Annotated in this window: 42 protein-coding genes, 8 tRNA genes, 1 rRNA gene and 1 pseudogene; 9 read left to right on the top strand and 43 right to left on the bottom strand. The window is 53.3% G+C overall.

Annotation, left to right across the window (positions count from 1 at the left end; all coding sequences use genetic code 11):
• Positions 1-76 precede the first annotated feature (76 nt).
• The 15 genes from V3851_RS25765 to V3851_RS25695 form a co-directional block, all read right to left on the bottom strand.
• Positions 77-997 (bottom strand): IS3 family transposase, encoded by a 921-nt coding sequence (locus tag V3851_RS25765; RefSeq protein ID WP_331848502.1) that lies wholly within the window; start codon positions 995-997, stop codon positions 77-79.
• Between the two features lie 11 nt (positions 998-1,008).
• Positions 1,009-1,326, bottom strand: coding sequence for a transposase (locus V3851_RS25760; protein WP_331848388.1), 318 nt, complete (start codon positions 1,324-1,326; stop codon positions 1,009-1,011).
• 207 nt (positions 1,327-1,533) lie between these two features.
• Positions 1,534-2,628 carry a PdaC/SigV domain-containing protein gene (locus V3851_RS25755; RefSeq protein WP_331849282.1) on the bottom strand — a complete coding sequence of 365 codons (1,095 nt, stop codon included), beginning with the start codon at positions 2,626-2,628 and terminating at the stop codon, positions 1,534-1,536.
• Between the two features lie 140 nt (positions 2,629-2,768).
• Positions 2,769-3,815, bottom strand: coding sequence for an ABC transporter substrate-binding protein (locus tag V3851_RS25750; protein ID WP_331849281.1), 1,047 nt, complete (start codon positions 3,813-3,815; stop codon positions 2,769-2,771).
• A 364-nt stretch (positions 3,816-4,179) separates the two neighbouring features.
• A complete protein-coding gene (locus V3851_RS25745; protein ID WP_331849280.1) occupies positions 4,180-4,986 on the bottom strand; it encodes an ABC transporter permease in 807 nt (268 codons plus the stop codon).
• A complete protein-coding gene (locus V3851_RS25740) occupies positions 4,986-5,834 on the bottom strand; it encodes an ABC transporter permease (RefSeq protein WP_331849279.1) in 849 nt (282 codons plus the stop codon). The genes V3851_RS25745 and V3851_RS25740 overlap by 1 nt, the downstream gene beginning before the upstream one ends.
• Positions 5,831-6,799 (bottom strand): ABC transporter ATP-binding protein, encoded by a 969-nt coding sequence (locus tag V3851_RS25735; protein ID WP_331849278.1) that lies wholly within the window; start codon positions 6,797-6,799, stop codon positions 5,831-5,833. Before V3851_RS25735 ends, V3851_RS25740 begins: the two co-directional genes overlap by 4 nt.
• A 165-nt stretch (positions 6,800-6,964) precedes the next feature.
• Entirely contained in the window at positions 6,965-7,483 is a 519-nt protein-coding gene (locus tag V3851_RS25730) for a hypothetical protein (protein WP_331849277.1), read from the bottom strand.
• A gap of 72 nt (positions 7,484-7,555) precedes the next feature.
• Entirely contained in the window at positions 7,556-8,317 is a 762-nt protein-coding gene (locus V3851_RS25725; RefSeq protein WP_331849276.1) for an SIMPL domain-containing protein, read from the bottom strand.
• A gap of 278 nt (positions 8,318-8,595) precedes the next feature.
• Positions 8,596-8,865, bottom strand: a complete 270-nt coding sequence (locus tag V3851_RS25720; protein ID WP_114497387.1) for an HPr family phosphocarrier protein — start codon at positions 8,863-8,865, stop codon at positions 8,596-8,598.
• Positions 8,866-8,970: 105 nt separating this feature from the next.
• Positions 8,971-9,900: a DNA-binding protein WhiA gene (whiA, locus tag V3851_RS25715; protein ID WP_331849275.1), complete on the bottom strand. Its 930-nt coding sequence runs from the start codon at positions 9,898-9,900 to the stop codon at positions 8,971-8,973.
• A 5-nt stretch (positions 9,901-9,905) separates the two neighbouring features.
• On the bottom strand, positions 9,906-10,850 hold the full coding sequence (locus V3851_RS25710; protein ID WP_331849286.1) for a gluconeogenesis factor YvcK family protein: 945 nt from the start codon (positions 10,848-10,850) through the stop codon (positions 9,906-9,908).
• A gap of 79 nt (positions 10,851-10,929) precedes the next feature.
• On the bottom strand, positions 10,930-11,823 hold the full coding sequence (rapZ, locus tag V3851_RS25705) for an RNase adapter RapZ (RefSeq protein ID WP_331849274.1): 894 nt from the start codon (positions 11,821-11,823) through the stop codon (positions 10,930-10,932).
• Positions 11,824-11,885: 62 nt separating this feature from the next.
• Positions 11,886-12,836 carry an ROK family glucokinase gene (locus tag V3851_RS25700; protein WP_331849273.1) on the bottom strand — a complete coding sequence of 317 codons (951 nt, stop codon included), beginning with the start codon at positions 12,834-12,836 and terminating at the stop codon, positions 11,886-11,888.
• 228 nt (positions 12,837-13,064) lie between these two features.
• Positions 13,065-14,327, bottom strand: coding sequence for a DUF438 domain-containing protein (locus V3851_RS25695; RefSeq protein ID WP_331849272.1), 1,263 nt, complete (start codon positions 14,325-14,327; stop codon positions 13,065-13,067).
• 293 nt (positions 14,328-14,620) lie between these two features.
• Here V3851_RS25695 and V3851_RS25690 point away from each other — a divergent pair, with 293 nt between their 5' ends.
• The 7 genes and pseudogenes from V3851_RS25690 (at position 14,621) to V3851_RS25660 (ending at position 20,640) form a co-directional block, all read left to right on the top strand.
• Positions 14,621-15,301 (top strand): response regulator transcription factor, encoded by a 681-nt coding sequence (locus V3851_RS25690; protein ID WP_331849285.1) that lies wholly within the window; start codon positions 14,621-14,623, stop codon positions 15,299-15,301.
• Complete coding sequence (locus V3851_RS25685) at positions 15,298-16,722, top strand: HAMP domain-containing sensor histidine kinase (protein WP_331849271.1); 1,425 nt, start codon at positions 15,298-15,300, stop codon at positions 16,720-16,722. Before V3851_RS25690 ends, V3851_RS25685 begins: the two co-directional genes overlap by 4 nt.
• A gap of 141 nt (positions 16,723-16,863) precedes the next feature.
• Positions 16,864-17,513, top strand: a pseudogene (locus V3851_RS25680) (transcriptional regulator); the annotation flags it as partial.
• Between the two features lie 453 nt (positions 17,514-17,966).
• Positions 17,967-18,881, top strand: a complete 915-nt coding sequence (locus tag V3851_RS25675) for an ABC transporter ATP-binding protein (protein ID WP_331849270.1) — start codon at positions 17,967-17,969, stop codon at positions 18,879-18,881.
• Positions 18,878-19,594 carry an ABC transporter permease gene (locus tag V3851_RS25670; protein ID WP_331849269.1) on the top strand — a complete coding sequence of 239 codons (717 nt, stop codon included), beginning with the start codon at positions 18,878-18,880 and terminating at the stop codon, positions 19,592-19,594. Before V3851_RS25675 ends, V3851_RS25670 begins: the two co-directional genes overlap by 4 nt.
• Positions 19,594-20,328, top strand: a complete 735-nt coding sequence (locus tag V3851_RS25665; RefSeq protein WP_331849268.1) for an ABC transporter permease — start codon at positions 19,594-19,596, stop codon at positions 20,326-20,328. Before V3851_RS25670 ends, V3851_RS25665 begins: the two co-directional genes overlap by 1 nt.
• Before the next feature lie 123 nt (positions 20,329-20,451).
• On the top strand, positions 20,452-20,640 hold the full coding sequence (locus tag V3851_RS25660) for a hypothetical protein (RefSeq protein ID WP_331849267.1): 189 nt from the start codon (positions 20,452-20,454) through the stop codon (positions 20,638-20,640).
• Between the two features lie 156 nt (positions 20,641-20,796).
• Here the strand turns inward: V3851_RS25660 and trxB are convergent, their stop codons facing one another.
• From trxB to V3851_RS25595, 13 genes are all read right to left on the bottom strand, one after another.
• The gene (gene trxB, locus V3851_RS25655; protein ID WP_331849266.1) at positions 20,797-21,753 is read right to left on the bottom strand and encodes a thioredoxin-disulfide reductase; all 957 of its coding nucleotides are present in this window, start codon (positions 21,751-21,753) and stop codon (positions 20,797-20,799) included.
• Positions 21,754-21,857: 104 nt separating this feature from the next.
• Positions 21,858-23,558, bottom strand: coding sequence for a tetratricopeptide repeat protein (locus V3851_RS25650; RefSeq protein WP_331849284.1), 1,701 nt, complete (start codon positions 23,556-23,558; stop codon positions 21,858-21,860).
• A 694-nt stretch (positions 23,559-24,252) separates the two neighbouring features.
• The gene (gene hisJ, locus V3851_RS25645; protein WP_331849283.1) at positions 24,253-25,092 is read right to left on the bottom strand and encodes a histidinol-phosphatase HisJ; all 840 of its coding nucleotides are present in this window, start codon (positions 25,090-25,092) and stop codon (positions 24,253-24,255) included.
• A gap of 16 nt (positions 25,093-25,108) precedes the next feature.
• Entirely contained in the window at positions 25,109-25,813 is a 705-nt protein-coding gene (hisIE, locus tag V3851_RS25640) for a bifunctional phosphoribosyl-AMP cyclohydrolase/phosphoribosyl-ATP diphosphatase HisIE (RefSeq protein ID WP_331849265.1), read from the bottom strand.
• Positions 25,810-26,568, bottom strand: coding sequence for an imidazole glycerol phosphate synthase subunit HisF (gene hisF, locus V3851_RS25635; protein WP_331849264.1), 759 nt, complete (start codon positions 26,566-26,568; stop codon positions 25,810-25,812). Before hisF ends, hisIE begins: the two co-directional genes overlap by 4 nt.
• Before the next feature lie 21 nt (positions 26,569-26,589).
• Positions 26,590-27,333 carry a 1-(5-phosphoribosyl)-5-[(5-phosphoribosylamino)methylideneamino]imidazole-4-carboxamide isomerase gene (hisA, locus tag V3851_RS25630; protein WP_331849263.1) on the bottom strand — a complete coding sequence of 248 codons (744 nt, stop codon included), beginning with the start codon at positions 27,331-27,333 and terminating at the stop codon, positions 26,590-26,592.
• A gap of 444 nt (positions 27,334-27,777) precedes the next feature.
• Positions 27,778-28,410 carry an imidazole glycerol phosphate synthase subunit HisH gene (hisH, locus tag V3851_RS25625; protein ID WP_331849262.1) on the bottom strand — a complete coding sequence of 211 codons (633 nt, stop codon included), beginning with the start codon at positions 28,408-28,410 and terminating at the stop codon, positions 27,778-27,780.
• Positions 28,411-29,022, bottom strand: a complete 612-nt coding sequence (gene hisB / locus V3851_RS25620) for an imidazoleglycerol-phosphate dehydratase HisB (RefSeq protein WP_331849261.1) — start codon at positions 29,020-29,022, stop codon at positions 28,411-28,413.
• Entirely contained in the window at positions 29,012-30,319 is a 1,308-nt protein-coding gene (gene hisD / locus V3851_RS25615; RefSeq protein ID WP_331849260.1) for a histidinol dehydrogenase, read from the bottom strand. The genes hisB and hisD overlap by 11 nt, the downstream gene beginning before the upstream one ends.
• A 71-nt stretch (positions 30,320-30,390) precedes the next feature.
• Complete coding sequence (gene hisG / locus V3851_RS25610) at positions 30,391-31,029, bottom strand: ATP phosphoribosyltransferase (protein ID WP_331849259.1); 639 nt, start codon at positions 31,027-31,029, stop codon at positions 30,391-30,393.
• 259 nt (positions 31,030-31,288) lie between these two features.
• Positions 31,289-32,491 carry an ATP phosphoribosyltransferase regulatory subunit gene (locus tag V3851_RS25605; RefSeq protein ID WP_331849258.1) on the bottom strand — a complete coding sequence of 401 codons (1,203 nt, stop codon included), beginning with the start codon at positions 32,489-32,491 and terminating at the stop codon, positions 31,289-31,291.
• A 232-nt stretch (positions 32,492-32,723) separates the two neighbouring features.
• Positions 32,724-33,941, bottom strand: a complete 1,218-nt coding sequence (locus V3851_RS25600) for an acyltransferase (protein WP_331849257.1) — start codon at positions 33,939-33,941, stop codon at positions 32,724-32,726.
• Between the two features lie 155 nt (positions 33,942-34,096).
• Complete coding sequence (locus V3851_RS25595) at positions 34,097-35,299, bottom strand: acyltransferase (protein ID WP_331849256.1); 1,203 nt, start codon at positions 35,297-35,299, stop codon at positions 34,097-34,099.
• A gap of 293 nt (positions 35,300-35,592) precedes the next feature.
• Between V3851_RS25595 and V3851_RS25590 the strand changes: the two genes are divergently transcribed.
• Both V3851_RS25590 and V3851_RS25585 read left to right on the top strand, forming a co-directional pair.
• Complete coding sequence (locus V3851_RS25590) at positions 35,593-36,129, top strand: sigma-70 family RNA polymerase sigma factor (protein ID WP_331849255.1); 537 nt, start codon at positions 35,593-35,595, stop codon at positions 36,127-36,129.
• Positions 36,110-37,501, top strand: coding sequence for a DUF4179 domain-containing protein (locus V3851_RS25585; RefSeq protein ID WP_331849254.1), 1,392 nt, complete (start codon positions 36,110-36,112; stop codon positions 37,499-37,501). Before V3851_RS25590 ends, V3851_RS25585 begins: the two co-directional genes overlap by 20 nt.
• Before the next feature lie 73 nt (positions 37,502-37,574).
• On the opposite strand, the gene V3851_RS25580 is transcribed toward V3851_RS25585, so the two are convergent.
• From V3851_RS25580 to V3851_RS25510, 15 genes are all read right to left on the bottom strand, one after another.
• Entirely contained in the window at positions 37,575-38,108 is a 534-nt protein-coding gene (locus tag V3851_RS25580; RefSeq protein ID WP_331849253.1) for an acyltransferase, read from the bottom strand.
• Complete coding sequence (ppaX, locus tag V3851_RS25575) at positions 38,105-38,761, bottom strand: pyrophosphatase PpaX (protein ID WP_331849252.1); 657 nt, start codon at positions 38,759-38,761, stop codon at positions 38,105-38,107. The genes V3851_RS25580 and ppaX overlap by 4 nt, the downstream gene beginning before the upstream one ends.
• Before the next feature lie 17 nt (positions 38,762-38,778).
• Complete coding sequence (lgt, locus tag V3851_RS25570; RefSeq protein WP_331849251.1) at positions 38,779-39,846, bottom strand: prolipoprotein diacylglyceryl transferase; 1,068 nt, start codon at positions 39,844-39,846, stop codon at positions 38,779-38,781.
• Between the two features lie 11 nt (positions 39,847-39,857).
• Positions 39,858-40,802: an HPr(Ser) kinase/phosphatase gene (gene hprK / locus V3851_RS25565; protein WP_331849250.1), complete on the bottom strand. Its 945-nt coding sequence runs from the start codon at positions 40,800-40,802 to the stop codon at positions 39,858-39,860.
• Positions 40,803-41,017: 215 nt separating this feature from the next.
• Complete coding sequence (locus V3851_RS25560; RefSeq protein ID WP_331849249.1) at positions 41,018-42,139, bottom strand: ABC transporter ATP-binding protein; 1,122 nt, start codon at positions 42,137-42,139, stop codon at positions 41,018-41,020.
• Between the two features lie 122 nt (positions 42,140-42,261).
• On the bottom strand, positions 42,262-43,188 hold the full coding sequence (locus V3851_RS25555; RefSeq protein ID WP_331849248.1) for a PucR family transcriptional regulator: 927 nt from the start codon (positions 43,186-43,188) through the stop codon (positions 42,262-42,264).
• Between the two features lie 316 nt (positions 43,189-43,504).
• Positions 43,505-43,577 (bottom strand) — tRNA-Lys (locus V3851_RS25550).
• A 5-nt stretch (positions 43,578-43,582) separates the two neighbouring features.
• Positions 43,583-43,668: transfer RNA gene (locus V3851_RS25545), tRNA-Tyr, on the bottom strand.
• Between the two features lie 29 nt (positions 43,669-43,697).
• Positions 43,698-43,770 (bottom strand) — tRNA-Phe (locus V3851_RS25540).
• A gap of 83 nt (positions 43,771-43,853) precedes the next feature.
• A tRNA-Asp gene (locus tag V3851_RS25535) sits at positions 43,854-43,930 on the bottom strand.
• A 14-nt stretch (positions 43,931-43,944) separates the two neighbouring features.
• A tRNA-Thr gene (locus V3851_RS25530) sits at positions 43,945-44,020 on the bottom strand.
• 24 nt (positions 44,021-44,044) lie between these two features.
• Positions 44,045-44,120 (bottom strand) — tRNA-Val (locus V3851_RS25525).
• A gap of 9 nt (positions 44,121-44,129) precedes the next feature.
• Positions 44,130-44,206, bottom strand: a tRNA-Met gene (locus V3851_RS25520).
• 17 nt (positions 44,207-44,223) lie between these two features.
• Positions 44,224-44,315, bottom strand: a tRNA-Ser gene (locus V3851_RS25515).
• 72 nt (positions 44,316-44,387) lie between these two features.
• Positions 44,388-45,660, bottom strand: a 23S ribosomal RNA gene (locus V3851_RS25510); the annotation flags it as partial.

The raw sequence follows: 45,660 nt of genomic DNA, 5'->3' as shown, positions 1-45,660 counted from the left end.
CGGCTGGGCCCCTTAAATCCGGAGTCCTGACCTACAAGTTTATTGTAAACGCAGTATTGCTTATTTTCTTACGTGTTTACATCGATTTATGGAACTTAGTGGTATCCTTTAGCGTCTTCACCCATGACGAAAACTTCATTGGTGCCATACGCTTCAAGCTACCATGCATTCTTCGATAATTATAAAAGTCCATATATTGATCAAGCGTTTCAAACGCCTCTTCAAACGTCATGAATTCTCGTCTACTAAACAAGTTACGTTCCAGTATGCTATGAAACGATTCGATGTAGGCATTCATATTTGGAGTCCGTGGGGGAATTCGCTCATGGGCCATCCCTAAGCTCTCACAGGTATCTCCAAACAACTTGCTTACAAATTGAGGCCCGTTGTCCGTCCGGATCACAGGTAATGTTTCACCAGGCTGAATGCGGCACTCTATGGCATATAAAAGCGTTTGAACGGCATGCTTGGCTTCGCAGGTTCGCCCGCGATATTGTCCGACTATCACGCGGTCAAATACATCGATAATGCTAAGAACAAAGAAAAATCGCTTCTGTCCTATAACGTATCCGTATTTGATGTCCATTTGCCACAACTGATTGGAACCGGTTATGAATCGGTTCTTTGGGAGAGTGCGCGGGTGCGATGGAACGTGCTTTCGAGCTTTTTGCAGAATGCCGAGTTCTTTGCAAAGGCGGTACGTTTTCTTCTTATTAATTATGACTTGGTGAACATCACGAATGCACTGGCCCAACAGTTTATAGCCGTAGACATGTTCTTCGCCTTCAAGTAGCTCAAGGAGCCACTCTTTGATCTGCTCATCGCTAATGGGGATCCCCGTTATGCTTAGAGAGTATCCAGGTGTAGGGCGCCCGCGTTTGCCTGCAGGTGACGGCTCAGCCTTTGGGGTAGAAGTCCTCTTTTTCCGATCGTAGTAGGTCGATTCGGCAATTTCCAAAATCCGCAGAACTACAGCTGTTGGTTCACCCCGCTTAATGAATGGTTCTGCTACTTCAAGTTTTTCAGATAAGCGGGGTTTTTCTTTTTTACGAGTTCCCGTAGGATCTCATTTTCGAGTTCTTTCTCGCCGAGCACTTTCATAGCTTTTTCGTATTTCTCTTCAATCTCTTGAAGTCGTTTGAGCTCTTGAAGGTGTTGGTCAGGCAGTGAAGTTTCTATATCCGTTATCTGATCTCGGTATGTTCGGATCCAGGTCCGAATGGTTTCCGGGTGCAGGTCATACGACCGGGCAAGCACCCCCACTTTAATACCAGATAAAGCTTCTCTTACTACCTTTAAACGAAATTCATCTTTGGCTTTTCCCATAACTTAATCCTCTCCCTTATTTCCATTGTAAATCCTTGTAGGGGAGGACTCCAGTTTATTTAGGGGGCCTAGAGGCTTTTGCAGGAATTTCATAGATCATAACAAAAGCCTGCCAATTTCGGCAGGCTTTTGTTATCCGTTCCGGTCGTCCGGCCGGGGTACTACGTGGTATGGATCTGCACACTATTCCGAGGTGTGCTTCGCTCCTTAATTTTTGACCCCCAGCTCCGGGAACGAGAAGTAGAATTCCGGGAACCCGAACACGTAAGGGAGATAATCGTACAGTTGGAAAAAGATGACCACCCCGTTATTTTTGAGATAGAAATACGGGTTGTTGCCGATCGTCTCAAACCCGCCGAAGTAGCCTTCCGTTTGCTGCAATTGCTTCTTGATGGAAGGATCGACGATGCTGCGGAAGTTCGGGTTTCGCCGCAGGACTTCATCCAAGGTCAGCAGCTTCCCGTCGCTTAGACGGAACGTCAGACCCTCTCTGACGCTGATGCCGTGCGCACCCCCGGTGTATGCATATGTCTGCTCCAGAATGCTGAGCAGTCCGCCACGGTTGTAAGTGACGCTGTAATTGCCGAGATACTCGTAGGGGCTGCCGTTCGGCGACGGCTGGTTTTCCTTCGCTTCCTTCAGCGAATTTTGCACGAACCGGTCGGCCCGGGACTTCAGCAGGTCATTGATTTTCCGCTCCGCCTCCTTGCTTCTCAGCCCGCTCACTTGCGGGTATTGCACTTTGATCGAAGCCTCGGGAATGTTTTTCTCAATGGTCCGGGTGCTTATTTGGATATTGTTCAACCGGTGCGGCGTCAAATTCAGCGCATGTTGGTCCACAAACCATTGCGATGTATATCCCAAATTGTCCGTAAGCACTTTGGCCGACACATAGGGCTTGCCGTCAATCACTTTCCATTCATAGGGAAGGACCTGCGTGCTGCCGTCTACGACGGCTGTGGCTCCCGCCTCCTTCGGTTGAAGCTGGACAACGACATTTTGGCGTTGGATCGTGTACGTATCGGTTTTCGCATCATGCTTCACCTGGAGCTTCAGCCCTTTACGGATCAGCTCCAGCGGAAGAAGCACATCTTCTTCCCCTTGCACGCCCTGCTGTTTCAATGTTTTGCCTTTAAGCGTTACCTTGACCGGCTGGCCGGTTTTCTGCTTCTGCTGCTGCACGCCGGACGACTCATCCGCATAGGCTGACGCCCCCGGGAGCATCGACAAAATTTGCATCCCCGAAACCAGCAAACATATCGCAAATAAAGCACACATTATTTTAAAAGCAAGCTTTCTCATAGCTATCGTCACCTCTTCTCGGAGTTACCCCAATTATTTCCCCCGCCGTCCAAAATCATGCTTCCCGCATGAAGCAAAAAAACAGTGAGGCCGCCCCAGCCACTGGAGCGCTCCTCACTGTTTCCTAGTTTCCTATAAGTTTATTCCCGTCCGCTCTTCAATTCGGTCCAGAAGCGGTCGTATACTTGCAGCTTGTCTCCGACATCGCCCAGCCATTCGGTCCGGGACAATTCGTCGGCCGACAGATTGATCATCTTATCGCTGTTGTATTCCGCGCTGTGGAATTCTTTCGCCTTCGTGTTCGGATCGCTGTAGCCGATCGATTCATAGTTTTTGGCGCTGTTTTCCGGGTCCAGCATGAAGTTGATGAATTTCTCCGCCAGCTCCTGATGCTTCGCACCCTTCGGAATCGCGTAGTTGTCGGACCAGATCGTGCCGCCTTCCTTCGGAACTACGAAGGCCACATCCGGGTTATCCTTGGCAATTACCGAAGCGTCGCCGGACCATACCGTGCCGATCCATCCTTCTTCTTGAATCATCTTTTGCTTGATGTTGTCGGTATCGAACGCAAGCACGCTCGGCAGCAGGTTCTTCAGATCTTCTACCGCGGCGGTGATTTCCGCCTCATCGGTCGAACTGTTGGACTTGCCGGCTTTTTTCAACGCCATTCCGATCACTTCGCGGTTGTCGTCCAGCAGGATGACTTTGCCCGCATATTCGGGGTTCCAGAGGTCTTCCCAGCTATCGATTTCGTCTTTCACGTATTTCGTATTGTATGCAATACCCGTGACGCCGGAGGTGTAAACAATCGAATATTTATTATCCGGGTCAAAGGTAGGATTCTTGTACGTATCGGCAACATTCGCGAAATTCGGAATATTGTCCTTATTCAGCGGTGAAAGCAGGTCCTGCTTGATCATCGTCGCCACCATGTAGTCGGAAGGCTGAATCAGATCGTAACCGGAACCGCCTGCCTTGATTTTGGCCAGCAAGTCCTCGTTGTTGGCGAACACGTCGTAATTGATCTTCACATCGTACTGCTCTTCGAAGGCAGCAAGGACGTCTTCGTCAAAATTATCGGCCCAGCTGTAAATGTTCAGCGTCTCTTTGGACGATCCGCATCCGGACAAAACCGCAATCACCATCATAACCGCCAGCACCAGGCCGGCCCACTTCATTTTTTTCAATTCATTATCTCCTCTCTTTCCGGTACTTCAATTATTTATTTATTGATATCCGGCAATCATGCCGAGAACATCCGTTAAAATTCTCGTTTCCGAGCATAATCCTGATCGGGAAGTTGTATTTCATACAACATTTCCTTTATTTATTCTGCTTTTCCGCGAAAGATGTTGTAATAAACACAACTTTTTCGGCCCAAAAGAGGGCGATCCCTCCCAAAGTAGCATTAAATGTTGTACTTTGTGCAGCTTTTCCGCAAAAAAAAGCTCTTGCAGCAGCAAAAATATTGTATAGAGTACAACTTTCTAGGCCGCCGTGAGGCGATCTCAGTGATGAACCGGGATCCTTCCCGTAATCCTAATCGATCAATCAGAACGGCAGCACTGACTGCTTCTTCTGCCCTTTCCCTCTATTTAACATGAACTGGGCCAGGAAAATCAATGTTACGCTGACCAATATCAAAATCGTACACAGCGCGTTAATTTCCGGGGAAATACCCCGTTTGACCTGCCCGTAAATATAGATCGGCAATGTCGTCGAGCTGGGGCCGCTGACAAAGAAACTGACCATAAAGTCGTCCAGCGACATCGTGAACGCGATCAAAGCGCCTGAGATGATGCCCGGCATAATTTGCGGCAGGGTAACGTGACGAAAGGTCTGCCAGGCGTCGGCACCCAAGTCTTGGGCCGCCTCCTCCAGTTGATCCCCCATCCCGGCGAGCCGCGTGTTCACGATCACATACACATAGGAAACACAGAAGGTGATGTGAGCGATAATAATCGTCAATTTGCCGAGCGGCAGGTGAAATTGCGTAAACAGCACCAACAGGGACAAGCCCATAATAATGTCGGGAATAATGATCGGCATATACAGCAAGCCGCCCATCCCCGCTTTCGTCTTGCGTCCGGCTTTGCGAATCGTCAGCGCCGCCAGTGTGCCGAGCAGTGTCGAGAACACGGTCGATACCAGCGCCACCGTCAGCGTGTTGACGAGCGCCTCCATGACATGGCGGTTCGTAAACAGCGAGGCGTACCAGTCGAGCGTAAACCCGCTCCAATCGGCGGCAAGCCTGGAGCTGTTGAACGAATAGGCGATGATAAAGGCGATCGGCACATAAATAAAGATCATGACCACCAGGGAATGAAGCCCGAGCAGCGGGTGATTTTTGCTCTTCATCAGCGCCCCTCCTTTGCCGTCAAATGCCGCGAAGTCATCGCTTTATTAAAAAGAACGATCAATATCAGGGAAGTGATTACAAATATAACCGACAGCGCTCCCCCGAACGGCCAATTTCGCGCGCCGAGAAACTGGCTCTGAATAATATTGCTGATCATCGCCGATTTGGCTCCGCCCAGAATATCGGTGACTACGAACATCCCCGAGGTTGAAACATAGACAAGCACGGAGCCCGTCATAATCCCGGATTTCGTCTGCGGCAGCGTAATATGCCAGAACGATTTCCACCGGGTCGCCCCGAGATCGCTCGCGGCTTCAAGCAATTTCTTATCCATTTGTTCCAATGCTACATAAATCGGCAGCACCATGAACGGGATAAACGTATAGACCATGCCCAGATAAACCGCACCCTTGGTGTAGAGCATCTGGAGCGGCTCCTGAATCAGGCCGATATCAATCAACAAATTATTGACCACGCCTTGCGTTCTTAACAGCAGCACCCAGGCGTACGTCCGGATCAGAAAGTTGATCCAGAACGGAATCGTGATGAGCGCCAATCCCCAGGTTTGCATTTTCGGACCGGCATTCGCGATATAGTAGGCCAGCGGATAGCTGAGTAGCAAGCACAGAATCGTCGTTACGACGGACAAAACAATCGTGTCCCAATAAATACCCAAATACAGCGGATCGAAAAATGTCGCATAAGAGTCCAGGTTGAAATCGAACACCACATTGCCGAACTCGTCCCGGCCCATAAAAGAAATCCCTATCACGATCAGCATCGGAACGACCAGAAACAGGCACAGCCACAACAGGACCGGCAAGAGGCCCAGGCTTGATTTCTTCATGACCCGATAACCACCTCGTCCTCCGACTTCCAGTCCACCCCGATTTTCTCACCGATTTGCCATGGGCGTTCGTCCGTAAAATCAAATACGATGGACACGGTCATCGGCTCGTCTTCCAGTTGGACGACCAGCTTGTGGATGCTGCCGAGGTAAAGCACGTCCAGCACCTCGCCTTTGCGTCTGGCGCCTTCCGGATTCCGTACGGCCCGCAGCTTCTCGGGACGCACGGCAAACAGCCGCCCGTCCTGGGAGAAGATGTTGTTCTCACCCACGAACGTAGCGGAAAACAGTGTGGTCGGCGTGGCGTAAATTTCCCGCGGCGTGCCGATTTGCTCCACCTTGCCGCTATTCATGATTACGATCCGGTCGGAGAGCATCATCGCTTCCTCCTGATCGTGCGTTACATACACAAATGTAATGCCAAGGCTACGCTGCAGATGCTTGAGCTCGGATTGCAAACTTTTGCGGAGCTGCAGATCGAGCGCTCCCAGCGGTTCATCCAGCAGCAATACCTTGGGCTTGTTCGCGATCGCGCGGGCGATGGCCACGCGCTGCTGCTGCCCGCCGGACAACTGGTGCGGATAGCGTTTGGTTAGCTGCGTCAACTGCGTCATCTCCACCGCTTCCGCAATGCGCTGCTTCTGCTCTTTAGCCGGCAGCTTTTTCATTTTCAGCCCGAAGGCGATATTATCCTCTACCGTCATATGCGGGAATAAGGCATAATGTTGAAAAACCAGGTTCAAATCCCGGCGGTTCGGCGGCAGGCTCGTCAAATCTTTACCGTCCAGCAGGATCTGCCCTTTGGTCGGATGTTCGAAGCCGGCGATCATGCGCAGAATCGTCGTCTTGCCGCAGCCGCTCGGGCCCAGCAAGGTAAGGAATTCTCCTTCCTTAACAGTGAGCGAAAGCGGATGCACAACGACTTGTCCCGCAAAGTGTTTCTCCACCCCGGACAGCTCAATCATGTATGCATCAACTCCTTCATAGGTTGTTGTAGTAAAAAGCCGTCTTTAAGAAAAAAAAGCCATATCCATTGGTATGGCTTTCACGGGTTCTTCGATTCATTTTTTGCATATTCACTATACCTTGTTTTGGCCCGGGTTACAATACTTTTTGTTAAGGGATGCTATTTAGGTGAAGAAATACCTGAAGCATGATCCGGATATATAAACTTCAGAATCGCTTTCCGGTTGTTTAAATATATACTGTACCGAGGAAAAGGACGCCATAATCATTAACTGCTCAAAATCAGCCATTAAATCAAAGGTCTTATAGCCGGCTTTGTCATAAGCAATGTCCTTCCCAAAAGCCGATTCCATCTCTTCCGTAAACTTTTGCTCCGCATCTTCATTATCGGTTAAAACAATTTGTACTGGGATCGGTTCTTCCGGTCCTATCCGTTCATTCTCTTCTTGAATGTTGAAAATGATCTTACTTTCCTGTTTGAATTCCGCTTTCGGAGAATTACCATCTAAGCCTCTTGGGTGTATGGGTTCCAATTGAATTATATCGGAATTAACGTCTAGCGAAGTTTTCTGGTGGATGGCTGACGGATCAATTCGCAACTGATCGGATTGTCCGTTGGAGAATGAAGAATGGGGTCCGGATAGCATTGATATAAAAATGAATAAAGGCAAAAGTTTTATCATCCCTGTTCACCTCTCATAAAATAGAGCCGCCTCGTAAACACGGATGTGAGGCAGCTCTACATGACTCATTATTTATTTGAGTTCATAAATAACGCTCAGCGTCGTCTTCACCGTAATCTCGCCCGGTTCCACGGCCGTGCTTGCACCGGCCTCATCGGCAGCGGCTTTCATCATCAAAGCCTCGCTTTGAAGATAAATCTGCGCATCGCCGCCCGACTGCGTAACGCTCAACACGATGCCCAGGTTGCGGCCGGCCGCTTTGGCGATCGCGGATGCTTTCAGCTTGGCGTTGGCCATCGCCTTCTCGATCACTTGCTCTTGATACTGATCCGGATTCTCCGTGCTGAAGCGTACGTTTTCAATCCGGTTGGCGCCCGCCGCGGAAGCCGCATCCAACAGTTGGCCGATTTTCGTCAAATCGCGGTAAGTCACGTTCAGCGTATGCTGTGCCGTGTAGCCTTTTACCTTCTGGCCGTCCTTCTCGGTATAAGTGTAGTTGGGCTGCACATAGAATTGGCCCGTTTGAATATCCTTGGCGTCAATCTTCCAAGTATCCTTCAGTAGCTTGTTAATTTTGGCGATCTTCGCGGAATTGGCGCTTTGCGCTTCCTTCGCGGTGTCGGCCTGCGTTTCCACGCCGATCGTTAAATAAGCGACGTCCGGTTTTACGGAAATTTCCCCGCTACCGACTACACTGACTATATTTCTTTGCAGCTCGGCATCGGCGGCATAAGCCGACTGAGCCGGACCGACCATTGCGCCCAGCGCGGTTCCCCCAACAAGCAGCGTTCCGGCAACCAGCACCGCACCGACAGGCTTTAACCATGTTTTCATTGCTAACCCCTCCATTATTTGGCGAATTTATCTTCTAAACGCAGTACAAGGCTAAAGGTTGCAGGTCAAACGATAAACTTTGATAATTTAACAGGAATACCTGCAGTTATTCATGTGCCTAATGCTAATTTGATAAAAAATAACTGGAGGAAATCGAGCTAGCTAATTCACCCATCACCACAAACAAACGCCGCCACCCAAGCATATATGTAAAAAGGAGCGTCCCCGCTCGAATCTCGAACGGAAACACTCCTTTATTCTGCCAAGGAAAATTAAGATTATTGATTCTCCAATTCCTCTTTGCTGACCAGATTGATTAAAGCGTTTGCAGCCTGCTCGGCATCCGCACCCTCCGCGCTGATGTAAATCTCGGTACCGGTGCTGATGGCGAGGCTCATAATACCCATGATGCTTTTGGCATTCACTTTTTTATCGTCTTTCTCAACGAAAATTTCAGACGAGTATTTATTCGCTTCCTGAACAAAAAGCGCAGCCGGCCGGGCATGAAGACCCGTCTTCAGACGAACAGTTACCGGGTTTTTGATCATCAAACTTTACCCCCTATGACAATTTCGATCACGAATTCATATGTGAACATTTATAATTTATATCATTATATCATACTGAGCCTGCGGCACACTAGCAAAACAACTTTAGCTTCCACGAATTTTTTCCGCCAGCTCGTCGATTTTGCGCAGCCGGTGGTTCACACCGGACTTGCTTACGGTACCTTTCAGCAGCTCTCCGACTTCCTTGAGGTTCATATCGGGGTGCGCAAGCCGAACCTCGGCCACTTCCCGCAGCTTCTCCGGCAAATTTTCCAGGCCTACTTCCTTCGCCAGCAGCTTGATGTTGTCGATTTGCCGCACCGCCGCGCCGATCGTCTTGTTCAGATTGGCCGTCTCGCAGTTGACGATCCGGTTGACGGAGTTGCGCATGTCGCGCATGATCCGCACATCCTCAAATTTGAACAACGCCTGATGCGCGCCGATGATATTCAGCAGCTCGATGATCTTTTCGCCTTCCTTGATGTAGAAAATAAAACCCTTCTTCCGTTCGATGCAGCGCGCGTTCAAATGAAATTCATTGGCGAGATCGACGAGCGCCCGGCAGTGCTCTTCGTACATCGAGGAAATCTCCAGATGGTAGGAGGAGCCTTCCGGGTTGTTGACCGAGCCGCCCGCGAGGAAAGCGCCGCGCAGGTAAGCCCGCTTACAACAGTTTTTCCGGGTAAGGTCCGGATTAATCCCCGGCGTAAAAATAAATCCCTCGGAGACGATCTTCAGCTCCTTCAGAACCTCCTGGACCCGGCCCGGTATCCGTACAATATACACATTGTTTTTCTTGAGGCGCATCTTTTTGCGGACAAGCAGCTCCGTATGAATCTGAAAATGCTTCTTCAGCAAAGAATAAATCCGCCTTGCAATCGCGGCGTTTTCCGTCGAAATATCCAAGATGACCTTCTTGTTCGAAACCTGAACCGAACCGTTCATCCGGATTAAAGCGGACAATTCGGCCTGTTCGCAGCAAGCGTCGGCTTCGATCATGGTCAATTCTTTTTTGGTTTGCGCCGCAAACGACAAGGGACTCACCTCTTTCGTAAAATCCAGTTTTGCACCAGTTGATAAATATGATGGCTCAATTTGTCCGCATCATGCCGCAAATAGCGGCGGAACAGGACGAGTGTATCGGCGATGACTTTATACCCCTGGCCCGTGACTACATCCCAGTCGATCTGTACGGGCTTGGCGCCTTTCTCGGCATAGAAATCTTGAACCTGGGTCGGAATCTCGCCGTCGTTCACGATAACATAATCAAACAGATGATGCCCTACATGCTCATAAACGGCCTTCAAATGGTCGCTGACGGTATAATCATCGGTTTCGCCCGGCTGAGTCATCACATTGCAGACGAAAATTTTGATGGCGCTCTCGTTCTCGAGCACCGCTTCGGCCAGCTTGGGCACCAGCAGATTGGGAATGATGCTGGTATACAAGCTTCCCGGCCCGATCAGGATGGCATCGGCCTCCCGGATCGCCTCCACCGCTTCGGGGAGCGGTTCGACCACTTCCGGCTCAAGGAAAATCCGCTTGATCTTGCCGCCGGCCTCCGGAATCTTCGATTCTCCGGTAATGATCGTGCCGTCCTCCATCTCCGCATGCAGCACCACCGCCTGACCGGCGGCGGGCAGCACGCGTCCGCGGACGGCGAATACGCGGCTGAGCTCGCGGACGGCGGTGACGAAATCGCCGGAGATATCGGTGATCGCCGCCAAAATCAGGTTGCCCAAGCTATGGCCGGCCAGGCCCGAGCCGGAGGCAAACCGGTAATTCAGCATATCCGACAACAGCGGCTCCACATCGGCCAGCGCGGTCAAAACATTGCGGATATCGCCCGGAGGCGGCATTTGCAGTTCGTTGCGGAGAATCCCCGAGCTTCCGCCATCGTCCGCTACGGTAACAATAGCCGTGATATCGAGCGGCTTCTCTTTCAATCCGCGAAGCATGACGGACAGGCCGGTTCCCCCGCCCATCACCACGATTCGCGGCACTCTTCCTTCCTTGGCCCGATTAATCACTTCTTACTCACCTCTTGTTCTTCTACAGCGGCCGCTAAGACCGGTCCCGGCCCTCATCCCGGTGGCTCACGCGGACGGTCTCCGTCTCGCTGGTCCCGAGCATCCGGCCCAAGTATTCGGCGATCGCCACCGAACGGTGCTTGCCGCCGGTGCAGCCGATGCCGATAATGACCTGGCTTTTCCCCTCTTTATGGTACTGAGGCAGCAGGAAGTGCAGCATGTCTAGCAGCTTGGTCAGAAACGTCTGGGTTTCCGGCCACTTCATAACATAATCATATACATCGCTGTCTTGTCCCGTGTGCGGACGAAGCTGCTCGATATAGTGCGGGTTCGGCAGGAACCGGACGTCGAACACCAGATCCGCGTCGATCGGTATGCCGTATTTAAATCCGAAAGATGTAATATTGACGGATAAATTGCTGCTTTCCAAATGAGAGAAGCGGGAAATGATTTTCTCCCGAAGCTGCGACGGCTTCATATTGCTCGTGTCGATCACTTGCGTGGCCGACATTTTCAGCTCCTCCAGCATCTTGCGCTCCAGCCGGATACCGTCGAGCGGCATTCCTTCGGGCGCCAGCGGATGGCGGCGGCGGCTTTCTTTATAGCGCTGCACCAGTACCGCATCGGTGGCGTCGAGGAACAGGATTTCGCTTTTGATCGTAAAATGGTCCTTAATGTACCCGAGCGATTCCGATAAGGCGGTAAAAAACTCGCGGCCGCGGAGATCGATCACAAGCGCGACCTTGGCGATTTTGCCTTTGGACTGTTCAATCAGTTCGGCAAACTTTGGGATCAGCACCGGAGGCAAATTATCGACACAGAAAAATCCCAGGTCCTCCAAGCTCTTTACGGCCACCGATTTTCCGGCTCCCGACATCCCCGTAATAATGAACAGATTGGCAATGGGGGGCGTTTCATTTTCCGGCATCCTTTTCCCTCCTCGCAAATTCTCCTATTCATTATCTATTGTATACTAAAATCGAATCCGGTTCAGGAGCGCAAAAACAGCCCTGCGGCTCCGACCATCCCGGCGTCGTTGCCCAAAGTGGCCGGAACGATCTGCAGTCCCTTTTGGACCGGCTCCGGCGTATGCTTAGCAAACACGCTCCGTATTTCGTTAAACAGAATATCTCCGGCTTTGGACACCCCGCCGCCGATAATGAACAGCTCCGGATTCAGCACGACCGCGACCGCGGCCAGCGATTTCCCGAGGTAGAAAGCGGCGCGGTTCACGATGCGAATCGCGGCTTCGTCGCCGGCTTTCGCCGCGTCGAACACGTCTTTGGCCATAATGTTCTCGACCAGCGCGAGTGAGGTCCGCTCTCCGCGGGCCACCGCGTCTTTGGCCATGCGGATAATGCCGGTTGCCGAGGACACGGTTTCCAGGCAGCCCATTTGGCCGCAGCCGCACTGGATCGCTTCCAGATCCGGTACGACAGCCATATGGCCAAGCTCGCCGGCCATGCCTGAAAAGCCCTGATAGATCTTGCCGTCGATAATAATGCCGCCGCCGACACCGGTTCCGAGCGTATAGCAGACGCAGTTGTCGACGCCTTTGCCCGCGCCGCCCCAGGCTTCGCCCAAGGCCGCCACGTTGGCGTCATTGTCTATTTTGACCGGCTTGCCGAGTCGCTGCTCCAGAATTTCACGGATATGAAAATCCTTCAAACCTACATTTGGCGCCAAAATAATAATGCCCTCGCGCACGTTCGTGAAGCCGGCGACACCGGCACCTACACCGGCAACTTGCTCCCACTCAAAAGGGGACTGCTCCACGATCAAACGAACATAGCGTTCGATGTTGTTGACGATCGTCTCGGCACCCTTCTCGGTTTCGGTGGGCCCTTCATAAGTATGAAGAAGCTGCCCTTCTTCATTGCAGATGCCGACTTTAATCGCCGTTCCGCCCAGGTCAACACCAATGTAGATTTTTTCAGACATTGTACAAGCCACCTTTTTTCTCATAATAATCGGATTATTCCTACGTACCAACTATAAGCGAACCTCCCGCTTCGGTCAAGCGAAGCGGGAGGGCGGAAATCCAGTAGGCACAAGGCCTCCCGGTAAGTGATAAAGATCATAAGTGCTGGTAATTTTCGTGCAAATTGGCGTTATTTAAAAACAATTCGCCCCGGCTCCCGCATCGGGGGAACCGGAGCGATCCTATTTTCAGGAGAGAATCCGCTTCTGGCCTTCGAGGGCCCGGATTGGAGCGATATTTTGCGTAAATTCCAGAGTACCGAGATACCGTCCGTCCTCATCGCGGACCGCAAAGTACCGGATATACACGAATTTGTCCTTGACCGGAATCCAGAAGTCCTCGCTGTCCTTTTTGCCGGATTTGAAGTCGGCCAGCAGCTGCTCTACGACATGGACGCTTTGCGGCGGGTGGCAATTCTGCACCGTGCGGCCGATGACCGCTTTGGTGCGGGCGAAGATCCGCTCCTTGCCGTGGGAGAAATAACGGACCACATCGTTCTCATCGATAAAGGTCAGATCGACGGGCAGATGGTTGAGAACCGTTTCAAGCTGTTCCACCGAGAGAATCCCGGTTTGGAACCGCACGTAGCCTTGCGGCGCCTGACCGCTCTCTTCCGTCCCGGCTTCCGCGCTCTCCGTGTCCGGGAGCGGCTCGCGCTTAGGAATCCACTCCGCCTCGGGAGCCGTCAGGCAGAAGCCGATCTCCTCGCTTTCGCGGGCGATTTTGACCCATTCGTCTTCGGTCAGCTTCTCCAGCGCCATCGGAAGCAAGATATTTTCCTCTTTGAAAATCATCGCGTTGACTTCCTGGATAATCCGCTCGATGTCGGTGCATAGGGTCTCCCGGTCTCCATCGTAGGATGTCAGCTTGGCTTTAACCTCCTTGATCATCGCTCGGATGCCGTCGTCGATGCCCCACATGACCTTGGTCGGCCCATAAATCCCGTACTTCTCCAAATAGGGGAAGAGCAGATTTTCCTTCCGGCTGTAGTGCTTGTCGAGATCCAGCAGCAGGCTCAAATCCTCCAGCAGCTTAAAGATCACGTCCTCGGAATCTTCCTTGCGGAATTTGTCCAGATGCAGCGAAAGCTTGAAATTGACCAGCCGTTCGATTTCGCGGTTCTCAAGCTTGAAGGTGTGCACCGGATGCCCGGGTTGTTCCTCCGCCCGGTCCGAACGGTGAATTTCCCCGATCGAGCCCTTAAAAATCTCCGTATGTACGGAGCAAAGCCGCTGCACCTCTTCGACCGGAATGCCTTCCTCCTCCATCAGCGCGTGCTCCATCGCGGAAATTTCCGCGACCGTGACATCGCCGACCGCTTCTTCAAAGCGCGCCTTCACTTCCTCCACGCTCTTGCCCTGGTGCAGCTCCTTGATGATCTCCTTCAGCAGCGCTTGGCGGCGCGATTGCTCCGGTACACTGTGCTCCCGGTTGTTGATAAGTTCGCTCATCATTCGCTCCCCTTTCATCATATTTCGGCAACCTCACCAATCCGCTTGGTTCGCAGGCCAGTTGCTTTGGCTCCGGCCTTTTCGTTTGCACTTTGCGATATATGCGATTTAAAATAACTAAAATTTAAGTGATAACTGTTCTCGCTTAGAAATTAGCATAGCGGGTTTTGCGAACTTGTGATTGTAATCACAAATTAAAAAATGTTGTCCGCGACAGTTTATTTTTCCTCACCAATTTGCCACAATAGAGTCGTTAAGCGCCCGAAGGCCGGAAAGGAAGAAGAATTCCAATGATGATATCAAATAAAAATATTTTGTATATCGAAGACGACCGGGAAATCGGAGCATGGGTGAATGCCGATTTAACCGAGCGGGGCTACACCGTTACCTGGCTTACCAGCGGGGAACGGGCCGTGGAGGAAGCCGCCTCGTGCCACCTTGCGATCCTGGACGTCATGCTGCCGGGACTCGACGGCTTCACCGTCGGGCAGCGGCTGAAAAAGCAGTACCCGGCACTCCCGATCCTGATGCTGTCCGCCCGGACCTCGATCGACGACAAACTGCAGGGGCTGCAGTTCGCCGACGACTACCTGACCAAGCCGTTCCATCCCGATGAGCTGGCGGCGCGGGTAGAAGTGCTGCTCCGGCGCAGCGGTACCGCCTCCCCCGAACCGCTGGAGCTTCGCCATTTGCTCGTTTACGAGCGGGAAAATTTGATCAAGGACCGGGAGAATGGAGAAGAGATTGTGCTGACCGGGAAGCAATTCCACATTTTCCAATACCTGCTGAGACATTTGGGGCAAATCATGACCAAGGAGCAAATCTATGAAGCCGTATGGGGAGAGCCCTATCTGGAAGGAGATAAAACCTTGATGGTCCATATCCGTCATTTGCGCGAAAAATTGGAGCGCGACCCCGCCAATCCGGAAATCATCGAGACGATCCGCGGAATCGGGTACAGGGTGCGGGCATGAGAGAATCGCATGACCCCCGGAGGAAAAAATCCCGATTCCGCAATTCGCTGCTGTCGCGTTATATCATCATCATCTGCATCGCGCTCGTGCTCATCCCGCTGCTGATACCGTTGAGTTTGTCCGCGTCATGGCTCGTGTCCCGGCTGGTGTTCCCCGCAACACCCAACGAGGTTACGCCGGCTCTTCCGTACTACGGCTCCGGCATGACTCTTGAAGAAATGTGGCACAATGAGGCCTTGTCGCTGAACGGAAAATCAGCGGAAGAGATCGATACCAGGCTGAAGGAATTGAAGGCGAAATACCCCGAGGCTGCGATGTTTTGGGTCGACGCGGAAGGCACGACACATGTGCGGCTGCCGGAGCGAAGCGATATTCCGTCCAAGTGGACGCCGGAGGACGCCGTCGATTACATGAAAAAGGCCGTGAGCGGCGAGCCGTTTACCGTTGTCGCTTTTATCGGCGGAGACGAGGAATCGACCGGACAAGGGTTTATGTCGTTTGAACTTTCCCGCGAATATATGAAGCATTCGACGGGAGGCTCCGGGAGAGACACCCGGTTCTACGGCTTCTTTATGTTTTTGATGTTCGCCTTCTTCATTCTGCTGTCCTATTTGTTCTTCCGCGATATCCGCAAGCGGCTGCTCCGTTTGGAATCCGCCATGACCTGGACGGGGCCGAACGGGCTGCCGGTCAAAATTCCGATGGGCCGCCCGGATGAGATCGGCCGCCTGGAGCAAGCCTTCAATCATATGATTGACGAGCTGGATTACAGCCGGCGCCGCGAGCATGAAGAAGAGGAGTTGCGCAAAAATTTGATCGGTAATTTATCGCATGATTTGCGGACGCCGCTGACCGTTCTTGGCGGTCAGCTGTATTCGTTCCGCAAGGAGCCGTTGTCCGAGCAAGGGCGGCAGTCCCTGGCCCTGATGGAGAGCAAAATCGAGGATCTCGGCGGGCTGATCGACCATTTGCTCGACTACAATCTGCTCACGAGCGGACGGTACGCCTTGACGCTGGCCGAGCACGACGTTCTGCGCATTGTCCGGATGAGCGCGGCCGCCTGGTACCCTCTGTGGGAGAAGGCGGGCATCGAGGCCGACATCGAGCTGCCGGAGGAGGAACCGCTCATGTGGACGATCGACGAGCAGGGTTTCCGCCGCGTGCTCGACAACCTGTTCCAGAACCTCGTCCGCCACGCCGGTACAGGCGGCTACGTCGGTATCCGGTTGGAGCGGCGGCACGGCAAAGCCGCGCTCGTCATCGCCGACCGCGGCCCCGGCCTCGCCGCAGGCTCTCCGGCCAAGGGCGCCGGTCTCGGCCTGACGATCGTCGATCTGCTGCTGCGCGAGATGGGGCTGGTCCGCGAGGCGGAATCGCCGCCGACGGAAGGCGGAACAAAGATTTATATTTATCCCTCATAAAAGTTGTTGGTATAATGAATCCGATAACGATGTGGTCAAAATATCGGTCGTGAAGTACACGCCGCTTTGACGCTTGCTCCTCCTTCGGGGGATCACGCGCCCGGGCGGCGTTTTTATTTTGAAGAGAGGATGTGTGGAGTGATGAAGAAATTTGACCAAGCCTATGAGGAATGGCTGCATGTACAGATTACAGGTGAGCCGAATCCTAGAAGACGAGAGTTGCTTGAGAAAGGGTTGGGCCACGGTACGCTGGCATTTTTGCGCGACGTCTGGTATCCGGCTGTGAAAAACTTCGACCGCCTTTATCCCGAGTGGGAAGTGCGCGATTTTCACAACGGATACCGATATCTGGATTTGGCTTACATGCCGGCGGGATTGGCGGTGTAAAGGGAGGCATCGAAATCCAAGGCTACGGGCCTCATGCCAGGGATCTCGATGTTCGGCGCTTTAAAGACTTGTGCTGGCGGCATTGTTTATTGGCGCTGGACGACTGGATCTTTCTGCCGATCGCTTATCTTTCCATCACGGACGAGCCCAAGCGCTGTCAGCAGCTTGTCTTGGCTTTTATCGGGAAATTTATTGCCTCCGAGGCGAATCCGGTACCCGGCCACCTGGACTGGCTTGAAGCGGAAACCCTGCGCTATGCGAGACGCTTGCTTCGACCTTTTACTTCTGCGGAATTAGCGGCCCATCTGAGAGTAACAACTCCGCATGCACGACGAGTTCTTCATAGGCTGGTGGAGTGCCGGCTCTTGATTGTGGTAAGCGGTAAGCAACGTTATCGCACGTACGGCATTTTATCCGGTGTCCAGTCTGAAAGAGTATCGCCTCGGTTCCACTCCCGACCGGCTAACGAACCTAGTCATTCTTATTTGCGGAAAAAGTAGCGTTTTGAAAATGTAACGAACTCCAGAGTTCTTATTTCTTCAAAACTGCCCTTTTTTCATCGCTAATTGGCCTAATAACGCTGCTGAGGTTCGTTAGATTTTAAAAGGACCATATTGGGACTAATAAGCACGCTACAGTTCGTTAGCCTTGGAATCTGCGGCAGCCACAAGTTTCCGAGACAACACGGCAACCACGCGGTGGGCGTCATGAGGTGGACGTCATGCGGAGGGCGTCCTGCGACCACACGGCATGCAACATGTGACATGCGCTACCCGGCATTTTAAACAAAATTTAAACTTGGCGCTCCTTCCACCTTAAACTTCGGGCGGTAAGATCATTCCCGAGGTGATTTTAACGTGAGTGAAATGATCATTCAAACGAAAGGCTTAACGAAAAAATACCGGGGACGCTTTGCGGTGGACCATTTGGACTTGGAAATCGCCAAAGGGGACATCTACGGCTTCCTCGGCCCCAACGGGGCCGGGAAAACGACCACGATCCGCATGCTGCTCGGATTAATCAGTCCGACCAAAGGATCGATCCGCATCTTCGGCCGCGAGCTGCATAAAGACAAGCTGGCGATTCTTCGCCGGATTGGGTCCTTGGTCGAGTACCCGTCCTATTACGGCCATCTTAGCGCCATCGAAAACCTGGAGGCGATCCGCCGGATTCTCGGCGTGCCGAAGTCGCGCATCGCCGAGGTGCTGGAGATCGTCTCGCTGACGGATGAATCCCGCCGGCCGGTCAAGGGCTTCTCGCTCGGGATGAAGCAGCGGCTCGGGATCGCCGCCTCCCTGCTCGGCAGCCCCGACCTGCTGATCCTGGACGAGCCGACCAACGGCCTCGACCCCGCCGGGATTCATGAGATCCGCGAGCTGATCAAAAGCATGCCGTCCCAGTACGGCATTACCGTGCTGGTATCGAGCCATTTGCTGAGCGAGGTCGAGCAGATGGCCAACCGGGTCGGGATCATCCGGGAAGGACGGATGGTTTTCCAGGATACGATCCAAAATTTACGTCTGCAAGCTTCGCATGATATCGAACTCGTCGTTTCCGAGCCCGATTCCGCCCTCTGGCTGGCCAGAGACCTTGGGGCAGCCGGAGTATACAGGGAAGGGAAGCTGATCTTCCCAAGCCTGGATGACCCGCAGGTGGCGCATCTCGTCAAGCGTCTGGTCGAGAACGGCCATGACATTTACCGGGTGTCCGAGAACAAAAAATCGCTCGAGGATATTTTCATGGAGGTTATCGGGGAGGGGAGCCGGTCATGATGCTTCGTTCACTGTCGGCCGACTTTCTGAAAATACGCGGCAAAGGAATCTGGTTTCTGATTTTTCTGGCCCCGATCGGTCTGGTCGCCATGCAGGCGCTGAATTACGGGCTGCGGCTGGATTATCTCATGAAGCAGTATGCCGATGATCTTTGGGGGGCGCTTATTCGCGATACGACGATTTTTGTACCCATTGCCCTATACCTTGGCGTAACGCTGGTTAGCTCTCTGGTTGCAAATGTCGAACACCAAATGAGCTCCTGGAAACAGCTGCTGGCGCTGCCCATTTCCCGCACCGCCGTATTCAGCGCCAAATTTACGCTCTGCTTCCTGCTGCTCGCCGTGTCCTGCCTGCTGTTGCCGGCTTTCACGGTTATCCTTGGACTGATTCTGGGATTCGACGGTGCCGGTATCCCTGTTTGGGACATCCTGAGGATGGGCTTTTCCCCGCTTCTGGCCGTGCTGCCGATGTTGGCGTTAGAGCTGTGGCTTTCGCTCAGCTTCCGCAATCAGGCCCTGCCCGTCACGATCGGCGTAACCGCCGCGATTGTCTCGCCATTCACACTGCAGCTCTCGGAGTGGTTTCCGCTAAATTGGCCGACTTTCGGTTACACCGGCCCGCATGCGTCCTGGTTTATCGGGGCGGGCGTGATTTGCGGCGCCATCATCATGATTCTGGGCTTGATTCACTTTAATCGAAAGGATGTGGAATGATGAGCGGCTTTTTCCGTGTCCTGTCTTCCGAATTGCTGAAAATGTCAAAATCGCGGATCTGGCTGATTCTCCTGGCCAGCCCTGTGTTGTCCACGCTCATCGGTGCGCTCTCCCGAGCGCCTGAGGGCGCGGAGCCGTGGACGGTCATTTTTGGCGCGATGGCCACGCTCCACGCCCTGCTGTTCCTGCCGATCATGTCCGGCCTCTTCCCGGCCTTCCTGTGCCGGTACGAGCATACCGGCGGCGGCTGGAAGCAGCTGCTTGTCCTGCCGGTGTCGCGAACGGCCGTCTATCTGGCCAAGTTCACCATCGTGGCCGGTCTCCTGGCCATCTGCCAGTTGCTCTTTCTGACCGGCGTGCTCGTCGCCGGATGGATCCAAGGCTTCACGGAGCCGGTTCCGTGGGCCATGATCGTCACCAGCCTGCTGGGCGGCTGGGTCGCCTGTCTGCCGCTGGTCGCGCTTCAGCTTGGCGTATCGCTGGGCTGGGCGAGCTTCGCCGCTCCGCTCGCCCTCAACGTATCGCTGACGATCCCCAATCTATTGATCGTCAATTCCTCGGAGATCGGCCCATTCTATCCATGGGCACAGCCTGTGCTGGCCATGATGCCGTTCGGAGAGAACGATTTCGGAGCTTTTAACCTGCCGCTCGAAAATCTGATGATTACGATACTCGGCAGCTTCCTTGTGTTCTTCGCGGCAGGACTAGTCTACTTCCGCCGTAAGGAAATTTAGAGTTCACACAAACAAAATAACCGTCCGGAAATAAGCGAAGGTTCGCATTATTTTCCGGACGGTTTTATTTTATACCCCCTTCCTTACCTGGTATAATTAGGATAACCGGAAGGAGGTTAAATCATGGTTGATGATAATAATAGGATGTTCAACCCGCCTGACAACCCGTACGCTGCAAAAGCCCATTTTGATACAAACGTGAAAAAATTACGCACCGAAGGTATCCCGGGTCTATGGAGACAAATTTCGAATTTGCTCATCGTTGTCGCAATTTTTGCCGTAATTATTTTAATAGTGAGCATATTGGGATAATAAAGCAGCCCGCGCTTAGAGCTAATCAAACCAACTCGTCCCCTTCAATCCCAAGATCGGCTTCCAGTTAAAACTCCTCTACAAGCGAAAACACAAAAAAGCCCTCCCCTCTCTCGCCCATAGACGAAAATGGGAAAGGCTTGATTTGCAATCTAATTACGGATTGAGCGTCTCGCTCCAGTCGTGGACCATGCTGCCTTCGAGGAATTTCTCGCAGTCCATCGCGGCCATGCACCCCGATCCCGCCGCCGTGATGGCTTGGCGGTAACGGATGTCCTGCACGTCGCCGCAGGCAAAGACCCCGGGGATATTCGTCTCCGTCGTGCCGGGCTTCACGATGATATAGCCGTGCTCATCGGTGTCGATCACACCGCCCAAAAACTTCGTGTTCGGCGTATGCCCGATCGCCACGAATACGCCTTCCGCCTCGATAAGCTCCTCCTGATCGGTAGCGTTATTCCGCACGCTCAAACCCTTCACCATCCCGTTCTCGTCCGTCGTTACGGCAAGAGGCGTCCGGTTCAAGGCCCATTTAATCTTCTCGTTGCTTCTCGCGCGATCCTGCATGATCTTGGAGGCGCGCAGTTCATCCCGACGATGCACAATCGTGACGCTCGAGCCAAAGCGCGTAAGGAAATTCGCTTCCTCCATAGCGGAATCGCCGCCGCCGATGACGATGATTCTTTTGCCGCGGAAGAAAAATCCGTCGCAAGTCGCACAGGTGCTGACTCCCCGCCCGACATTTTCCTGCTCGCCCGGAATGCCGAGATACTTCGCGGACGCTCCGGTCGACAGGATCACCGTCTCAGACGTAAGCTCCTCTCCGCCCTCCAGCTTCATTTTGAACGGCCGGGACGAAAAATCGACCTGCTCCACCCATCCGCTGCGGAACTGCGCTCCGAAACGTTCGGCCTGCTTGCGCATATTATCCATCAGCTCGGGCCCTTGAATCCCTTGGGGAAATCCCGGAAAATTCTCCACCTCGGTCGTCGTGGTGAGCTGCCCGCCGGGCTGCACGCCTTCAATTACCAGCGGATTTAAATTCGCCCGGGCCAAATAAATGGCTGCCGTCAATCCGGCCGGGCCGGTCCCGATCACAATCGATTTGTACATGACGTCTCCTCCTTGGATATGTACTTATGCTCATAGTACATGTGCTTATAATAAGTTTTACCCAAGTTGAACCTGCTTTACCCGCCAACAAACCGGTACGGAAGCTACCGAACGGAGGGGAAAATTTCCCTGATCTTCTCCTTGATCCCGCAGACCTCATCGATTCGCCGGGTATACCGGCGGGCGGTGGAGGCCGAAATGCCGTAACGCTCCGCCACCGCCTCATAGGTCACGGGATGACGGTGGATTTTGGCCGTTAAATATTCCAGCGCCGCGGCCCACCCTTCAATATGCGTAATATCCGGAATGTTCGGATACAATTGGGTGAGAAACTCGACCCATAGCGTTTCCAGATCATGCTGCTGTTGTAGATCAAAGCTGCGCTTCATTTGTTTTACCGCCAGATCGACGACCGCCTGCCATTCGCGCTTCCAAACCGGCAATCCGGAAGCGACCCGGCTGGGATCGATCAGCGTCGTCGTCTCTCCGTAACGAATCGGCAGCGGATGATCCACCCCCAGATTGCGCAGAACGACTAGGGCCATCTCCTTCAAATACCGGTCCTCCTCCGGCTCCAGCAGAAAGGCTTTCAGCGCTTCCTCCACTTCCCGGTCGGCAATCAGGCCGAACGCCTGGATTACCTGCAGCTTCGTCTTGGCGTCCCCGTGGCGAAGCGCCCAGAAAAACGAAGACCGCACCAACGGGTTATTCGTAATTTCGGAAGTCAGGCTCTCTTCGGAAGCTTCCCATTGCTTAAACTTTTCATCGAACGGAAGATGATAATGATAGCTAACCGGCATCATGCCTTTGGCATTTCCTGTGCCTGTATTCTCCGCGATTAAGCTCTCTTCCCGCAGCTGTTGCAAATAGTAGTCGGCCACCCCGCTTGCAGGATCCAATCTTTTGACCTGACGCCACATTTTCTCGGCCGCCTCGGGACGCTCGGTATAATAGGCCGCCACCGCCGCATAATGGTACAGCGAAGGATCCTGATTCATTTCCGGGTCCCGAAGCAAGCGCACAAAATGTCCAAAGGCCTCCTCATGCTGACCCAGAATGCCCATCGTCGTCGCCAGCTTAAACACATGCTCCTGATGGAAGGGAACGATCTTGCTCAGCCGGCCGGCCAATTCCCGAAGTGCGGTATCGTTCCCTGCGTGCTGATAAAAAATCGCCAGATTGCACAGTGCGTGCAAATTTCCGGGCTCCTTATCCAGGACCTCGCCGACGGTCTGCATGGCTTTTTGGAACAGGCCCAGGTAGTAGTAGCCCAATGCTAGATTGTTGTGAGCCGCCAAAAATTCGGGGTAATTCTCGACGATCTCTTCCAGCAGTTTGACCGCTTGAGAAAATTTCCCTTCCTCCAACAGCGCGCGGGCCCGGTCATGCTCGACCACACCCTCCATTGCTTTGATGCTTGTCAGCATTGTTGGACGTTCCAGCTCATATTGGAGCAGGTCCATCATCTCTTCCGCTTCCGCCAGAAACTGGCCGCTGGCGTCTTCCTCCAGGTACTTGATCAGTGCCTTCTCCGCTGCCTCAAACATATTCATATTCGCATAGTTATTCGCCATATAAAAATAACATTCCGTCATAGCCGGATCGATTTCCTCAAGAATAACGGACAATGCGGCGTTGGACGCCTCATAATCTCCCATTTCCGACAGAATCCCCGCCATGTTGCAGTGGTTTACCGGATTGTTCGGCTCATACTCCACCGCTTTGCGAAAATATTTTAAAGCCTTATCGTAGTGATAACGGTCCAAGGAAGAGACAGCCCTCTCGAAGAAAAAGCCCGCATCCATGGAGATCGGCAGCACATTTCCCCGCTTCTCGCCCGGCTCTCTTTTTTCTTTCAAATAAGGCACCTCCCTATCTTCCCTCAAAATCTTTGTGTTCCATCTCACAGTATATCATAGCGAAAGCTGTCCTCCCACGGGAATTACAGGCTAAATTAAAGAGTACTCCGTCCATGCGATTTCAAAGAAAAAAACGCATAGAACATGTATTCGAAATTCGATTTCTATGCGCTGAGTTCCCTTTTTAATAGCGAGTAGTGAAAAGACTGATTTTACCCACTGGCTCATCATCATCAAGATCATATAAAATATATTGGAGACGTCCATTCTCCAACCCACCGAGAAACTTCCTTTTATAATCTTCGTAATCTTTCATCTCCTGAACAGGACGGCAGGTGTGAAGTTCTTTGTTCTTTGTCCGTTTCGGTAGATGCCCACAGAAAAAGTACAGGCAAATAGGTTGAATAGTTGGCAGAATAAGGATTGGTAATTTATTACATATATTATACACCTTTTCATGATCCAAAGGAGGGTAAGGTATGACATTCGTGTGGGAAAATGCGGTTATTTCTCTAATCGTTCTACTTTTGATTGTCCTTGTCGTTGTTTTTATAGCATCGAAGGCATTTGGGCGGAGGGGCAAAAAATAGTGGATTAAAAAAGCCGCCAAATCAGGCGGCATCGGTGTGTCATATTGTTTTCAAGCTTTGCGCTCAGCCGCCTCCAGCGGAATCATCGTTCTCCGCCGCCCCTCAAACGTGGCCAGCTCGCGTACGCCGAGCCCGTACAACAATGCCCGGGCTTTGTCCAGATGCTCGCTCAGCCGCAGCGGATCGTGCGCGTCGGAGCCTACGGTGAGCGGAATCCCCCGCTCCACGGCCGCTTCCAGAATGCGGCGGCTCGGGAACATCTCCGCCACGGGCTTGGACAATCCGGATGCGTTGAGCTCCATCGCCACACCGGCGGTTTGGACCGCCGTGAGCGCTCTGTGCTCCAGCGCGATCGTCTCGGCCTCACGGGCCGGGTCCGGCCGGTATCCGAAGCGTTTGATGACGTCGAGATGGCCCATAATATCATAAAAACCGGTGCTTGCCGCTTTTTCAACCGCGTCATAATAGCGTTCATAGACGGCGAACACATCCTGCCCTTCCCAGTTATGCACCTGGCGGAAATCCGAAACATCCCACTCCCCCAGAAAATGAACCGACCCGATCACATAATCCCAAGGGTATGCAGTGACGATGCGCTCGATCTGCTCTTCCCAGCCCTCGATATAATCGCCCTCGAGGCCGACTCTGACATCGATCCGGCCGAGATATTTCTCCTTCAGCACGAAGGCTTCCTCCACATAGCGCGGCAGTTCTTCCATCGGCATGGCCATTTCGGGGTAATAGTCGGCCGGATCGACATGCAGCAGCGGCATATGATCGGACAGGCCGATCTGGGACAAGCCGATCTCGATCCCGCGCTGAATATACTCTTCCAGCGAGCCGACGGCATGTCCGCAGCGGACATGATGCGTATGATAATCGATCAGCATCCTAAGCTCACCAGCCCTAATCCCGACGCGGCCGTTCGTGACGCCGCTCCAGCTCCGCCATGATTTCGTCAAGCGGCAAATTCCGCTCGCGCAGCAGCACCAGCAGGTGATAGATCAAGTCGCTAACTTCATAACGCAGTTCGTCGTTGTCTGCGTTTTTGGCCGCGATGATGGATTCGGCGGTCTCTTCGCCCACTTTTTTCAAAATCTTATCGAGGCCCTTATCAAACAAATACGTCGTATAGGCGCCTTCCGGGCGCTCCTTATAACGATCGGCGATGAGTTGCTCCAGCTCAGACAGCACCGCAAAACGATCTGAAGCCTTGCGCGGAGCCCCGTTTTCTTCGCCGCTTCCCGTAGCCGCCGTGCGGAAGAAGCAGGTATCTTCCCCGGTATGGCAGGCCGGACCCTGACGGTCCACTTCCACCAGCAGCGTATCCCCGTCACAGTCGTAGCGCAGCGCACGGATTTGCTGGGTATTGCCCGAGGTAGCCCCCTTGTTCCACAGCTCGGCGCGGGAACGGCTCCAAAACCAGGTCTGCCCCGTTTCCACCAATTTGCCGAGAGACTCCCGGTTCATGTAGGCCAGCATCAGCACCTCTTTGGTCGAGGCATCCTGCACGATGGCCGGGACCAGGCCTTGCGCGTCCCATTTGATCGCCTGCTCCAGTTCTCCAAGCGGCAATGAGAGCTGCAGCGGTTGTTTATCTGAATCTGTCATCGTATCTCCACCCCTCTGGACTTCAGGTCCCGCTTCAAATCCGGCACCGCAATTTCTTTATAATGAAAAATCGTCGCCGCCAGAGCGGCGTCCGCATGTCCTTCCGTAAATACCTCATAGAAATCGTCCGGCTTGCCCGCACCCCCCGAGGCAATCACCGGGATGGTTACGGACCTGCTCACGGCGCTTGTCAAAGGCAAATCGAACCCGTCCTTCGTGCCGTCCGCATCCATACTCGTCAGCAAAATCTCGCCCGCACCGCGCGACTCGGCCTCTTTAACCCATTCGAGGGCTTTGATGCCGGCAGGCTTGCGCCCGCCGTGGGTGTAGACCTCCCATTCGCCCCAGGCCGGATTATATTTGGCATCCACCGCCACGACGATGCATTGGGAGCCAAAGCGCCGCGCACCGTCCGAAATCAACTGCGGATTCAGCACCGCCGCCGTGTTGATGCCGATTTTGTCGGCTCCGGCCCGCAAGATGCGCTTCATGTCGTCGACCTGGGAGATACCGCCGCCGACGGTGAACGGAATCGCGATTTCCCCCGCCGTTTGCCGGACCACCTCGATCATCGTCGCCCGGCCTTCATTCGAAGCGGAAATGTCGAGAAATACGATCTCGTCCGCCCCCTCGCGGTCATACAGCGCCGCTAGCTCGACCGGGTCTCCGGCATCGCGGAGATTGACAAAATTGACGCCCTTGACGACCCTGCCGTCCTTAACGTCCAGGCAAGGGATAATTCGTTTAGCCAGCATCGCCCTCAACTCTCCCCTTCTCTATTTAACCGCCGCCGATACGGCCGACAGCGCCGCGGCAAGATCGATGCTGCCGGTATACAGCGCCTTGCCGACGATCGCTCCGCCGATGCCTTGATCGGCATATGCGGCCAGCTTCAACAGATCGTCCTGCACGGTGACTCCGCCGGAGGCGATCACCGTCCGTCCCGAGGCCTGTGCTAGCGAGCGAATCGCCTCGACGTTAGGCCCCTGCATCATCCCGTCCCGGGAAATGTCGGTAAATATGAACGTCTCCGCTCCTTTGGCCGCCAGTTCCTTGGCCAGCACCTCCGCTTGCACCTCGGACGTCTCCAGCCAGCCGCGCGTCGCCACATAACCGTTCCGCGCGTCGATGCCGATGGCGACCTTGTCGCCGTAAGCGCCCAGCACCGCTTCGGTAAACGCCCGGTCTTCAATCGCCGCCGTGCCGATAATGACCCGGCTGACGCCCAGCGACAGCAGCCGCTCGACATCGCCCAGCGTTCTCAGGCCGCCTCCGACCTGTACCGGCACCTGCACACTGCGGGCGATCTCGCCGATCAGCGCATCGTTCACCGGATGGCCGGCCTTCGCGCCGTCCAGGTCGACCAGGTGGATGAAGCCTGCGCCTTGCGCTTCCCAGGAGCGGGCCACCTCGACCGGATTCTCATTGTATACCGTCTCGCGGGCATAATCCCCCTGCACGAGACGCACGCATTTTCCGCCCCGGATATCGATCGCCGGGTAGATTACGAATGAAGACATGTATGGTTCCTCCTGCCATGAAAATGAACTGTATGTTGCGGTGTACGGTGTCCCTGATGGTGCATGGTGTTGATTGGTGATGGTTAGTGATGCTTCTATGTGATGCTTGGTGTGACGTCGTGATCCCTTCATTGGAAAAATTCCAATCTAACTAGGATGCACCATCCTCCGCCTAAAGCTCAATTGGAAAATATCCAATCATTTTGAGCACATTTGGGTGAAAAACCGCTCTAACCCGGCTATCTCGTTGGATTATATCCAATGAAGGGAATCGGCTGCCCGGGCCTCATCCTTATCCGTTGGATTTTTTCCAATGAAGGCGTTGGCCTTCGAACGCCGCATCAAGTCACCATCGCCTCGCATCGTCCCCAACCGTTTCATCTCCGTCTATCCGTCGTTAAGTTACTGCATATGGCCCATACGCTGGACCTGGATCCCCGCTATTTAAGCGGTCGCCGTTTCCCGTTCGGCAAGCGCCAGGAAGTTTCGCAGCAGCGCCATCCCGAGCTCGCCGCTCTTTTCCGGATGGAACTGCATGCCGTACACATTCCCGCGGCCGACAATGGCCGTCACCGGCTGGCCGTAATCCGTGACGGCCAGCAGATCCTCGCGGCGCTCCGGCTGCACATGATACGAATGGACGAAGTACACATGTCCTTCGCCTAGGCCAGCCAGGAGCGGGCTATCCGGCTGCAGGAACGCAAGCCGGTTCCAGCCCATGTGCGGCACCTTCAGGCCGCTGTCGCCGTCAAAACGCACCGCCTTGCCCGGCAAAATGCCGAGGCCCTCGTTGCGGCCGTGCTCTTCGCTCTCGGCGAAGAGCAGCTGCATGCCGAGGCAGATGCCGAGCAGCGGAGTTCCGGATGCGGCCGCCTGCCGCACCACGGCGTCCAGCCCTGACGCGCGGAGATGCTCCATCGCGTCGCCGAAAGCGCCGACGCCCGGCAGCACTACGCCGGCCGCGCCGAGGATAGCGTCTGCGTCGCCGGTGACGAGCCCCCCGTAGCCGAGCCGCTCGACCGCCTTGCTGACGCTGTGCAAATTGCCCATGCCATAGTCGACAATCGCGATTGTCATTTACAGCACTCCTTTCGTCGACGGCACGCCGCTGACGCGCGGATCGATGCTCGTCGCCTCGTCGATCGCCCGGCCGAGCGCCTTGAAGACAGCCTCTATCATATGGTGCGTATTCTGCCCGTAATGCACGATAACGTGCAGCGTAATCCGCGCCTCCAGCGCCAGCTTCCACAGAAACTCGTGCACGAGCTGAACATCAAAGCTGCCGACCCGATCCGAGGGATACTCTGCGCGGTATTCGAAATGCGGCCGGTTGCTGATGTCGATCACGACCTGTGCCAGCGCCTCGTCCATCGGGACGAATACGCTGGCATAGCGCTTGATGCCCCGCTTGTCGCCAAGCGCTTTGCGGAGGCACTCGCCGAGGCAGATGCCGATATCCTCCACCGTATGATGATCGTCGATTTCGATATCCCCGTGAGCTTGCACGGAGAGGTCGAAATGGCCGTGCTTCGTAAACAGGTCGAGCATATGGTTCAGAAATGGCACATCCGTCTCCAGCTCCGATTTACCCGTCCCGTCAACGGCGAATTGCAGCTTGATATCCGTTTCGTTCGTTTTGCGGCTGATTTCCGCGCGGCGTTCCCGCGCTTCCGAGGTGCTATTTGTCATCGCCCGCCCCCGCCTTTCCTTCTTTATTCAGCCGGATCTCGATCGCCCGGGCATGGCCTTCCAGCCCTTCGCGCCGCGCCAGCTCCATGATGGTCGCTCCGTTTTGCAGGAGCGCTTCCTTGCTGTAATAGATCAGACTCGATTTCTTAATAAAATCGTCCACATCGACCGGCGACGAAAAACGCGCCGTGCCGTTTGTCGGAATAATATGATTCGGTCCGGCGAAATAATCGCCCACCGGCTCCGAGCTGTACGGCCCGAGGAAGATGGCCCCGGCGTTTTCGATCAAGCCGACATAGGCCATCGGCTCCGCCACGATCAGCTCAAAATGCTCCGGCGCCAGCCGGTTGATCACGCCGATTCCCTCTTCCACGGAATCGACGAGAATGATCGCGCCGTAGTCCCGGACGGATGCGCCGGCGATGTCCCGCCGCGGCAGCTCCGCCAGCTGGCGCTCGACCTCCGCCTGGCACGCCTTCGCAAAGGCTTCGGACGGCGTCACCAGGATCGCCGACGCCATCTCGTCGTGCTCGGCCTGGGACAACAGATCCGCCGCCACGTAGGCGGGATCGGCGCTGTCGTCCGCCAGCACGGCGATCTCGCTCGGCCCGGCGATGCTGTCGATGTCGACGACGCCGTACACTTCGCGTTTCGCCAGCGCGACGTAGATATTGCCCGGTCCGCAGATTTTATCGACCGGGGCAACCGCGTCCGTGCCGTAGGCCAGCGCGGCGATGGCCTGCGCCCCCCCGACCCGGTAGATTTCGTGCACGCCGGCCTCGGCCGCCGCGACGAGAATATACGGATCGATGCCTTCTTTCCCGCCGGTGGCCGGCGGCGTGACCATCACGATCTCCGGCACGCCGGCGACTTGCGCCGGAATGACGTTCATCAGCACCGAGGAAGGATAAGCGGCTTTGCCGCCGGGCACGTATACGCCGACTCGCTTCAGCGGGCGGATGATTTGCCCGAGCAGACTGCCGTCTGGCTGCAAATCCATCCAGGAATTGCGCTTCTGCTTCGCATGAAACGCCCGAATATTGGCCGCCGCCGCTGCAATCGCCTCGACGAACGACGGTTCCACCTCGTTGTAAGCCGCCTGCAATTCCTCCCGGGTTACTCTCAGCCCGGCGGCTTCCAACCGCACTCCGTCGAATTTCTCCGTATATCGCAGCAGCGCGGCGTCCCCTTCCCGTTTTACATCCAGGACGATTTTCCGGACCGCTTCGTTCTGCTCCGCCGATCCGTACTCCACCTCCCGCCGCAGATCGAAATCTTGCGCTTTCACCATCTTCATCCTGCAGCCCTCCCCGGCATCCGTCATTCCGATTTATTTTACTAAATGGCTATTAAATTGCTGTTAAACGGCTATACTTCGCTTTTCGCCGGAATCACTTTCTCCAAAGCATCGCAGACCGCCTGAATTTCTGCGTTTTTCATCCGGTAACTGACCCGATTGGCCACCAGCCGGCTCGTGATTTCAAAAATGCTCTCCAGCTCGACCAGTCCATTCTCGCGCAGTGTCTGGCCTGTTTCCACCATGTCAACGATCCGGTCGGCCAGACCGATCAGCGGGGCCAGCTCGATGGAACCGTTCAGCTTGATGACCTCCACCTGCTGCCCATGCTCGCGAAAATATTGCGAAGCCACATTCGGATATTTCGTCGCCACCCGCTGGTGAATGCCCGGCTTCCAGTCCGGCAGCGCGATCACCGACATGCGGCAGCGTGCGATTCCGAGGTCCAGCAGCTCGTATACGTCCCGGTTCTCCTCCATCAGCACGTCTTTACCAACGATCCCGATGTCGGCGACGCCATACTCCACATAGGTCGGCACGTCGACCGGCTTCGCCAGAATGAACTCCATGCCGATCTCCGGCAGAGGGATCACCAGTTTGCGCGATTCGTCGATATCCTCCGGAATTTGAATGCCCGCGTCGCGGAACAAGGCCGAAGCTTTTTTATAGATGCGCCCTTTCGGCATGGCAACTTTGATAATTTCGCCCAAAATAGATCAGGCCCTCCTTTCCTCCGGCAGCTCGATTGCTCATTTAACTGGATAATCTGCCGCTAAATAGGTCCGAATCGCTTATTTCCGTCAATGAGATGGATAACCTACAGCTATTTCGCCCACATATAGCCGCAAACCGCTTAAATGGAAAATATAACTGGAGGTTTTCCAGTTATTTCAACCGGATTGCCTTCCTCAATAAAATTACCTGTAGGTTTTACAGTTAATTGGCATGCATTGGCATGCTGGCAACTCTTCAAAAGCTCGTATAAGTCACGATCTCGCCATAGGCGGGTCCGAGCGGACCGGTGCGGACACCTCTGGCGATCGTCTCGCCCAGCACATCGGCCGGTCCGGCCACATGGCGCAATAGGACGCTGCGGCCTTCGCCGCGCAGGCGCTCCGCCTCGGCAAACGCCGGCTTGCGGTTGTCGGCGTCGTACTGGATCAATAGCGGCAGCTCCCGCTCCGCTTTGATACCGTCCACGCCGTCGAGAATCCGGCTCGTCTTGAGCGCGAACCCTGTCGCCGGCGCCGGGCGTCCGAATTGCTGCAGCAGATTATCGTAGCGTCCGCCGCTGCACACCGGAAACCCGAGCTCGGCGGCATATCCTTCGAAGGTCATCCCGGTGTAATAGGAGAAATCGCCGATCATCGTAAGGTCGATCATAATATGCCGCGCGACTCCGTAATCCTCCAGCGCGTCCCACACCTCGCTAAGATGGCGGACGGCGTGCCGGGCCTCCGGATTTCCGCTTAAGTCCAGCGCCTGGGAGCAAATTTCCTGGCCGCCGCGCAGCCGGAGGATCCCCTCCAGCTCTTCGAACTGCTGTGCCGACAGCGATAAGCCCGCCAGCGTCTCGCGGTAGCCGACGAAATCCCGCTTGAGCAAATATTCCTTCAACGTTTCCCGGACATCCTCCCGTCCGGGCACCGCTTCCTCCAACAATCCGTTCAGAAAGCCGACATGGCCGAGCGCGATTCTGAACGACTTCACGCCCGCGGCTTTCAGCGAGGCGACCGCGAGCGCGACCACTTCGGCGTCGGCCTCCGGCGAATCGTCTCCCACCAGCTCGACGCCGGTCTGATAGAACTCGGCCTCTTTCCCCGCCTCCTCTTCAATAGCCCGAAACACGTTGGCGTGGTAGGACAGCCGCAGCGGAAGCGGCTCATCCTTCAGCAGCGAAGCCACGACCCGGGCAATCGGGGCCGTCATATCCGAACGGAGAACCATCGTCGTTCCCCGGTTGTTGAGCAGCTTGAACAGCTTTTGATCAGATGTGGAGCTGGCGACGCCCACCGTATCGTAATATTCCATCGTCGGCGTCATGATTTGGCGGTATCCCCAACCGCCCATGCAATCCAGTACACTGCGCTCGATCGCCCGCAGCTTTTCAGCCGCATGAGGCAAATAATCGCGAACGCCGGCCGGTTTTTCAAAGCCTTTCGGTTTCGACAAAACGTTCACCTCACTACACGAAATAATTTATCGATATAAAGAAGTTTCTTTAATACATTAAAGTGCTACCATACTACCAAAGTAAAGGTTATGGCATATCTTATCATATTTATTCCGTAACCGTCAACGGTTCGGCGGAACCGTACTTTGCCCTTCTTCAATCTATTATGAAGGCCATTTGCGAATAAAACAAAAGTCGGCTCGCTGCCGGGCCGGCTTTTGTTTATTGCGATTACATATTTACTTTTACCGTCGGAGTGGAGCCGGTATCCTGGCCCGGAAGTTTTTTTCTTTTTCTCAGCGAACCGGGAACATTCCCCAAGAACCACGAGGCAAACGGCAGCCGTTTAAAACAAAACTGCACAAACGCCCAGGACACGAGCAAAGCGCAAAGCGACCCGCCGATAATGAACAAGAAGTAGGCCAGCGAAATGTCTTCCCCCGCCAACCGGTTGCGGAACTGCCTGTAGCCAAGCAATACCACCGGATGAAACAGATAAATCGCAAAAGACAATTCCCCGATGCGCGTCAATGCTTTTATCCAAAAACCCGACCCTTTGCGATAGATCACAAACGCCGCTTTCATAAGTACCACGGCCGAGAGCAGCAGGTGGATATTCCATACGAGTTCGAATACGGTCGTGTCAGCGGTGAAGGCTCCGGTTCTCAACAGGAAATAAATCTGCACATCGATAAAAGACATGGCCAGCCAGCCGACCCAAAGGGCAACCGTCCAGCCTTTTTGCGTCTTGCTTGCCTCTCTCCAGCCCGTCGTCAGCCAGCCTTTGATAGAGTCGAAATAAATCGCCATCAAAGCTCCCAGCATATAAAAAGACATGTACGAAGGCGCAAAGCTTCCTTTGTTCGGCAGCTCCAATTGATATTTATTCCAAAAGAAAAAGGCCCATTGAATCGCCAGCCCGATCGGAAATATCCACGCGACCGATGCCTTGCTCTTGCCCAAACGCTGAATCAGCCATAGCAGCAGCGGGAACAGGACGTAAAATTGAATATTGATAAAAATGAAATACAAATGCGTATAAGCGCTCCCCGTCAACAGTCTGATTCCCAGTGATTGAAGCAGCTCTGTGATCGAATGGTTCAGATAATCTTTTTGAATCCAGACAACCACCAGATAATAGCAGAAGGAGACAAGCAGATAGGGCAGGATAATATAGGTGAGCCGCTTTTTGTAGAAGCGCCCGATGATATCGCGGTTTACCGGTTTATCGAAATAATTGTAGAAAAGGACAAAACTGCTGAGGAAGATGAACGAACTCGTCCCGATGCGGAAAAAGATATTCATCCAGTTATAGAAATAGAAGATGGACGATTCCAATGCCTGCCCTCCGGCGGCATACGAGGAAGCATGAACTTGAATGACGCTAAAAATGGCCAGCGCCCGGAACAAATCCAGCTGCGGCAATCTCTCTTTGCTTGCTATTTTCACGACATCAACTCCCAGTTTACTCAGGTCCTTATGCTTTACCGCCTCTATGATGCAAACGCAGCGAATACCATTAAGTTACCCAGTTAGGCTGAAATGAAGCTGAAAATATACATGCTGTAAATAATTACTACCTTCTTTAAGACGATCGAATCTGATCACGCGGCAGCCTTCATGTCGTTGTCCTTTAAGGGAACTTTCTTGAACGAACCCGGGACATTGCCGAGAAACAGCGACGCGAACGGAAGCCGCTTGTAGCAGAACTGAACGAAAATCCAAGACAAGAAGAGCGCGCTTAACGATCCGCCAAGAATGTACAGCAAGTACATCATGGACTCCGGCGGATAAGCCACGCGGTATCTAATGAAGCGATACTCCCGGAGCACGATTGGATGAAATAAATAGATCCCGAAGGACAGTTCACCCATGCGGGTTAAAGCCTTGACCCAGAAGGCCGGCCCTTTGCGGTGGATCAGAAAAGCCGCTTTCAGCAGCACCAGCGCGGACAACAGCATATGCACATTCCAAACGATTTCAAACCAGAGCGTGCTTGCCGCGTGAATGCCTTGTCTATAATCATACCACAGCTGAACATGATAGAACGTGACGGCCAGCCAGCTTCCCCACAAGCTCAAGGCAGCAAATTTGCCCCGCTGCGTTAGTCCGCTCCAACCCGAGGTCAACCAACCTTTTATCCTGTCGAAATAAATGGCGGCCAAGGCTCCCGCCATATAGATAGACATATAAGCCACAGCGTAGCTTCCCTTGTTGGAGAGGTGCAGCTCGTATTTATTCAAGAAATAGAATGCCCATTGCAGGAGCAGCGCTATAGGAAGTACCAGGGCCATTCCGATCCGGCTATTCCGGATAAGCCGTATGAGCCAGAGCAAGAAAGGGAACAACACATAGAACTGGATCAAGATGAGGATGTAATATAAATGCGTGTACGCCGTTCCCGTCAATAGCTGCGTCCCTAATAGCCGCAATTGCTCAAGGATGGGCTCATTCAGAAGGGCGTTTCTCTGCCAGGCCAAAAATAAATAATAACAGCAGGAAACAAGCACATACGGAATTAAAATAGAAACAACGCGCTTCTTATAAAAGCGGCCTATCAAATTGCGGTCAACCGGTTTCCCAAAATAGTTGTAAAACAAAACAAAGGCGCTTAGAAACAGAAATGATGTGGTGCCGATTTTGAAGAACATATTCATCCAGTTATAAAAATAGTAGATCGGCGAATTGAGCGCCTGCTCCGCCGCGGCGGTCGAAGAGGCATGGACTTGGATGACGCTGAATATGGCGAACGCTCTAAACAACTCCAGCTGCGGCAGCCTTTCTTTGACTTGATAACCCGATTCCACAACAACCACTTCCAGTCTTTTAGAGTCCTAGGTCTTACATGTTCCGACTAATAGGTTACTCCCGCTAACTGAATGAAAGCTGAATCAAGGCTGAGGCCATGCTGAAGTCAAACCGAAAAAAGGAAAATTGTCATGAATCCGACTACCCCAAACCCTATATTACCTTAAACGGGCAAATTAGGAAATTAAAAAACCGTTCTTTCGTCCGGACCGTCTATATATATGAGAATTGAGATTACCGGCCGGTAATTATTTTTATGAACCTCCTATAAACCTTTGGAAGGAGTCCGCAAGTGGAAGAGAAAGAATGGGCCGCTGCCGCATGCCGGGGAGACGAGGAAGCTTTTTACCGTCTCGTTTCCCTGCACAAAAGAAAATTGTACGGCATCGCCTTCAGCTATTTACGCAATGAGTCGGACGCCTTGGAGGCGGTCCAGGAGGCGGTATGCAAGGCTTGGGTGAAATGCCGTCAGCTTAAGGATCCGGAATCCTTCGTACCTTGGCTGATCCGTATTCTGATCAACGGCTGCATCGACGAACAGAAGCGGCGGAAACGGGTTCTTCCGCTGGTTCCGCTGTCGCAGCAGGAGTCCGCCGAAATGGTCAGCGTCTATAAGCTCGATCTCGAAATGGCGTTGGAGCGGTTAAAGCCGAAGTACCGTCATGTATTAACATTGAAATATTATCAGGACATGACGCTGGCCGAGATCGCCAAAGTACTGGACCGGCCGGAAGGCACGGTGAAGACCTGGCTGCATCAAGGGCTGAAACAGCTCCGCGGCCAGATGACTTGGGGAGGTGAATTGTATTATGGCGCAGGAGGAAATTGAATTGAGCCGAATTTTTACGGACTCGCGCCTGTCCGAGGAGCAAGTGAGCGAGACGAAGCTGGACGCCGCCGTCCGTGTGGGTATGGAACGCGGCAAGCGGATGCGCCGTAGAAATACAATCCTTCGCCGTTCAGGCATTGCGGCGGGAGCGCTCGCCCTCTGTTTACTCCTAGGGGCGATCTGGCAGCTGCAGAGCCTCGTTAGCCCTGGAATCACGGTGGCCGGCAGCAACGCAAACTCTGTCCCCATTCCGGAACACGTCCTCTCCCTGATGACGACGCCGATGGAGACAGCTGCCACCCGCGACGGGTTATACCAGACCGTTAACCGGATGGCTGAGATTAACGGTTACAGAGTTACCGTCGACGGCGTATTGGCCGACAGACGGACGATGGTTCTATTTCTTACTTACGAGAATGGGTCGGCTGATGGCACCTCCACGGGCATGGATCTCGAACTGGAAGGCTTGTACGGAACCGTTGACGGCAAGTCGAGGAGGCCGGATATAATAACCTCTTCAGGAACGATTCCTAATGACTTTTACAAGAAAACTCGTCATCTTTTCTACACGCTCCAGTTCTACGATGGCTCACCGGATGAGCTCGTTTTTTCAGGGGAGTTAACCACTGCCAAACGGGGCAGTCTGCCCGTCTCAAAACTGGGCCATATCGAGATTCCCATCCGCTTGGACAAAGCCAAGTATAGTAGTGTAGAACGAAGCTTCCCCGTCAATCAGACGGTTACTATCGGTGATCATAAGATTACCGTAACAAATGCACTGCTTAATCCGCTTTCCACAATCCTTCAGGTTGATACGGCTTCCTCAGACGATAAATGGCTAAAAACTATCGAGGATGCCAAGCTCTACTTGGGCGAAACACGAAAGGGCGAGTTTCAAAACTTCTTGAAGTTACGGGATTATGGATACCGGTCTCAGAACGGGCAGTCTGCCCTCTCCATATTGCAATTCGGTAGTATTTATTACAGCGACTGGCAAAAGGTAACCCTTAGGGGCTCCGGAATTAGCGAAGTTTCCCCCGGGAAGGAAACGAAGATCATCATCGATACGGAGAAGAAGCAGTTACAATCGCCAAATTCATTAATCCGAATTGAGGATGTCGTCAGCGGGGAAGAAGCGGTCGAGATCTCGTTGCGATATGAACAAGAGCAAGCGGATATTCCGGGGATTGATAGCTATTTTTTGGATGGGGAGGGCACTCAGTATTCAATCAAAGAAGGGTATTTCTCAAAGAACGATATCCTGCTCCGCCTGGAACCTGAAAAGTACCTTCAACCCTTAACTTTTACGCTGCAGTCCTCCTCGGAGACAAGCATCGAACAACCCTTGGAATTTAAAATTATGCTGAAATAAAAAGCGGCAGCCGCAAAGTCCCGTCAGAGGCTTTGCGGCTGCCGTTTAAAGTTAATCTCCGCTAAGTAATTATCTACTCTTCATCAAATGCCTGGATCGCGCTTTCTTCCTGAATTCCTTCCGGATTTTTCCTCTCCAGCACGCGGAGCGGATTGCCGCCCACGAAGGTACCCGGTTCCACATCTTTATGTACGACGGCTCCCGCCGCCACGACAGCCCCGTCGCCGATAGTGACTCCGGGGAGAATCGTGCAATTGGCTCCGATCAGCACATCGTTTCCAATGTGCACCTCGCCGAGCCGATACTCCCTGATCATATACTCATGCGCTAGGATCGTCGTATTATAGCCGATCACCGAGTTCCGGCCGATCGTAATGAGCTCCGGGAAGAACACGTCAACCATGACCATCAATCCGAAAGCCGTATGTTCCCCCACCTTCATCCCGAGAATATGGCGGTAAATCCAGTTTTTCATCGGTAAAATGGGACAATACCGGCTGACTTGGATGAAGATGAAATTTTTGACGCCCTTCCAGGGGCTGACGGTCCGGTACAACTGCCAGAGTGCGTTCGGGCCTTCGACCGGGTAGCGCTTGACGTTTCTCACTGGTTCATTGGCTCCCATCCCAATATCCCGTATAAATCGGTCATATCTTCCAGGATATAATCCGGATCATATTGCTTCAGTACTTCCGCGCCCTTGAGCGACCAGGCGACCCCCGCCGCTTTAACTCCCGCGGCTTTGGCGGATTGGATATCGGCCGCGCTGTCCCCTACCATCAGCGTATGGCCCGGATCGGCGCCAAGGTTGGCGATCGCGGTCAATACCGGCTCGGGATGCGGCTTCGGATGCTCCACATCCTGAACCGTGACAATCGTGTCCATGTATTGTTTCAAGCTGAACAGCTCCAATGCGCGCAGTGCGGTTGGTTTGATTTTTGTCGTAACGACACCCAGCTTAATTCCCCGCTCATGCAATTTCCCAATGACTTCATTAACCCGCGGGAATTCCTTTACCATCTCGTCATGATGCAAAGTGTTGAAAGCCCGGTAATCCAGAACGAGCTCCCCCACCTCTTGTCTGCCCGAGAAGGTTTGCATTTGCTCCTCCAGCGTCCTTCCCATATGAGGAATGATCTCTTCCCTCGTATAGGGGTTCGCGGGAAAATGATTGCCCAGCACATGCAAAAAGGTGGTGATAATCAGTTCATTGGTGTCGATAATGGTTCCGTCAAGATCAAATAGTACGGTGTTAATCATTCGCTAGTTGAACTCCTTTATTTACTTTCCGGCCCTTTCGGATCCTCGTGAGCCTCCGGCTCTTCAGGGGCGTCGATTTTGTCGGCAGACCGCGAAGTGGCGGTCTCTTTCGCCGGCAAATCGGACGGTTCCTGGGCCGAAGCCGAAGACAATCCTTCGATTTCCTTCGTACGCGTTGAAACAATCGGATCGGCGTAGTGCGGCAAACCGCTGATGGTTCTGCGACGGACAATAATCATCGCGACCGCGGCGATAACGAAGAAGATCGCCAGCAATTGCGAAATTCGCACATTCCCGTAAGACGGAGCAAGGTATCCCTGTTCAAAGCCCAGCCAGGTCATCGGCGCCCACATTCCGTCAATGAGGCCGGCAAGCCAAGAAGCGCCTTGGAACGCCAGGCTGTCCGTTCTGAGCGCTTCGATGAAGAACCGCCCGATTGAATACCAGATGAAATACGAGAAGAACAATTCCCCCGCACGCAAAAATTTCTGTCTCCGCAATATAAAGAGAATGACCAGTCCCACCAAATTCCATACCGATTCATACAGGAAGGTCGGGTGATGGTACACTCCCTCCACATTCATTTGATTCACGATAAAATTAGGCAGATGCAAATAATCGCGCAAGAAGCCCTCCGTCGTCGGCCCGCCATAAGCCTCCTGGTTGACGAAGTTGCCCCAGCGGCCGATCAATTGGCCGGCGATGAGCGAAGGCGCACAGATATCGGCAATCCGCCAGAAACTGTAACCGCGTCTGCGCGTAAATAGAACCGCGCAGATAATCGCGCCGATTAACGCGCCGTAGATGGCGATACCGCCATTCCAGATTTTGAAGATGTCGATCAGGTTGTTCTTATAATCATCCCACATGAAGGCGACGTAATAAATTCTTGCTCCGATGATGGCCGAAGGAACTCCCAGCAGCAGCAAGTCCATGAAAAAATCCTGAGGGAGGTTGAAGCGCTTCCCTTCCCAGATGGCAAGCAGCAAACCGACCAGAGCGGCGCTGCCCAAAATCAGACCATACCAGTGTACATTCAAACCGCCGATCGAAAAGGCGATCGGGTTCAATAACAAGGTGCCCATCATTCACGCTCCTAATCCAAATCGTCCATTTCTTCCGAAATTGTCTCCGTCAGCTTCGTCGTAAACTGCAGCGCCGCGTTATACCCCATCCGCTTTAAGCGGAAATTCATCGCCGCGACTTCAATGATGACCGCCAGATTTCGTCCGGGACGGACGGGAATCGTAACCAGCGGCACATCCGTATCGATAATGCGCGTCGTCTCTTCGTCCAGGCCCAGGCGGTCATACTGCTTCTCCTGCTGCCAGGCCTCCAGTCTGACCACCAATGTAATCCGCTTGTTGTTCCGGATCGCCCCGGCGCCGAACAGCGTCATAACATTGATGATGCCGACCCCGCGGATCTCGAGCAAATGGCGGATCAGCTCCGGCGCCGTGCCGTGCAACTGATTGTCCGAAGTTTGGCGGATTTCCACCGCATCGTCCGCGATCAAACGGTGTCCGCGTTTAACCAGCTCCAACGCCGTTTCGCTCTTCCCGATACCACTGCTGCCGGTAATTAGCATTCCAACCCCATATACGTCCACAAGCACCCCGTGGATCGTTGCCGTAGGCGCCAGCTTCCGTTCCAGGAAACTGGTGATCCGGCTGGACAGGATCGTCGTAGCCATACTGCTGCGCAGCACCGGAATATTTTTCTCCGAACTGATTGCAATCAATTCCTCCGGAACTTCCCAGGATCTCGTTACAATAATGCACGGAGTTTCCTCGCTGCTGCAAAGACGTTCCATCCGGTCCTTCCGTTCCTGAAGCGGAAGCATCTCGTAGAACGCAAGCTCGGTTTTGCCGAGAATCTGCACGCGTTCCGGCGGGTGATATTCGAAATAACCGGCCATTTCCAGGCCCGGACGATATAAGTCATCAACCGTGATGACCCGCTTCAGCCCTTGCTCCCCGGAAACGACCTCCAGTCCAAACTGGTTGACGAGTTCCGATACTTTAACTCCTTTATTAGCCATGGTGTTCTTCCTTTCCGACACGGCCTGCCGTGTTGGCTGCACGTTTCTGCATCCTTGCAGAAATTCGGCCCGCAATAATATGTAAAAACTACGCTACATCCTCTACCTCTGTCAATGTATTCATCGTAAAGGAAATTCCGCCGTAAATCAATCACCGCTCCCCAGCCGAACAAAAAAACCGCCCCGAGGGGCGGTTTCCGGCTGATTCTAACCGGTTAGGAGTAGAATACGTTCAATTCGGATTCTTTGTCGAAGATATGAATTTTGTTCATATCGATCGCCAATTTCACATTGTCGCCTTCACGAGTATTGGAGCGGCCGTCAACGCGAGCGATCAAAGTGTCGCCGCCTGCACCGTTCAGGTACAATTGCATTTCGTGACCCAGGTTTTCCGTCAAATACACGTCAGCGTTAAATGCCGTTTGCGGGGAAGCTTCCAGGAATACCGGCTCTTCATGAATATCTTCAGGACGGATACCCATGATAACTTCTTTACCCAAATAATTTTTGTCCTTCAAGATTGTAGCTTTACCTTGAGGTACTTCTACGTTTATATTTGTAGCTTTGAAGCGTACCGCGCCGCCTTCTTCAACCAGTGTACCGTTCACAAAGTTCATCGTAGGGGATCCGATAAAGCCGGCTACGAACATGTTTTGCGGTTGGTTGTACAGTTCTTCTGGGGAAGCGGCTTGTTGGATGATACCGTCCGACATAACTACGATCCGGTCACCCATCGTCATAGCTTCGATTTGGTCGTGTGTTACGTAGATGCAAGTCGTTTCAAGACGTTTAACCAGCTTCGTGATTTCCGCGCGCATTTGACCGCGCAGTTTAGCGTCCAAGTTGGAAAGCGGTTCGTCCATGAGGAACACTTGAGGATCGCGGACGATAGCGCGGCCCAAGGCAACCCGTTGACGCTGACCACCGGAAAGAGCTTTAGGTTTGCGGTCGAGCAAATGCTCGATGTCGAGAATTTTCGCAGCTTCGCGAACGCGTTGGTCGATTTCTTCTTTCTTCACTTTGCGCAGTTTCAAACCGAACGCCATGTTTTGGTACACGTTCATGTGCGGATACAAAGCGTAGGATTGGAATACCATCGCGATGTCGCGGTCTTTCGGAGCAACGTCGTTCACGACGCGATCACCGATGTACAGTTTGCCTTCGGAGATTTCTTCCAGACCGGCGATCATCCGGAGAGTCGTCGATTTACCGCAACCGGAAGGACCTACCAATACGAGGAATTCTTTATCGGCGATATCAAGGTTAATGTCAACTACAGTCGCTTTGTCGGAGCCTGCATATTTTTTGTAAATGTGTTCTAAGCGTACGCCTGCCATGAGTTTGGCCTCCTAATAAATGAAATTTAGAAAATCAATCTAAAATGTAATCGGATACAACTTATATTTATATATTACCTATTTAGGCATGAAACCGCTATACACAAACTGCACAAAAATCATCAGGCCTTTTTTGTCACTTTGTACAATAGCAATTGCAAATTCATTAATACCGCGTCCCGAAAGGTCCGTACATCCAGTCCGGTCTCCTGTTTGATCTTGTCGATCCGGTACATAAGCGTATTACGATGAATATAAAGCCGCTTTGCCGTCTCACTGACATTGCAGTCCATTTGAAAAAAGGTTTCCAGCGTCGTCAGCATCTCTTCATCGCTGAAAATTCCCGCGGCACCGCCCATCTCGGCGAGAAATCTCCCGCGCTCCTCATCGGGAATGCTGCAAACGAGTCGTTCAAGCCGCAGCTCCCACGGCAAATGGATATGCTCCGCAACATGGAACAGATGACCGATCCGCAGCGTCTCCTGCAAAGACAAGGCCGCTCCGGCAATATCCCGGTCTCCCGTGATCAATTCATGAACGGATAAATGGCAGCCGCCCCCTACCCATTCATTTGAAATCAGCTCATAAAGCCCCTGACATAATGCCGATAGCAGATCACGCTCCGTGTCGGCGCCTTCCTCACTCTCTTCCCTGAGATCGTTCAGCAAAGCTTCGCTTACAAGTATAAGCCAGCTTTCCTTTAAGGGAATTAGCAGCAAGTCACCGCCGAAATAACTGCGAAGCAGCTTGTAGAGTTTCGGAAAAGTCACACCCTGAACGGCGCGATTTTCCCAGCTCAACATAAACGGCAGCATCGGAGTCTGAAGACGGGGCTTTAAAGCCAAGCTCTCCGGTACTTCCTTGAGCGTGTCCCCCTGTTCCAGCCGCTCCTGAATCCACTCCCCGAATTGGATGCTGCGCGACTCGTCGTCCTTCTTGGCCGGAGCGGTCTTGTGCTCCTTGTCCTCCCGAGCCCCGGAAACGATAAGCTCAATTAATCTGGCTTCGTTCTCCGTGATACCGCCCGTATCGGCTTCCAGAACCTGCACATGGTCTGCTCCCTTTTTCCATAACCAAAAAAACCGGCCGTTCCGACGAAAAACTAACGAATCCTTATTTGATACTTTAGACGCCATGGAATTCCATTCTCCTGTACTTATTTCCGACACGGTCAGAGGAATCCCGACGATTTCTTCCACCTGCTGTTTTAGCGAATTGATTTCCATACCGAGATGCCTTTCCATTTCCATAAATTTAGTTAGGATAAGTTTAATGCCATTTTATCATAACCTTTATGGGAAACGGTAATGCCGCCTTTCGTACATAAAGAAAAAAGCCGTCAACCGTAGTTGACGACTTATGGGATGAGCCATGAAGGACTCGAACCTTCGACACCCTGATTAAAAGTCAGGTGCTCTACCAACTGAGCTAATGGCTCAAAACTGGTGGAGGCTGATGGATTCGAACCACCGAACCAGTGAAGGAACAGATTTACAGTCTGCTGCGTTTGGCCACTTCGCTAAGCCTCCGGAATATGCTGCCTTTAGGGAGCATAAAGTGGCTCGGGACGGAATCGAACCGCCGACACGAGGATTTTCAGTCCTCTGCTCTACCGACTGAGCTACCGAGCCATATGCAATTGGTCAAAAAAATAAAGCGGTTAAGTTGGTAACTTTCCCACTTCATTGTGGAAACATACATGTTGTCAAAAGAATGGCGGAGCCGACGGGATTCGAACCCGCGGTCTCCTGCGTGACAGGCAGGCATGTTAGGCCTCTACACCACGGCTCCGCGCTAGGTACTGATGGTGCCGGCGAGAGGACTTGAACCCCCAACCTACTGATTACAAGTCAGTTGCTCTACCAATTGAGCTACACCGGCGTATCGAATTATAAGTGCAAAAAATGGTGGAGGCTGAGGGGATCGAACCCCCGACCCTCTGCTTGTAAGGCAGATGCTCTCCCAGCTGAGCTAAGCCTCCGGGTAATGATGGTAGCGGCGGAGGGGATCGAACCCCCGACCTCACGGGTATGAACCGTACGCTCTAGCCAGCTGAGCTACGCCGCCATATTAGCTTGTACAAATGGCGGAGAGAGAGGGATTCGAACCCTCGCACCGCTTACGCAGTCTAACCCCTTAGCAGAGGGTCCCCTTATAGCCACTTGGGTATCTCTCCAAGCCATAAAATCAAGGCTTTAATCCTTGAAAACCGGATACGAAACTTAGATTTGCGTGTTAGTTCTTTTCTTTGGATAAGCCCTCGACCGATTAGTACTGGTCAGCTCCACACATTGCTGTGCTTCCACCCCCAGCCTATCAACCTCGTCGTCTTCAAGGGGTCTTACATACTGGGAAATCTCATCTTGAGGGGGGCTTCACGCTTAGATGCTTTCAGCGCTTATCCCGTCCGCACTTAGCTACCCAGCTGTGCTCCTGGCGGAACAACTGGTGCACCAGCGGTGCGTCCATCCCGGTCCTCTCGTACTAAGGACAGCTCCTCTCAAATTTCCTACGCCCACGACAGATAGGGACCGAACTGTCTCACGACGTTCTGAACCCAGCTCGCGTACCGCTTTAATGGGCGAACAGCCCAACCCTTGGGACCTACTTCAGCCCCAGGATGCGATGAGCCGACATCGAGGTGCCAAACCTCCCCGTCGATGTGGACTCTTGGGGGAGATAAGCCTGTTATCCCCAGGGTAGCTTTTATCCGTTGAGCGATGGCCCTTCCATGCGGTACCACCGGATCACTAAGCCCGACTTTCGTCCCTGCTCGACTTGTCAGTCTCGCAGTCAAGCTCCCTTTTGCCTTTGCACTCTGCGAATGATTTCCAACCATTCTGAGGGAACCTTGGGGCGCCTCCGTTACTCTTTAGGAGGCGACCGCCCCAGTCAAACTGCCCACCTGACACTGTCCCCGTACCGGTTTACGGTACCAGGTTAGAACTCCGATACGATCAGGGTGGTATCCCAACGGCGCCTCCACCGAAGCTGGCGCTCCGGCTTCCTAGGCTCCCACCTATCCTGTACAAATCGTATCAAAGTCCAATATCAAGCTGCAGTAAAGCTCCATGGGGTCTTTCCGTCTTGTCGCGGGTAACCTGCATCTTCACAGGTATTAAAATTTCACCGGATCTCTCGTTGAGACAGCGCCCAAGTCGTTACGCCATTCGTGCGGGTCAGAATTTACCTGACAAGGAATTTCGCTACCTTAGGACCGTTATAGTTACGGCCGCCGTTTACTGGGGCTTCAGTTCATAGCTTCGGGATTACTCCCTAACCACTCCCCTTAACCTTCCAGCACCGGGCAGGCGTCAGCCCGTATACTTCGCCTTACGGCTTCGCACAGACCTGTGTTTTTGCTAAACAGTCGCTTGGGCCTTTTCACTGCGGCCCCCTCGTGCTATTCACACTACCGGGGCACCCCTTCTCCCGAAGTTACGGGGTCATTTTGCCGAGTTCCTTAACGAGAGTTCTTCCGCGCGCCTTAGAATTCTCTTCTCGCCTACCTGTGTCGGTTT

The sequence above is a fragment of the Paenibacillus haidiansis genome (assembly GCF_036553665.1).
GTDB lineage: Bacteria > Bacillota > Bacilli > Paenibacillales > Paenibacillaceae > Fontibacillus > Fontibacillus haidiansis.
This window is presented reverse-complemented; position numbering and strand designations above follow the sequence as displayed.

Coding starts and splice junctions, on each gene's coding strand:
- V3851_RS25760 (WP_331848388.1), bottom strand. CDS start 1,326: ATGGGAAAAGCCAAAGATGAATTTCGTTTAAAGGTAGTAAGAGAAGCT.
- V3851_RS25755 (WP_331849282.1), bottom strand. CDS start 2,628: ATGAGAAAGCTTGCTTTTAAAATAATGTGTGCTTTATTTGCGATATGT.
- V3851_RS25745 (WP_331849280.1), bottom strand. CDS start 4,986: ATGAAGAGCAAAAATCACCCGCTGCTCGGGCTTCATTCCCTGGTGGTC.
- V3851_RS25740 (WP_331849279.1), bottom strand. CDS start 5,834: ATGAAGAAATCAAGCCTGGGCCTCTTGCCGGTCCTGTTGTGGCTGTGC.
- V3851_RS25735 (WP_331849278.1), bottom strand. CDS start 6,799: ATGATTGAGCTGTCCGGGGTGGAGAAACACTTTGCGGGACAAGTCGTT.
- V3851_RS25730 (WP_331849277.1), bottom strand. CDS start 7,483: ATGATAAAACTTTTGCCTTTATTCATTTTTATATCAATGCTATCCGGA.
- V3851_RS25725 (WP_331849276.1), bottom strand. CDS start 8,317: ATGAAAACATGGTTAAAGCCTGTCGGTGCGGTGCTGGTTGCCGGAACG.
- V3851_RS25720 (WP_114497387.1), bottom strand. CDS start 8,865: ATGATCAAAAACCCGGTAACTGTTCGTCTGAAGACGGGTCTTCATGCC.
- V3851_RS25710 (WP_331849286.1), bottom strand. CDS start 10,850: ATGGGCGGGGGAACCGGCCTGTCCGTCATGCTTCGCGGATTGAAAGAG.
- rapZ (WP_331849274.1), bottom strand. CDS start 11,823: ATGCCGGAAAATGAAACGCCCCCCATTGCCAATCTGTTCATTATTACG.
- V3851_RS25700 (WP_331849273.1), bottom strand. CDS start 12,836: ATGTCTGAAAAAATCTACATTGGTGTTGACCTGGGCGGAACGGCGATT.
- V3851_RS25695 (WP_331849272.1), bottom strand. CDS start 14,327: ATGAGCGAACTTATCAACAACCGGGAGCACAGTGTACCGGAGCAATCG.
- V3851_RS25690 (WP_331849285.1), top strand. CDS start 14,621: ATGATATCAAATAAAAATATTTTGTATATCGAAGACGACCGGGAAATC.
- V3851_RS25685 (WP_331849271.1), top strand. CDS start 15,298: ATGAGAGAATCGCATGACCCCCGGAGGAAAAAATCCCGATTCCGCAAT.
- V3851_RS25670 (WP_331849269.1), top strand. CDS start 18,878: ATGATGCTTCGTTCACTGTCGGCCGACTTTCTGAAAATACGCGGCAAA.
- V3851_RS25665 (WP_331849268.1), top strand. CDS start 19,594: ATGAGCGGCTTTTTCCGTGTCCTGTCTTCCGAATTGCTGAAAATGTCA.
- V3851_RS25660 (WP_331849267.1), top strand. CDS start 20,452: ATGGTTGATGATAATAATAGGATGTTCAACCCGCCTGACAACCCGTAC.
- trxB (WP_331849266.1), bottom strand. CDS start 21,753: ATGTACAAATCGATTGTGATCGGGACCGGCCCGGCCGGATTGACGGCA.
- V3851_RS25650 (WP_331849284.1), bottom strand. CDS start 23,558: ATGGATGCGGGCTTTTTCTTCGAGAGGGCTGTCTCTTCCTTGGACCGT.
- hisJ (WP_331849283.1), bottom strand. CDS start 25,092: ATGCTGATCGATTATCATACGCATCATGTCCGCTGCGGACATGCCGTC.
- hisIE (WP_331849265.1), bottom strand. CDS start 25,813: ATGACAGATTCAGATAAACAACCGCTGCAGCTCTCATTGCCGCTTGGA.
- hisF (WP_331849264.1), bottom strand. CDS start 26,568: ATGCTGGCTAAACGAATTATCCCTTGCCTGGACGTTAAGGACGGCAGG.
- hisA (WP_331849263.1), bottom strand. CDS start 27,333: ATGTCTTCATTCGTAATCTACCCGGCGATCGATATCCGGGGCGGAAAA.
- hisH (WP_331849262.1), bottom strand. CDS start 28,410: ATGACAATCGCGATTGTCGACTATGGCATGGGCAATTTGCACAGCGTC.
- hisB (WP_331849261.1), bottom strand. CDS start 29,022: ATGACAAATAGCACCTCGGAAGCGCGGGAACGCCGCGCGGAAATCAGC.
- hisD (WP_331849260.1), bottom strand. CDS start 30,319: ATGAAGATGGTGAAAGCGCAAGATTTCGATCTGCGGCGGGAGGTGGAG.
- V3851_RS25585 (WP_331849254.1), top strand. CDS start 36,110: ATGGCGCAGGAGGAAATTGAATTGAGCCGAATTTTTACGGACTCGCGC.
- ppaX (WP_331849252.1), bottom strand. CDS start 38,761: ATGATTAACACCGTACTATTTGATCTTGACGGAACCATTATCGACACC.
- lgt (WP_331849251.1), bottom strand. CDS start 39,846: ATGGGCACCTTGTTATTGAACCCGATCGCCTTTTCGATCGGCGGTTTG.
- hprK (WP_331849250.1), bottom strand. CDS start 40,802: ATGGCTAATAAAGGAGTTAAAGTATCGGAACTCGTCAACCAGTTTGGA.
- V3851_RS25560 (WP_331849249.1), bottom strand. CDS start 42,139: ATGGCAGGCGTACGCTTAGAACACATTTACAAAAAATATGCAGGCTCC.